Source organism: Oryzicola mucosus, from assembly GCF_014534685.1.
Taxonomy (GTDB): Bacteria; Pseudomonadota; Alphaproteobacteria; order Rhizobiales; family Rhizobiaceae; genus Oryzicola; species Oryzicola mucosus.
On sequence record NZ_JACVVX010000004.1, the window covers coordinates 168,667 to 223,971 of the forward strand.

Here is a 55,305-nt window from a genome sequence, read left to right on the forward strand (position 1 = left end):
GGCTCGGTCTCGACCCGCGACATCGCCGATCTGGTGACCGCCGAAGGCTTCACCGTTGCCCGCAATCAGGTCGAACTCAACCAGCCGATCAAGACCATCGGTCTGTCGAATGTGGCGATCGCGCTGCATCCGGAAGTCGAGGTCACCATCACGCTCAACATCGCCCGCAGCGCGGATGAAGCCGAGCGTCAGGCCAAGGGCGAGCTGCTCACCACTGCCGAGGCTATCTACGGCGACGACATCAACGAGAACGCCCGTCCGGACAACTTCTTCGATCCGAACGAAGACGAAGGCGACTCCGAAGAAGCCTGATCAAGGCCCCTTCGACCGTCATGAAGCCCGGATGCCAGCATCCGGGCTTTTTCTATACCAGCGAAGAACCCACTTGATGCAGCCGAATTTTGGGAGATTATAGCCTTAGGTTATCATATCCGGGTAGGCGCACATGAACACGTTCCTACAACGCGTTGTGGCTCATCTCGTCCGCAAGGGTCATCTGCAGATCACCGGACCGGGCGGCGAAACGCACAGCTTCGGCGACGGAACAGGCACACCGGTCCATGCCCGGTTGCATACGCGGCACGCCGAACGCGCAATCACGCTCGATCCGATGCTCGCATTTCCGGAAGCCTACATGACCGGCGAGGTGACCATGGAGCGCGGCGACATCCTCGACCTGCTCCATGTCGTCTACATCAATATGGGCCCGGCCGGTGTGGAAGCCACCTGGACACGGGCCGTCGAGGGGCTGCGCCATGCCTTCCGCAGGCTGCAGCAGGTCAACACGCCGCTGCGGTCGCGGCGCAACGTGCAGCGCCATTACGACCTCTCCGGTGAGCTCTACAAACTCTTCCTCGACGAGGACATGCAATATTCCTGCGCCTATTTCGAGCGGCCAGACATGACGCTCGAAGAGGCGCAGATGGCCAAGAAGCGCCATCTCGCGGCCAAGCTGAAGATAAGGCCGGGCCAGACCGTCCTGGATATCGGCTCAGGCTGGGGCGGTCTCGGCCTCTACCTCGCCCGGGCCTTCGAAGCGGATGTGCTGGGTGTGACGCTGTCGACCGAACAGCACGCGGTGGCGACCGAGCGCGCGCAAGCGGAGGGGCTGAACAATCACGTGCATTTCGAGATTCGCGACTATCGCGATCTCAACGAACGCTTCGATCGCGTCATCTCGGTCGGCATGTTCGAACATGTCGGCGTCAACCACTACCGCACCTTCTTCGACAAATGCGCCAAGCTGCTCAAGCCGGACGGGGTGATGGTGCTGCATTCCATCGGGCGCAGCGGCCCGCCCTGCGCCACCAACGCCTTCATCCGCAAGCACATCTTCCCCGGCGGCTACATCCCTGCCCTCTCGGAAGTTCTGCCGGCGATCGAGAAGTCGGGGCTGATCGTCTCGGATGTCGAAATCCTGCGACTGCACTACGCCGATACGCTGAAGCACTGGCGCGAGCGCTTCCACGCCAACCGCGAAAAGGTGCTGCAGATTTATGACGAGCGCTTCTTCCGCATGTGGGACTTCTATCTCGCCGGATCGGAAGCCGCCTTCCGCTGGCAGGACTTGATGGTCTTTCAGATCCAACTCACCCAACGCAACGATACGCTGCCGGTGACGCGCGATTATATCGGCAAGTGCGAATCCGCCCTTGCCATGCACGAAAAAGCGCATGACCACGAACCGCGCACCAAGATGACCAGAAAGCCGCGCAAGACGAAGAAGACCACGGGCAGCTGATCGTCGGCAACGGGTTGACCCGGTTGGCTATCTCGCCTTCAACGAAAACACCGTTGGAGGCTGTATCGGCACATGACCATGCCGATTTCCTCGCGGCGTCGATCGAGTCCGCTATCAGGGGAGGTGTAAAATCAATGGAGTTCGCCGTCACCGCAAATGTGAGTTGGCGCCTTTCGACCATAGCCCTGATTCTCGGCTTAACGATCTTCGCCGCCCTGTCGTCAAACACGGTCAAGGCTCAGCAGACATTTCCCGCCAAGAAGGTTTCTCGGGAGCACATCGAGTGGTGCTATAAAAACCACAAGTCCTATCGCCTTCTCGACAATACCTATGCGGACAGCGATGGGAACCGTCTGGAGTGCATTTCGCCTTATAGCTAAAAATATGGCCCGACGTTTCCATCGGGCCATGTCGAGTGCCGTGTTCTCTGCAATTCTAAATCAGAACGCCAATTTGAAGCCTGCCGACAGGGTGACCGAGTAGAAATCCATTCCGGCGCTATCGCTATAGGTCGGACCTTCGTTGCCCGACTCAATGTCGTAAAGAGTGGAGTCGCCCTTCTTCCGGAAGTATTTTTCGAAATTAGCCGCTACGAAGACGCCGGCCTTTTCGGTAATGGCGTAATCAGCCTTCGCGCCTAGCGAAATGAACGGGATCGGATCGTACTTCTCTTCGAATCGAAGGCTCCGCAACCAATGGTGATCCGTGTCGGTCGCCGAAATGGTGAAGCCGCCACGTGCGAGACCTGAGAAGGTAAAAGCACCTGACTTGACCGTCGCCTCCGCACCCAGGAAAAGGCCGGGATAGCGTTGTTCGAAGGTAATGATGCTTTGCCCGTCGGGGAAGTTTGCAACGGTATCGCGGAATCCATTAACGCTGTACACCAATGAGCCGCCATGGGCGGTCCACTTGACGTTGGTGTATTTGAACCCGCCATGCAAATTGATCGTAGCGCTGTCATTGATCGCGAAATCGCGCCCGAGCGCGATATCGAGATTCACGTAACGGTCAAGCTTGGTGTCGGGATGAATCGACTGATGCGTCCAGTCTTCCCAATTGGAGCCTGGGGCAAAGGGAGCGAGCCAGTCGTAGTCTTCCATGTGGCTGTCACCGGAAAAACCCACAACTCCGTTTGCCGCAACCCTCCAGCCGTTGGAAACTTCGGCGTTGAACGAGCCGGTCAGCACAGGCGCGCGCGTCTCCCAGATGAGATGGCTGATCCGGTTGCCCCCGCCGTCGTAAACGACTTCATTGCCTTTCAGCCAGGTGTAGCCGACACCGCCGAGAAAGGTGACTTCGTTGCCGGCAGACGCGTATTGAACCGCGTCAACCTGATCCGCCGCCATAGCGGATTGTGAAACCGCCGCGATCCCCAAGCCTGCCGCAGCCATACAAAACAACTTGAACTTCATGCACGACCCCCTTGCATTCTAAGCATAAACCACTTCTGAATATCCAGAAGTCAACGCAGTGTCTGTCGCAAATCAGCAACAGCCTGATGCAAATGGGGCAAACTCAGCAACGTTGATACAAGCCTAACTATCAAGGGCGGGCGTTATACAACATCACTCAATACTGGAGCCAATAGGCCGGGGATTCCATGGAACTGAGCTATACCAAACGGCCCGAGCTGATCTCTTCAGACTGAATCTCGGAGGGCCTAGCCGTCCGAAGCTGAGCTTCTCGCTCATCGCATAGTCTACCTCAGCCCCCAGAGACACGAATGGTGTCGGTCCGAAGGTCTCTTCAAACCGCAGTCCACGTGTCCAGCGATGATCCGTATCGCTTGCTTTGACCGTTACGCCTCTCCGCAGTAAAGCGGCTTCCCGCATCGGGCAGGCGTACTGTCCATATAAAAAGATATGCCGCGCGGCCGCTGTCATGCCCGTGCGGAAGCGGGTAGAATCGCCCACGGAATCGAGTCAATAGACTTTGCCATCCGGCAAGGATGGCTGTGAATCATGGGCACGACGTCGATTGAACAACCATCGCTCGTGTCAATCTGCTACCCAGTTTACGGGACAGAAAACAGGACAGACATGGCAGAGGCAGCACGGAAATTCAGCGTGGCGGAAACGCCGCTCTATCGGGAGGCCCCGAACAACATCGAGGCCGAGCAGGCCCTTTTGGGCGCCATGCTGGTCAACAACGACGCGTTCTATCGCGTCTCGGACTTCCTGAAGCCGACCCATTTCTACGAACCGCTGCACCGGCGCATCTTCGAGATTGCCTCGGAATTGATCCGCATGGGCAAGATGGCCAATCCGGTCACGCTCAAGACCTTCCTGCCGGCCGACGAGAAAGTCGGCGACATGACCGTGCCGCAATATCTCGCCCGGTTGGCCGCCGAAGCCGTGACGGTCATCAACGCGGCTGATTACGGTCGCGCGATCTACGATCTCGCCACCCGCCGCGCGCTGATCACGGTCGGCGAGGACATGGTCAACATCGCTTATGATGCGCCTGTGGACATGTCGCCTTCGGCACAGATCGAGGACGCCGAGCGCCGCCTGTTCGAGCTCGCCGAAACCGGCCGCTACGATGGCGGTTTTGAAGCCTTCTCGGACGCCATCAAGACCGCCATCGACATGGCGAGCGCTGCTTACATGCGCGACGGCCACCTGTCCGGCATCGCCACCGGCCTGCACTATCTCGACGCCCGCATGGGCGGCCTTCAGCCGTCCGACTTGATCGTGCTGGCTGGACGTCCCGGCATGGGCAAGACGTCGCTTGTCACCAACATCGCCTTCAACGTCGCCAACGCCTACGAGCCGGCACAGCAGGCGGACGGCTCGTTCAAGGCTGCGAATGGCGGCGTGATCGGCTTCTTCTCGCTGGAAATGTCGTCCGAACAGCTCGCAACGCGTATCATTTCCGAGCAGGCCGAAGTGCCATCCTCGAAAATCCGCCGCGGCGACCTGACCGAAGCCGACTTCGAAAAGCTCGTGGGCTGCACCCAGACGCTGCAGAAAATCCCGCTCTTCATCGATTCGACCGGCGGTATCTCCATCGCCCAGCTGGCTGCCCGCGCCCGGCGGCTCAAGCGTCAGCGCGGTCTCGACGTCATCATCATCGACTATATCCAGCTCATGCAGGGGTCGTCTGCGAAGGCCTCGCAGAACCGCGTTCAGGAAATCACTGAAATCACCACAGGGCTCAAGGCGCTCGCCAAGGAATTGGGCGTGCCGATCATCGCGCTGTCGCAGCTGTCGCGTCAGGTGGAGAGTCGCGAGGACAAACGGCCCCAGCTTTCCGACCTTCGCGAATCCGGTTCCATCGAGCAGGACGCGGACGTGGTGCTGTTCGTCTATCGCGAGGAATATTACCTCAAGAACAAGGAGCCGAAGCCGGGCACCGACGAATATTTCAAGTGGGAAAGCGAGATGGCCGCAGCCAAGGGCAAGGCTGAGGTGATCGTCGCCAAGCAGCGCCACGGCCCGACCGGCACTGTCCAGCTCGGCTTCCAGGGCGAATTCACCCGCTTCTTCGACCTCGCCGAGGATAGCCATCTGCCCGAACGGTTCGAGTAGGCACGCAAGGTCTTTCGGTCAGCCGCATCATGAACTATATGCATGTTATGCAAGTTGCATGATGTGCATAGGATGAGCCATGCTGAAGGTCAGCGCTGCGGAATTTCAACGCAATATCGGGCGGTATCAGGATCTGGCGCTGACGCAGCCCATCGCGGTGACGCGTAACGGTCGCGAGCGCACTGTGATGATATCGACGGAAGAGTACAATCGCCTCAAGCGGCGCGACCGCGAAGTCTTGAGCCTGGACGATTTCACAGATGAGGACATCGCAGCAATCGCGGCGGCGGAACCGTCACCGGAATCCGAACTGTTCAATCACGAGCTAGACGATTGAAGTTGGCAGGTCTGCCCAACCCAATTCCCGGCTTGGTCATCCGCTACAGTTATCTTTGGCTGTCGGAGCATGAGGTTGGCCAAGAGGAAGGCCGAAAAGACCGACCCTGTGCTATAGTTCTCTCTGCGAAAACGGAGGCAGGCCGGACCGTAGTGATCGTTGTTCCGGTCACGCATACGCCGCCTGCCAAAGATAGCGTGTCAATCGAAATTCCTTCCACAACCAAACAACGTCTTGGTCTCGATGATGAACGGTCCTGGATTATTGTATCGGAGGCTAATCGCTTTTTTTGGCCGGGTCCGGACATTCGCCCGTCCCGCAACGGCGACATGAGCACGGTCGCCTATGGCGAACTTCCCGCAAATCTTTTCCGAAAGCTTCGCGCCACATTTGTCGATGCCTAGCAGCAGCGGCGTGGCGCCATCATTCCCAGGACCTCATAGTTGGCTAAACCTCCGCGCGTTCAGTTCATCTGCCAGAATTGCGGTGCCACGCATCAGCGCTGGGCCGGCAAATGCGATTCCTGCGGCGCGTGGAACACGCTGGTCGAGGAAGGCACCTCGGGCGGCATCGGCAGCGGTCCTGCGAGCCTTCGCGCCGCGCGCAAAGGCCGGGCCGTGGCGCTCACCAGCCTCGACGGCGACATCGAGGACGCACCGCGCATCATCTCGGGCATCGGCGAACTCGACCGCGCGACAGGCGGCGGCTTTGTGCGCGGCTCGGCACTTCTGGTCGGCGGCGACCCCGGCATCGGCAAATCGACGCTGCTGACCCAGGCGGCGGCGGCACTTGCCGCACGCGGCCACCGTGTCGTCTATGTTTCGGGCGAAGAAGCAGTTGCCCAGATTCGCCTGCGCGCCCAGCGGCTGGGCGTCGCCACATCGCCTGTGGAACTGGCGGCCGAAACCAATGTCGAGGACATTCTGGCGACCATCGCCGATGGCAGGCGGCCGGACCTCGTCATCATCGATTCGATCCAGACGCTGTGGACCGATCTTGCCGATTCTGCGCCTGGCACCGTCACCCAGGTGCGTGCCGCCGCCCAGGCAATGATCCGCTATGCGAAATCCACCGGCGCCGCGGTCGTGCTGGTCGGCCACGTCACAAAGGAAGGCCAGATCGCCGGTCCCCGCGTGGTCGAGCATATGGTCGATGCCGTGCTTTATTTCGAGGGCGAAGGCGGCCACCACTATCGAATCCTGCGCACGGTCAAGAACCGTTTCGGCCCGACCGACGAGATCGGCGTGTTCGAAATGTCCGACAAGGGCCTGCGCGAGGTGGCCAATCCGTCCGAACTGTTTTTGGGCGAACGCCATGCCAAGGCGCCAGGTGCGGCGGTGTTTGCCGGCATCGAGGGCACCCGGCCGGTGCTGGTGGAAATCCAGGCGCTCGTCGCCGCCTCGTCGCTGGGCACGCCGCGCCGCGCGGTGGTCGGCTGGGATGGCGCTCGCATGTCGATGATCATCGCCGTTCTCGAAGCGCATTGCGGCGTCCGCTTCGGCACCCATGACGTCTACCTGAACGTGGCCGGCGGATACCGGATTTCCGAGCCCGCGGCCGACCTCGCGGTGGCGGCGGCGCTGGTTTCCTCCCTCACTGGACTTGCCCTGCCTGCGGATTGCGTCTATTTCGGCGAAATCAGCCTATCGGGTGCGGTGCGGCCTGTCGCGCATGCGCAGCAGCGCCTCAAGGAAGCCGAGAAGCTGGGGTTCGGACAGGCGGTACTGCCACGAACCAGCGAGGATCTCGCTGGCGGGATCGGCGGTAAGGCCTTCCAGCCGGCGGAACTGGCAGACCTCGTGGCGCGCATCGCAGGCGGCAAACGCAGACGCACCGAAGACGCCGAATGACGATTGTCTACTGTTGGAGAGACCATGCCGATTACGCTGCTTGACGGAATTCTCGTCGGCTTCACCCTGGTTTCAGCCATGCTGGCCATGGTTCGCGGCTTTTCCCGAGAGGTGCTGTCCATCGCATCGTGGATCGCAGCGGCTGCCGCTGCCTTCTTTCTGTGGCGCCCGGTGCTGCCCTTCGTGCAGCCCTATATCGACAACGAGCAGTTCGCCATGGCGGCTGCGGCAGGCATCGTCTTCCTCGTCGCTTTGATCATCGTCACGCTGATCACGATGAAGATCGCCGATTTCATCATCGATTCGCGCGTCGGCGCGCTCGACCGTACGCTTGGCTTCGTCTATGGCGCAGCACGCGGCATCCTCGTGGTGGCTGTCGGCCTGCTGTTCTTCAACTGGCTGGTCGGCGCCAACAAGCCTGTCTGGATTACCGAGGCGAAATCGCGTCCGCTTCTGGAAAGCATCGGGACCACGATCGAAGGCCTGCTGCCCGCCGACCCCGAGAACACCATCCTCAAGCGCCTGTCCAACGACAACGATGCGCCCGAGACCGGCACCGAAGCGCCGCCTGCCGAAGGCGCGCCGGACGCACCTGCGCCGAATGCTCCGACAGCACCATGACGTTGGTGTGAACGACGCGTTTGTCGCGTTGCCCTTTTCAGTTGTTGCCACTATATAACGGCCTTGGCGCCCCTGCCGCCCCGTACGATGTGTACGAGGCGGCAGGTGTTTTCTTTTTCCGAGGCAGTTTTCCGGCAGGGTCCGGTATGCCGCTTTGAAAGGCCGCACCGATGGCAGACGCAAACGACGTGCTTTCCGCGGAAGCTGACGATCATTTCCATGACGAATGCGGTGTGTTCGGCATCTTTGGCCGGCAGGATGCCGGGGCCATCGTCACCCTCGGCTTGCATGCGCTTCAGCATCGCGGCCAGGAAGCTGCGGGTATCGTCTCCTATGACGGCACGCAGTTCCACGTCGAGCGCCATGTCGGCCTGATCGGCGACACCTTCACCAAGCAGGCCGTGCAGGACCGCCTTCCCGGCAGCCGCGCCATCGGCCATACGCGCTACGCCACGACCGGCGGCGCCGGCATGCGCAACATCCAGCCCTTTTTCGCCGAACTGGCGGATGGCGGCTTCGCCGTAGCGCATAACGGCAATCTCACCAATGCCATGACGGTCCAGCGCACCTTGCAGAAACAGGGTGCAATTTTCTCGTCCACCTCCGATACCGAGACCATCCTGCATCTGGTCGCCACCAGCAAGGAACGCGACCTCAACTCGCGCTTCATCGATGCGGTGCGGCAGGTCGAAGGCGCTTTCTCGCTGGTCGCCATGACGGCCAAGAAGATGATCGGCTGCCGTGATCCGCTGGGCATCCGCCCGCTGGTGCTGGGCGACCTCGACGGCGCCTGGATTCTGGCTTCTGAGACCTGCGCGCTCGACATCATCGGCGCACGCTTCGTCCGGGACCTCAAGCCCGGTGAGATGGTTATCATCACCTCCAAGGGCATCGAGAGCGTTTTTCCCTTCGAGCCCGTCAAGTCGCGCTTCTGCATCTTCGAATATGTCTATTTCGCGCGTCCCGATTCGAGCGTCGAGGGCCGCAACGTCTATGACGTGCGCAAGCGCATCGGCATGGAGCTTTCCAACGAAAGCCCGGTCGATGCGGATATCGTGGTGCCGGTTCCCGATTCGGGTGTGCCGGCTGCCATCGGGTTCTCGCAGGAATCGGGCATTCCGTTCGAACTCGGCATCATCCGCAACCACTATGTCGGTCGCACCTTCATTTCGCCGGGCGATTCGATCCGCCACATGGGCGTGCGCCTCAAGCACAACGCCAACCGCCGCATGATCGAGGGCAAACGCGTGGTGCTGGTCGACGATTCGATCGTTCGCGGCACCACCAGCCAGAAGATCGTGCAGATGGTGCGCGACGCCGGTGCCCGGGAAGTGCATATGCGCATTGCCTCGCCGCCCACCCGTGCATCCTGCTTCTACGGTGTCGACACGCCGGAAAAGGCCAAACTCCTGGCATCGCGCATGTCGGTCGACGAAATGGCCGATTTCATCCGCGTCGATTCGCTCGGCTTTTTGTCCATCGACGGGCTCTACCGTGCGGTCGGCGAGGCCTCGCGCAATGGCGAACAGCCGCAGTTCTGCGACGCCTGCTTCACCGGCGAATATCCGACCCGCCTTGCCGATTTCGACGGCGCCGACAATGTGCGCACGCTTTCGCTGCTGGCAAACAACGGCTGATCTTCCGTTTCCGCCGAAATCGTATTAATTGCCCCTCACCCTCTGCCCCTGAATATTGGGGAGAGGAAGGCATCGGCGCACGCACCCATCTCTCTCGCCATTTTTACGGGAAGAAGATGCCGGCAGGCGGATGAAGGCAAATGAATACGGACAGAAGGCAAGCTGCATGACCCCTAACCCCGATCTTTCCGGCCGTATCGCTCTCGTCACCGGCGCGTCGCGGGGCATCGGCTATTCCGTTGCCAAGCAGCTTGCAGCCGCTGGCGCGCATGTGGTGGCGGTGGCGCGCACCATAGGCGGGCTCGAGGAACTGGACGACGAGATCAAGTCGGCCGGCGGTCAGGCGACGCTGGTTCCGCTCGACCTTACGGACATGCCCGGCATCGACCGACTGGGCGGCGCGATCAACGACCGCTGGGGCAAGCTCGACATTCTGGTCGCCAATGCCGGCGTGCTCGGCGTGATTTCCCCGATCGGCCATGTCGAGGCGAAAGTGTTCGATAAGGTCATGGCCGTGAACGTCACCGGCACCTGGCGTTTGATCCGTTCTGTCGATCCGCTGCTGCGCAACTCCGAGGCGGGTCGCGCCGTCATCGTCAGTTCGAACGCCGCCCATTCCGCCCGCGCCTTCTGGGGCCCTTATGCCGCCTCGAAAGCAGCCGTGGAGACCCTGATGCGGTCCTGGGCCGACGAAACCAAGTCGCTCGCCCTTCGTGTCAACGCCTTTGATCCCGGCCGCACCCGCACCGCGATGCGCGCCCAGGCCGTGCCGGGCGAAGACCCGAAAACCCTGCCGCAACCGTCGGAAATCGCGGCGAAACTGATGCCGCTCGTCAGCCGCTCTCTGACTGAAACCGGCTTGATCTACCAGGCGCAGCGCGACCGGTTCGTTGCCTACCGGCAGCCCGAGTAAAAGCATTTTACGGGCAAAGAAAAAGCCGACGCAAAGGTCGGCTTGAGGGGGACGGGCTGAGGGGTTGGGGGACAGAATGGCCCGTCGCTCTCATAACTCCGGCCTTTCAAAACGGTTCCATTCGTTCCGATGTTTTTTTAAGAAATCTTTGGGGCCACTCCGCGCATTGACCTTGAGGCCACATCGTCTAGTTTCCGCAGTCGGCGGTCGCGAGGATCGCTTCGCATGAAGCGTTGGCCCGAATCGTTGAAAGGTGCGGCATGATTCTGACCGGTGCGTTGCTGCTCGGCGTCGTTATTGCCTGGCTGGTCGTCGCGGCGGTGGATTGCGCTCGGCTCGGCCTCGATCTCAAGCAGGCGCTGCTCTACACCCCCTTCAAGCTTCTGTACCGGATCGACGACGCAGCCATGCGCGGCGCGCGCAAGTCGCAGGCTCCGGTCATCTATGTGGTCTGGCACCAGTCCCGCATCGAGCCGGCGCTGATGCTGTCGCTGCTGCCGGACGACACGCTGCACATCCTCGACGACGCATCCGCCAAGGCAGGCTGGCTCGATCCATGGCGCTCGCTGGCCCGCACCATCGCCTTCAACGCCGAACATGTCTTCGTCAGCCGCCGGCTGGTGCGCGTCCTCAAGGGAAAAGGCCGGCTGGCCGTCTATTTCCCCGACACAGTAGAGCCGGACGTCAAGGCGTTCCGCCTGTTCCGTGCCGTCTCGCGCATCGCCATGCAGGCGGATGCCAGGATCGTCCCGATTTTCATCGATGGCACCCGCCACCTGCCGGTTTCGCTGACCGGCAAGGACAAGGCCCCGCGCCACTGGTTCCCACGGCTGCGCATCACGGCACTGGCGGCTGTCGATATGAACGCCTTGACCGAACGAATGGGCGGCGGGCGCATCACCACCTCGAACGCCCTGTTCGACCGCTTCATGGAGGCGCGATATGCCGGTGCAGATGCGCGTCTCACCCTGTTCCAGGCGACACGCGACGCTGCCCTTCGTTACGGCCCGTCCCACGCAATCATCGAGGATCCGGTCGGCGGCGCGATGAGCTATCGCGAAACGATGATCGGCGCGCGCATTCTCGGCCGGCATTTCGAGGGCGTAACCGCGCCCGGCGACGTGGTCGGCGTGATGCTGCCCAATTCCAACGGCTTCGTTCTGTCCTTGCTCGCCCTGGCGTCCACGTCGCGGCCGGCGGCGATGATCAACTACACCTCCGGCTCGGCCAATGTCGCTTCCGCGGTGAAGACGGCGTTGATTCGCACGATCGTCTCCTCGCGTCTGTTCATCGAAAAGGCCAATCTGGGCGACATCGTCGAAGCCGCGCAAAGAGCCGGTGCCAAGTTCCTGTGGCTCGAAGACATCCGCAAGCAGACGAGCAGCCTGGACAAGTTTGCCGGCGCTTTGATGTGGAGGCTCGCTTTGCAACGTCAGGACGCTCAGCGGCCTGCTGTCATCCTTTTTACCTCCGGCTCGGAAGGCGCTCCAAAGGCCGTGGTGCTGTCGCACCGGAATATTTTGGCAAACGCTATGCAGGCGGAAGCGCGGCTCACCGTCTCCCCGGCGGACAAACTGCTCAACGTGCTGCCGGTGTTCCACTCCTTCGGTCTCACAGCCGGCGTGGTGTTGCCGCTGGTCAGCGGCGCAAAGCTGTTCCTCTATCCCTCCCCGCTGCACTACAAGCTCATTCCGGACATTGCCCGGCGCATCCGCCCAACCGTGATGATCAGCACCGACACATTTCTCGCCGCCTATGCGCGCACCGCGGAAGACGACGATTTTTCGAGCCTGCGTTTCGTCGTCGCGGGAGCCGAGCCGGTCAAACAGGAAACGCGCAGGATTTATCGCGAACGCTTCCACGCCGAAATCGTCGAGGGTTTCGGCCTGACCGAGGCGGCGCCCGTGGTTGCCGTGAACTCCGCCACCCATGGCCGAGACGGCACCGTGGGCAGGCTCCTGCCCGGCATGCGCATGCGGCTCGAGCCGGTGGAGGGCGTCACCGAGGGTGCGCGCCTGTGGCTCAGCGGTCCGAATGTGATGATGGGCTACATCGATGCGGAGCGTCCCGGCGAAGTGCAACCCTTGTCGGATGGCTGGCATGACAGCGGCGACATCGTGTCTGTCGACCGCGAGGGCTTTATTACCATTCGCGGCCGCGCCAAGCGTTTTGCCAAGATCGCGGGAGAAATGATCTCATTGGGCGCGGTGGAAATCCTCGTCCAGGCGCTTTGGCCCGAGGAGCGCCACGCCGTCGTCGCCATACCGGACAACAAGCGCGGCGAGCGGCTCGTTCTGGTCACGACAGCGACGCAAGCGGATGCAGACGCGTTGCGGCGCTATGGGCGTCAGGCGGGCGCTACGGAGTTGATGGTGCCGCACGACATCGTCAAGGTCACCGAACTGCCGCTGCTTGGCTCGGGCAAGGTGGACTACACCGCAACCCGCAGCATCGCCATCGAGCGACTTGGCCAGTCCGCCTGAAACAGGCCCTCAGGCCTCCAGATCGTCCGTCTGCACGGCAACGGCCTTTTCAGCCTGCGCCCGCTTCGAATAGGCCCGCATGCTCAGCGGCAGGAAAGCCAGGTAGAGGGCAACGGACACCGACAGCGTTTCCCACGTATAGGTCGCGATCAACAGCACATAGAGGGCTGCGACCATGAGCGCCGGCAGTACGTTCTCGCGGCGGATTTTCAATTTCTTGCCGGAATAAACAGGCAAGCGGCTGACCAGCAGGAAAGCGACGACGATGGTGAAAGCGCTAGCGACGAACGCCACGCCGCGCGTCGGGTCCATGCCGAGAAAACCGAGATACATCGGCGTCATCATCACCAGCGCACCGACGGGCGCGGGAACGCCGACGAAATACTCCGCCTGCCACGCAGGCCGGTCGAGATCCTCGTCGAGCACGTTGAAACGGGCGAGACGCAGACCGCAGGCGATGACGAACATCAGGGCCGCGATCCAGCCGGCGGACCCTGCCTGGTCGAGCAGATAGGCATAGAGCACCAAGGCGGGTGCGACGCCGAAATTAACGATGTCGGCCAGCGAATCCATCTGCGCGCCGAATTTCGATGTCGCCTTGAGCAGCCGCGCAATGCGCCCGTCGACGCCGTCCAAAAGCGCGGCGACCAGAACGAGGATGACCGCCGTCTCGAAACGACCGTCGAAGGCGAGCCGGATGCCGGACAGGCCGGCACAGATCGACAGAACGGTGATCAGGTTGGGCAGCACCATGCGGATCGGGATTTCCCGAATGCGTGGACCGCCGCTGCCATGCGGCTCGAAACTCTGGAACGGACGAGGTCTGGGCATCGGCGCGCCCTCACCCGACCCTGACGAGCGGCGCGGTCGGCGCACCGCCGAATTCTGCGATCACCGTCTCACCGGCTACGGCGGTCTGGCCTACGGCAACGCGCGGCACGGCGCCCGCGGGCAGATAGACATCGACGCGCGAGCCGAAACGGATCAGGCCGAAGCGCTCGCCCACCGCGATGTTCTCGCCGGTGCCGGACCAGCACAGGATGCGACGTGCGACGAGGCCGGCGATCTGCACGGCGACGACTGTGCCGTTCGGGCTGTCGATGACGAGGCCGTTGCGCTCGTTTTCCTGGCTCGCCTTGTCCAGTTCCGCGTTCAGGAATTTTCCGGGACGATGCTCGATGCGGGTGATGCGGCCGCGCACCGGCGAACGGTTCACATGGCAGGAAAATACGTCCATGAACACCGAGATGCGAGTCATCTCGCCCGCTGGCAGGCCGAGTTCGAGCGGCGGCACCGCAGGACCGACGGCTGAAACCACCCCGTCAGCCGGGCTGATGACCAGCCTGTCGTCGGTCGGAGTCACGCGTTCGGGATCGCGGAAGAAATAGGCGCACCAGGCGGTCAGGATCGCCCCGATCCAGAACAAGGATGTCGAGAAAAAGCCCAGAAGAACCGATATCGCGGCAAACCCGGCGATGAAGGGATATCCCGCGCGATGCACCGGAACGAAGGCGTTTCGGATCGTGTCGACTATGCTCATGGGCTGGGGCGGCTCCGCTTTTCGTCCGGGTTGCTTATCGGAAACACCCCCTCACCGCAACGAAACATTGGTTGATCCCGCGCGCTTCAATCGCCGCAGTTCACCCGCCTCAGCGCAGCCAGCCAGATCGTGTGACCGCCACAGTCCGGATCTTCAACGGTATGGCGGAGCACGTCGAAGCCGTTTTCGCCCAGCAGCGCCTTGTATTCTTCTGGCGCCAAGCTGCCGTGATAAAGCGTCTCGCCGCCAAACGCGCCGAGGGCGTCGCCGTGGTGCGGACCGCTCGTGAACATGAGGACGCCGCCTGGCCTGATATGCTGCGCGAACCGCGAAAACATCGGGCGTTGCTCAGCCGGCGGCAGATGGAAGAAACTGTCCCAGGCCACGAGGCCGTCGAACCGCATTCCGAGATCGAGTTGCCGCATATCCGCCAATAGCCATTCCTGGTCCGGAAAACGACGACGACAGAAGGCAATAAGCGATTCGGAGGAATCGACGCCGGTCACAGGGTGGCCGCATTCGATAAAATATCTGGCTATCGGCTCACCAGAACCGCAGCCGAGGTCAAGGACGCTTCCACCCTTGGGAACCAAGGCGAGGAACCGATCCAGCCAGATCCGTTCAAACAGCGAACGGCCGCGAAGGCGATCCCACAATTCGGCCTGCCGCTCATAGAGTCCGACCACGTTGTCGGCAGCGTTCGCCGCCGGATCGTCCTCCGTTTCAGCCATCGGTGGCAATTTCCGGCGTGCGCCGGCGCGTCACCACGCCCAGATCGTCTTCCTCGCGGGCAGCACGCAGGCGTTCTTCCGCCTCGCTGGCCTCGCGCTGGCGATCCCACATCGAAGCATAAAGGCCGGCCTGCGCGAGCAGTTCGGCGTGGCGCCCGCGTTCGGCGATCACACCGTCCTTGAGCACGATGATCTCATCCGCGCCGACCACGGTAGACAGCCGGTGCGCGATAACGATGGTCGTACGGTCGCGGCTGACGAGATCGAGCGCGGCCTGGATTTCCTGCTCGGTGTGGCTGTCCAACGCGGATGTCGCCTCATCGAGAATCAGGATCGGCGGCGCTTTCAGGATGGTGCGCGCAATGGCCACGCGCTGTTTTTCGCCGCCCGACAGTTTCAGGCCGCGCTCGCCCACCATTGCCTTATAGCCGTCAGGCAGGCGTTCGATGAAGTCGGCGACCTGTGCCAGTTCGGCTGCGGTCCGCACCTCGTCCTCGGTCGCGCTCATGCGGCCATAGCGGATGTTATAGCTGATCGTGTCGTTGAACAGCACCGTGTCCTGCGGCACCATGCCGATGGCCGAGCGCAGGCTTTCCTGCTGCACGTCGCGCAGATCCTGCCCGTCGATCAGGATCGCCCCCCTCTGGATGTCGTAGAAGCGGAACAAAAGCCGCGAGATCGTCGACTTCCCCGCCCCGGAGGGACCTACGATGGCCACCGTCTTGCCGGCCGGCACCTCGAAGCTGATGCCCTTGAGGATCTGGCGGTTCTGGTCATAGGCAAAATGCACGTCGCGGAACTCGACGCGCGCAGCCTCCACCGCGAGCGGCAAGGCGCCGGGTTTGTCGAGCACTTCCTGGTCGACGTCGAGCAGGTCGAACATCTGTTCGATGTCGGTCAGGCCTTGGCGGATTTCGCGATAGATGAAGCCAATGAAGTTGAGCGGGACTGACAGCTGCATCATCATCGCATTGACGAAGACGAAATCGCCGACCGTCTGCGTGCCCGCCTGCACCTCGAATGCCGACATGACCATGATGACGGTGGTGCCGACGCCGAAGATGATGCCTTGGCCGAAGTTCAGCCAGCCGAGCGAGGTCCAGGTCTTGGTCGCGGCCTCTTCATAGCGCGCCATGGAGCGGTCGAAGCGCTCGGCTTCCATGCGCTCGTTGTTGAAATATTTCACCGTCTCGAAGTTCAACAGCGAGTCGATTGCCTTGCTGTTGGCATCGGTGTCGGAATCGTTCATCTCGCGGCGGATCTTGATGCGCCAGTCGCTCGCCCACACGGTGAACCATGTGTAGAGCCAGACGGTAATCGCCATAACAGCCACATATTTCCAGCCATAGGCATAGGCGAAGATCGCCGCCGTCAGTGCGAACTCCAGCACCGTCGGCAGCGAGTTCAGAATGGTGAAGCGGACGATGGTCTCGATGCCCTTCGTGCCGCGCTCGATGATACGCGATAGGCCGCCGGTGCGCCGCTCCAGATGGAAGCGCAGCGACAGTTCGTGCATATGCACGAAGGTCTTGAAGGCAAGCTGGCGCACAGCATGCTGGCCGACACGGGCAAACAGCGCGTCGCGCAACTGATTGAAGCCGAGCTGCACCAGGCGCAGCACATTATAGGCGATGACCAGCATCACCGGCGCCAACAGAAAGACGGGCAGCGGCGGCGGCGTATGAGCATCGTTGGCCAGCGCGTCGGTGGCCCATTTGAAGAAATACGGTCCCGCCACCAGCGTCAGCTTGGCGATGACGAGAAAGACAGTGGCCCAGACGATGCGGGCCTTCAGGTCGGGCCGGTCGGCAGCCCACATATAAGGCCACAGATTGCGCAGCGTGGAGAAGGTTGAGCCCCTCTCTGCGGAGACGGTTTTTTCAGCCAATGGTCAGGTCCAGTACGGATTACCGGCAGGGCTTGCAGCAGTCCTCGACCATCGCCGCAAGCGTGGAGGACAGCGATGAAAGCGCTTCGGGATTGATTTCATACAGCGAGCGCGGGCGCTGGGGCGCATAACGGACCAGCCCTGCCTCGACGAGAATCTTCAGATGCTGCGAGACTGTCGACTGCGCAAGGTCGAGATGATCGACCACATCCTTGCAGCAGCATGGCGAACTGCCGCCCAGCCGGCGTAGAATTTCGAGCCGCGCCGGATGCGACAGCGCAGCGAATTTAGCCGCCGCGCCCACCTTGGGATCGCCTTCGGAAATATCTGCAGTCTTGGTATTCATCGTCCATCGTCGATATACGATGAAGCCGATTTAAGCAAGCCCGCAGTAGGTTCATGCTGACATCGGCTGAATTCAGGGAACCGATATCTACTGGACGGTCGTCGCCTGGTCTTTCAACGCCTTCATGTCGGCGTCGGTGCCGTCATCCGCCTTTGTCGGGACCTTGAAGACCTGACCGGGCCAGATCTTATGAGGATTCTGGATCTGCGGCTGGTTGGCAATGTAGATGTTGGAATAGCGTACGCCCTGGCCGTAGACGCGGCGCGAAATCCGCCACAGCGAATCGCCCTTGCGGATGATGACGGCGCCGCTGGCGGGCTGCAGCTTGGCGGCGGTGGCCGTGTCGTGGGCCGCTGCGACGCGTGCGTTGGCAGGTGCTTCAGAAGGCGCGGCGGCAGGAGCGGCGACTGCGGAAACCTGTTCGCCCGGTTCGCGCTCGAAGGGTACGGCGGCGCGGGCAATGACCGACGCGCCGTCCTTGTCCAGCGCATCGACGCGGATGATATAATCGCCAACGGGAAGCCGGCGCTGCTGCTCGATCAGGAAGCGGCCATCCGGCGAGGCAATGGCATCGCCCAGAAGAACCTCATTGGCGTAAGCGCGAACGCGCCGGTCCGGATCGGCAATGCCGGCAACGAAAATCTTGTCGCCTTCGATCTCGACGGCCTCGACGGAAACCTTGGGGCCTGTCGCGGCGGCTTGCACAGGGGCCGCCGGCTGCTGCGCCGGGGCAGTGGCCTCGGTTTGCGTGCCCGCGGTTGCCGGAGCGTCAGGCGCCTGCGGCTGCGCAGCGGAAGGCGCATCGGCCACCGGCTGGCGCGGCTGAGGAACGGTGATCAGTTCGGAGGGCTTGCCCGCCTGCTCGACCAGCGCCAGGACCTGGCCGGACGGAGTGTCGGGGATGGAGACCACGGCGGTCTCGGGAGACATCGCCACGACCTTGTCGGGGTTGGTCGCCCTCAATACGAGTTGGTAGTCGCCCGGTGCCAGCGGATTGTCGAGCACGACAGCGAAATCGCCGTTCGGGCCGGCGGTCGCACTGCCGAGCACGCCGGAGCCCTTCATCACCTCGACCTGCGCATTCGGCGCGGCCTTGCCGGCGATCACCAGCGATCCATCGCCCTCGGCGCGAACCACATCGAAAGACGGCGGGACGATTTCAGGCGTTGCCTGCTGCTGTGCCGGTGCCTGTGCGGCGGTGCCCGGCGCGGCCGGTGCGGCGTCGGCGACAGGTCCTGCCGGAGCAGGCGTTGCCGCGGGCGCGGCCGGGTTGATTGGCAAGGCCGGCGCCGCTGGAGAGGTCGGCGCTGCCGGGGCTGGGCTGTCGGAGGCAGGCGCCGGCGCGGCGGGTGCCGGCTGCGCGGGAACGGAGGCAAGGCTCGCAGGTTCCGGCTGCGAATTGAACGCGCCCGAATAATACGCCACCGCGCCGGCGGCGATAATCACCCCTGCTCCGAAAAGAAGTCCTTTTCCCGCCGTCATCGCCATGGTTATTTTTGCCCTCGTCGTCTTTAGCCGGGTCTAGCGTGTTTTGTGCGACGCGACAAGAAAAAGCCCAATAACGCTTGACCTCGCCATCAAACGAAATACCCAATCGACGCCATGAACACGATTCGATCCATCTGCGTTTACTGCGGCTCATCTCCCGGCAAGGATGAGATTTATCTCAAGGCCGGACAGCAGCTCGGCCGGTCGCTCGCACAAGCCAACGTCCGCCTTGTTTATGGCGGCGGCACCAAGGGCATCATGGGCGCGGTCGCCGAGGGTGCCCTGCGCGCGGGCGGCAAGGTCACCGGCATCATCCCGCGCTTCCTGATGAACAAGGAAGCCACCGAAACCGCCCTCGCCCGGCTGGACGAACTGGTCATCACCGAGAACATGCATGAGCGCAAGCATATCATGTTCGAGAAATCCGACGCTTTCGTGGCCTTGCCCGGCGGCATCGGCACGGTGGAAGAGATCGTCGAGATCATGACCTGGGCGCAACTCGGCCATCATCGCAAGCCCATCGTCTTCGCCAATATTGCCGGCTTCTGGGATCCGATGCTGACGCTGATCGACCACATGAAGCAGGAAGGTTTCGTCCACACCTCGCATCTGGTGCAGCCGCTTGTGATCGATCAGGCCGATGCTGTCGTGGCAGCCATCATCACGGCGGCAAGCGCCGACAACGCTCCCACCGAGGGCGTCAGCGCCGTCATCGACAAGATGTGATTCAGTCCGGTTTGCGGCTGCCGAAGAACACCGACCAGGTAAAGACGATCAGCGCCGACCAGATGAACAGGAAGGCGACGAAGGTCGACAGCGTGAACGGCTCCTTGAAGACGAAGACGGCGACCAGGAAGATGATGCTGGGCGCTATGTATTGCATCATGCCGATTGTCGAGAGCTTCAAGAGCTTCGCGCCATTGGCGTACAGCATGAGCGGTCCGGCTGTGACGATGCCGGAGGCCATGATCAGCCAGGCATCGGTGCCGGCAAGGCTGCCGAAATGCGAGTTGCCGGTGGCGACCAGCCAGGCGATGTAGCCGAGCGCCGGCACGCTGATGATCAGCACTTCGATGAAAAAGCCCTGGTTTGGCCCGATCGGCAGCGACCGCTTGAACATGGCGTAAAAACCCCAGGACACCGCCAGGCTCACCGAGACCCAAGGCAGGCCGCCCCGCTCCCACGTCAGGATGCCGACCGCGATCACCGCGAGGCCGATGGCCACGAGCTGCGGCTTCGTCAGCTTCTCGCCGAGAAACATTGCGGCCAGAAACACGCTGAACAGCGGATTGATGTAGTAGCCAAGCGCTGCCTCGACCGTGCGCCCCGCACCGATCGCCCAGACATAAACACCCCAGTTGACCGATATGATGGCGGCCGTCAGCACAGCCATGCCCAGCATGCGCGGCGTGCTCAGCGCGATTTTGATGTCCGCCGTACGTCCCAGCCAGACGATGATGAGGCCGGCCAAAGGCACCGACCACACGGCGCGATGCGCGACCACCTCGGCGGCGGGAATATGCGCGACAGCTTTCATGTAGAGCGGAAGGCCGCCCCAAAGCAGATAGGCCGACAGCGCAAATAGAAAACCGCGCGACGAGCCGCTCTCGCGGGCGGCGGCATCGTTTTCGACAGGGGTGGACTGGAGTGCCATGATCCTGCCTATGCACCCGCAAGGCGTTCCGCGCCATTGCAAAGTTCTGATGGTTCAGTCGCTTTTCGTTGATGGATCAACGGGCAGGATGCCCAGAGCTTGAGCACCTGTAACGAGATTGATCCTACTCCGCGGCCACGAGCCCCGCCATTTCACGGTTCTTCATCAGCTTGTAGACGATGGAGTCCATCAAGGCCTGGAACGAGGCTTCGATGATGTTGTCCGACACGCCCACCGTCCACCAGCGCGCGCCGGTGGAGTCATGCGATTCGATCAGCACGCGGGTGATGGCCTCCGTGCCGCCATTGAGGATACGCACCTTGTAGTCCGCCAGTTCCAGATCGCCGATCTCGTGCTGGAACTTGCCGAGATCCTTGCGCAGCGCCAAATCGAGCGCGTTGACCGGGCCATGACCCTCGGCCACGGACATACGCTCCTCGCCGTCGACCACCACTTTCACGATGGCCTCCGATACGGTCTTGATATTGCCGTTGGCGTCGAAGCGCCGCTCGATCATGCAGCGGAAGCTGGTGACGTTGAAGAACTCCGGCACCGTGTGCAGCATCTTGCGCGCCAGAAGTTCGAAGCTCGCATCCGCGCCTTCATAGGCATAGCCTTCGGCCTCGCGCTCCTTGACCACGGCGATCAGCGCATCAAGCCTCTGGTCGTTGCGCGGCACGTCGATGCCGCGCCGCTTCAACTCGGCGATGAAGTTGGCCTTGCCGCCCTGGTCCGACACCATCACCTTGCGCCGGTTGCCCACCGTTTCAGGCGGCACATGCTCATAGGTCGCCGGCTCCTTGATCAGCGCCGAGGCATGGATGCCCGCCTTGGTGGCGAAGGCAGAGCCGCCGACATAGGGCGCCTGCGCTTCCGGCGCGCGGTTGAGCAGTTCGTCGAACGCACGCGACAGCCGCGAGATGCCAGCCAGTCCCTGCTGCGGGATGCCGGTGGAAAAGCGCTCGGCATAGAGCGGCTTCAGCATCAAGGTGGGGATCAGCGTGATCAGGTTGGCATTGCCGCAACGCTCGCCGATGCCGTTCAGCGTGCCCTGCACCTGGCGCGCACCGGCCTCGATGGCGGCGAGCGAATTGGCCACCGCCTGGCCGGTGTCGTCATGCGCGTGGATGCCGAGCCGGGCGCCGGGCACGCCGGAGGCAATCACCTTGCCGACGATCTCGCGCACCTCGGCGGGCTGCGTGCCGCCATTGGTGTCGCACAGCACCACCCAGCGCGCGCCGGCATCCAGCGCCGTCCGGGCGCAAGCCAGCGCATAGTCGGGATTGGCCTTGAAGCCATCGAAGAAATGCTCGCAATCGACCAGCGCTTCCTTGCCCGCGGCAATCGCCGCTTCCACCGAGGCACCGATCGAGTCGAGATTCTCCTCGTTGGTGCAGCCCAGCGCCACGCGGACATGATAGTCCCAGCTCTTGGCGACGAAGCAGACCGCGTCCGACTTGGCCTGCAACAGTGCTGCAAGGCCGGGATCGTTGGAGGCCGAAACCCCTGCCCGCTTGGTCATGCCGAAGGCGACGAAACGCGCATCCGCGGTGCGGTTCTGGGCAAAAAAAGCGGTGTCGGTCGGGTTCGCGCCGGGATAGCCGCCTTCGACATAATCGATGCCGAAGCCGTCCAGCAGCTTGGCGATCTCGATCTTGTCCTCGACCGAAAAATCGATGCCGGGCGTCTGCTGGCCGTCGCGCAGCGTCGTGTCGAAGAGGTAGATGCGTTCTTTGCTCATGTCGGATGCCTGTACGCGCCGTTCGGGACGGTTGGGTGTCTATCGAATTCGGGCCTATTTGCCTGCGAAGCGGTCGGTGGCCCGGATCAGCTTGTCGAGGATGCCCGGCTCGGTGAATGCGTGTCCCGCGCCCTCGATCAGGTGGAACTCCGCATCCGGCCACGCCTTGTGCAATTCCCACGCATAGCGCGCCGGGCACGGCATGTCGTAGCGGCCGTGCACGATCAGCCCGGGAATGCCGCGCAACTTATGCGCATCGCGGATCAGTTGCCCTTCCTCGAGCCAGCCGGCATGAGTGAAATAATGATTTTCGATGCGCGCGAAGGCGAGCGCGAAATCATCCTTGTCATGCTTGTGGCTCAACGACGGGTCAGGCAGCAGCGTGATGGTCTCGCCTTCCCAGATGCTCCAGGCCTTGGCGGCTTCGAGCTTCGCGGCGTGGTCGTCGCCGGTCAGCCGCTTGCGGTAGGCGGCCATCAGGTCGCCGCGCTCGGCTTCGGGAATGGGCTTGAGGAAACGCTCCCACTTGTCGGGGAACATTTCGGAGACGCCGAACTGGTAGTACCAGGCGAGTTCCGCCTTGGTCAGCGTGTATATGCCGCGCACGACGAGTTCGCTGACACGCTCGGGATGGGTCTCGGCATAGGCGAGCGCGAGCGTCGCACCCCACGACCCTCCGAACACCTGCCATGTTTCAACGCCGACCATCTCGCGCAGCCGCTCGATATCGGCGACCAGATGCCACGTCGTGTTGTTGTCCAGCCCGGCGAACGGCGTCGAGCGCCCGCAGCCGCGCTGATCGAACAGAACGACGTCGTACAATTCCGGATCGAACACACGCCGCTGAAGGGGTGAAACACCGCTGCCCGGCCCGCCATGCAGGAAAACGGCGGGCTTGGCGCCCTTCGTGCCGATCCGTTCCCAATAGATGGTATGGCCGTCGCCGACATCGAGCATGCCGGTCTCGAACGGTTCGATCTCGGGATAGAAGCCGCGCAATTCGCTCATAATTTCAACCCGTGTGCCGGCCAGTTCTCGGTCTCGTGATCGGGATGCTGGAAGGAGATGATGCCCTCCTGCCGCGAGTAGAACGCCTGGTCCTCATAAATCGGCGCGTCGAAAATCTCCGTCACCCAGGGTAGCCGCGCTGCGTAGTTTACCTGGATCTGCGGCTGGAGGTCCGACCGGTCGTCGAAGGCGCCGATGGCAATCTCCAGCCGGCCCTCATGGCGGTAGGTCAGCGGCGTGCCGCACTGGTTGCAGAAGCCGCGGTCGATGTTGACCGACGACTGGAAATAGCTCGGCTCGTCGCGGACCCATTCCACACCGTCCTTCGGCGCTGTCACCAACGCGGAGAAGAACGAACCGAACTGTTTCTGGCACATGCGGCAATGGCAGATGGATGGGCGTCCCAGCTCACCGCGAATGCGAAACCGCACCGCACCGCATTGGCAGCCGCCTGTTCTGTAGGTGTCACTCATGATCTGCCCTCCGGAGGCCATTGATCGGTGTCGTGGTCGGGATGCTGGTAGGAAACGAGATGCGCCAGGAAGTCGGTCGCGCCGACATCGGCCATGGTGTCCTCGCCCGGCAGCGCGGCAACGCCGTCGACATAAGGCAGCTTCGCCTCGATGCCCCACTGGATTTTTGGTGCGATGCTTTCGGCCTCGTCGAAGCTGCCGATGGTCAGCGCCATGCCATCCGGCGCTTCATAGGTCAGCGGCGTGCCGCACTCGCCGCAAAAGCCGCGCCGGCCGACATTGGACGACTGGAACCGCTTCGGCTCGCCGCGCGTCCAGGTCACCTCGGCACCGCGCACCGACACCAGCGGCTCATAGAAGCCGCCCACGGCTTTCTGGCACATGCGGCAGTGGCACACCGAGGCATCGCCCAGCGCGCCCTCGACACGGAAGCGTACCGCGCCGCACTGGCATCCGCCTGTGTAGACCGGTTTGTTGTCGAGACTCATGCAGTTCCTCCCTGGTTCGTCGCGGGGTTGGCTGTCAGGCCGGACGCAATGACGATATGCTGGCACACACCATCAATATCCCTGAGCACGTCATCGTTCCAGAACCGCTGAACGGTCCAGCCGGCGGAACGGAGGAAAGTGTCACGCACCGCGTCGTATTCGGCCTGAGTTGCTTCTCCATGCTGAGAACCGTCGACTTCGACGACCAAGCGCTTCGCCGAACAGGCGAAATCGACGATATAGGGTCCGATCGGCACTTGCCGCCTGAAGGAGAGCCCCATCAGCCTGTGCGCCCGAAGCTCGTTCCAAAGCTTCAACTCAGCTTCGGTCATCACCTTGCGCATCGATTTGGCATTTTTGCGTTGGCGTGGAGCGACGATGTCATGCGGCATGGAAATGTCCTTGCCGGTATGTCAGCGCTCTACGGCGCCCCCCTCTGTCCTGCCGGACATCTCCCCCGCATGGGGGGAGATCAGCAGCTCCGCGCTCCGCGCCTCTTTTGGAACGCCTGCGATTAGCGAAAGCCGACGAGACATCCAATCTCCCCCCATGCGGGGGAGATGTCCGGCAGGACAGAGGGGGGCGTTGTCCCGCCAACGTCTCCACACAGCAAAGGCGAACGGCCAATCCCATCGCTATCTCTTGACCTCCCAGCTCGTGATGCGCTCGCCGGTAACGGGGTCCTTGCCGTCCTTCAACTGGACACCCTGGGCCAGAAGCTCGTCGCGGATCTTGTCGGCCTCCGCCCAGTTTTTGGCCGCTATCATGTCGAGGCGGCGAGCTATAGTGCGTTCCACCTCTGGCCTGTCCAATTCGGCAGCCTGCAGCGAGAAACCCAGGAAGGCGAGCGCAGCGCGCAGGCGCGGTGCCTCGGCAACATCGTCAAGCGCACGAGACGCCACTTGCGACAGGAGCTGCACGGCCGCAGGCGTCGCGAGATCGTCGGACAAAACCGAGAGCAGACCTTCGGGCAGCCCGCCTGAAGCATCGGCACCGTCCGCCGCGCGCTTCCACTTGCGCAGAATATTCTCCGCCTCCTCCAACCGCCTGACACTGAAATCGATCGGCTCGCGATAGTGCGTCATCAGCATGGCGAGGCGCAGCACCTCGCCCGGCCACTTCCTGCCGCCGAAGGTCTCCGTCTCCATCAACTCGTTGATGGTGTAGAAATTGCCCAGGCTCTTGGACATCTTCTGGCCCTCGACCTGGAGAAAGCCGTTGTGCAGCCAGTAGTTGGCCATGACATCGGTGCCATGGGCGCAGCGGGACTGGGCGATCTCGTTTTCGTGGTGCGGGAAGATCAGGTCGAGCCCGCCGCCATGGATGTCGAACACCTCGCCGAGATAGGCCGCCGACATCGCCGAGCACTCGATGTGCCAGCCCGGCCGGCCACGGCCCCAGGGGCTGTCCCAGCCTGGCTCCTCGGGCGACGACTGCTTCCACAACACGAAGTCGGCCGGGTTCTTCTTCTGCGCATCGACCTCGACGCGTGCGCCGGCCTGCTGCTCGTCCAGCGGCCGCTTCGACAGGTGCCCGTAGTCGGCCATGGAGGCGGTGTCGAACAGCACTTCGCCATTGGTTTCATAGGCATGGCCGCGTTCGATCAGACGGTGAATCAACGTAATCATGTCGGCACGACCGTCGGCGCGCGGCTGCACGAACTCGGTTGCGCGCGGCTCCACCGTCGGCTGCAAGCATCCCAGTGCCTTGACGTCGTCGTGGAACTGGTCGGCGGTCTTTTCCGTGACCCGGCGGATCGCCTCGTTCAACGGCAGATCCGGAAAATCGCGCAAGGCGCGCGCATTGATCTTGTCGTCCACGTCGGTGATGTTGCGGACATAGGTCACAGCCGTCTCGCCATAGAGATGGCGAAGCAGCCGGAACAGCACGTCGAAGACGATGACCGGCCGGGCGTTGCCGATATGGGCGAAGTCGTAGACCGTGGGGCCGCAGACATACATGCGCACGTTACCGGCATCGATGGGGACGAAATCCTCCTTCGAGCGCGTCAGCGTGTTGTAAAGTCGCAAACCCCTGGATGCTTCGGACATAACCCACTTCCCCTCATTCGGCGCATGCCGAATACGTGACGCGGCCTGCTGGCCGGGGCGTTTGTCCTGTCTTTTGGAGATGAGGCGAAAACGTCCGGACCAGCGCGAGCGCTAGCCAATAATGCAAATGCCGCAGATGGCAAAAGACGTTTTCATGGCCGCTTTATCGCGCCCTCACCTGTTGCCGTCAAGACGCAGCGTCAAGAATTGTGAACGGAAAAACAGGGGCAAAAGCGGAACAATGCCGCAAAGAAACATTTGGTTAAACATGTCGCCACTCAGATGAAACATACGGCGGCTAACGGAACCCATGCCACCATTCGGACCAAGTTGGACCGCAACAACAGTGAGCACCCGCAACAGATCCTTAGGGAAGAGACAATGAAACGGCCTCAAAGCCAAGTCGACAAGACCCAGCCACAGAAGAACGAACTGCACAAACAGTATCGCGCAATCGGCCCAGCGGCGATTGCGGCAGCACTCGTCTTTTCGCGCAAGCGCAAGCCGGTCGCCGCGACAACGCCCAGCCTGAAGTCAGGCAAGGCTGCGTAAAAGGCTGATTGCGATCGTGGCCATGACGAGCCCGATCAGCAGATCGAGCACGCGCCAGGCCGACGGCCTGGCAAACAGCGGCTGCAAGAGCCGCGCGCCATAGCCGAGCGCGAAGAACCAGACGAAGGATGCGAGACATGCCCCCGCGCCATAGGCTATGCGGCCCGCTCCTTCATAGGCAGCCGACAGCGAGCCGAGCAGGACCACCGTGTCGAGATAGACATGCGGGTTCAGGAAGGTGAAGGCCAGGCACGCGGCAACGGCCGGCGCCAGCCGCATCTCGCCCTTCTTTGCTGCCTGCAACGCCTCCGGCTTCATCGCCCGCCGGAACGCGATGAACGCATAAGCGAACAGAAAGGCTGCTCCGCCGAGCGTCACGAGCGTGATCAGTTGCGGCGAGGACGAGATCAGCGTGCCAAGCCCCGCCACGCCAACCGCGATCAGCAGCGCATCGGATAGAGCGCAAATCAGGCACAGCACGAAAACATGCTGGCGCATCAGCCCCTGGCGCAGAATGAACGCATTCTGGGCGCCGATCGCAATGATGAGCGAGCCGCCGAGCAGGAAACCGGACAGAGCGGCGGGGAGAAGCGTCGAGATATCCACGGCGCCTTTCTAGAACAGCTTCAGAACAAGGTCATCTGCTTGCTGTCGCTGGCCTCATTTTTCGGCTTGGCTGGCTTTTCGGCCAAGGGCTGAGGATTTTCCACCAGACGCTCCTGAAGCTCGACGCCGACATTGGCTGTTTTGTTCACCTTGTCGGAGACAGGGATAGCCTCGAAGAAGCTGGGCTCGACCGGCCGAAGCAGATCGGCCACGTCACGCGGCTCCTGCGTGCGGCAGTCGAGCCAGCGCGCGAAATCCTCGGGGCGGATCACCACCGGCATTCGTTCGTGGATATCGGCGATTTCGCCGTTCGCCGACGTCGTCAGGATGGCTGCCGTATCGATCTCCGAGCCGCCGGCATCGGCATAGGGCTCGAACAGCCCGCCAAACGCCACCAGCCCGCCTCGCCGCGGCCGTATCCAATAGGCCTGCCGCTGATTGCCGGGCAGCTTGCGCCATTCGTAAAAGCCCGAGGCCGGAAACAGCACGCGACGATGGCGCATGGCGGTTCGGAACGATGCCTTTTCGGATGCGGTTTCCGAGCGCGCGTTGAACAGAAGCGGCATGTCGGCCGGGTTCTTCGTCCAGCCGGGAATAAGCCCCCACCGCGCCAGCATCGCCATCCGGTCGGGCAGGTTCGATCCCGGCTCGCGCGGCGGCGCAGCGGTGACGATCAAGACCGGCTGGGTCGGCGCAATGTTGTAGCGCGCCGGAAAATCCTCCAACTCGGCCACACCCATGAAGGCTGCCGTCTGATCGGGCGTTGCAGTCAGCGCAAATCGTCCGCACATGGCTTTTACTTTCCAGAAATCTCGTAGGCCGAAAGTGGGGAGAGAAAGCGGCTGCCGCAACCTGCAAAGGCTGATAGAATCGTCCCGTCCACAGCAAGCCGCATAAGGAACCGCATTTGACAACGCCAGCCGAAATTCCGGCCGTCTCCGTCGCCTTGGTGCGCGGCGACACCGTCATGCTGGTGCGCCGCGGACACGCACCGTCCAAAGGGCTTTATGCATTTCCCGGCGGGCGGGTCGAGCAGGGCGAGACGCTGGAAGAAGCCGCGCGGCGCGAACTTCTGGAAGAGACCGGGCTTGAGACCGCCGATCTGCGGCCGGTGCGCGAGATCGTCATCGACAGCCGCCGGGAGGACCAGTCCTTCTTCTACCGGCTCACCGTGTTTGCGGGCAACCATATCGGCGGCGAGCCGGTGGCCGGAGACGATGCCGACGAGGCGAGCTTTCTGACGATGGAACAGATGCAGGCGCTGCCGCTGACCGATTCGACGCTGGAGATCGTCATCGAATTGCTCGGCGAAAGCAGCGATCCTGCCATGCGCTTGACAAATTGAGGGGGCATCAGCGCGCTATGCGCGGACGTTTTTTCACAGCACTGTCGATGGTCTCTGCCCTCTGCCTGACCCAGCCGGCCCAGGCTGCGGAAGCGCCTTTCGATGCCGGGTTGGCGCGGCTGGCCGAGGTGCTTGGTTCGCTGCATTTCCTGCGCAATCTGTGTGGCGAGAAAGGCACCGAATGGCGCGACGAAATGGAAAAGCTGCTGGTTTCCGAAAACCCCTCGCCCGAACAGCGGACCAGGCTGGTTGCCGGCTTCAACCGAGGCTACCGCTCGTTCGACGCCTCCTATACGTCCTGCACGCCTTCCGCGACCGTCGCCATCGACCGCTACATGAAGGAAGGCGAAGCCTTGAGCCGGGACATCGCATCCCGCTACGGCAACTGAACGAGCCGTACGTCGAGCAAATGCCCATCGCGCGGGCATATGGTGTTTTTGCATAGCAAATATGCAAAAATTGCAGTTGATGAAATCGAAGGCTTTCCTTAAATATCAACTTGTCAGCGGCTCACCTCCTCCCGGGCCTCTGACACACTGAACGCACTACTCCTCCTCCCAAGTGCGTTTCCAGATTGAGCCCGTCGCACCTCCTCCCGCGACGGGCTTTTTCTTTGCGCTGTTTTCTTTGGAAATCTCTCAAATCCGCCTTGAAAGCGTCGCGCTAGGCTATGCACCGGCTTCATCTGTGGCTATATCGCGACAACTGTGGCCAGAATGCAACAGCCTTAACGAAACGCTACCATCCAATTGCGGAATTAACTCAAAACTTAGGTTTCGGTTTCGGGGACAGGGGCAATCGACTACGATCCACTGTATAGGAAAGCGCGTCGTGCTCGGGCGGATTGAGACCGGCCCTATTGATGGCACAATCGGAAGCGCTTTGGTCGCCGCGGTTGTCGAGGTGCAGAGGGACAACTCAAGTTTGATCCGGCTTGTCGGGTCGCCGCTTGAAAGGGTGGAATAGAAAATGGAACACGCCGTCAGCGATATCGACGCACTGGTCAGGGAAGAAAAACGGCTGACCGCTGTCGAGAGCCACAATGAGGCCTGGGCGGAAGGCCTGTCGGCCGGCATCGAACCCGAGATCATCGCAGAGGCCGCTCTCGCCACCGCTTTCGCCGAGATCCTGCGTACGGAAGGCGAAGACTCCGCGCTGGCCTTGCTCGAGCGCATGCGCGAAAAGGTGATCGCCGGAGAGTTCGATCCCGTCCGCTATCGGCATTGATCGGCCTGGGGCTTTGACGGCGCGCCGCGACAACGGCATACCGGCCCGCGATTTCAGGCCCAGGCACTGGTGAGGCCAGCAGGGAAATTTGGCAGAGTGACTTCTTACACGCTTACCTCGGCTTCGATCCTATCCGCGCGGCGCTTAGCGCTCGCAGCGGGCGCTGTGCTTTGTGTCTTTGCCACCACCTCCCTGCCCGCCTACGCGCTGAGCGAAATCAAGCGCGAGGAACTGCCGGCGCCCGCGCCAGGCCCGGACGATCAGTCCGTACCTGAAAACGCGGTGCCGATGCCCGATCCGATTGCGCCGCCGCCGTCCTCGGACGAGCCGGCCGACCCCTCGGCGCCGGATGAGGAAGAACCCGAACAGGTCGAACCGGAAGAGCCCGGCGCAGGCACCATGCCCGACCTCGACCCGAATGCGCCGCTGCCTGAAGTCGTCTACGATTTGAGCCGCCTGCCCGAGCCCGTCCGGCGCATGCATGGCCTGCTGGTGGAAGCCGCCAAGACCGGCGACATCGAGAAGCTGCGCCCGCTGATCGGCACCGGCGACAGCGCCCCGCAGCTCTCCTTCGGCGATATCGGTGGCGATCCCATCGAATTCCTGCGCGGCCTTTCCGGCGACACCGAGGGCCAGGAAATCCTCGCCATCATCGAGGAAATTCTCGATGCCGGTTATGTCCATCTCGGCGAAGGCACCTCCGACGATCTCTATGTCTGGCCTTATTTCTTCGGCATCCCGCTGGATCGGCTCGACGCCCGTCAACGCGTGGAACTGTTCAAGATCGTCACCGCCGGCGACTACGAAGACATGAAGACCTTCGGCTCTTACATTTTCTACCGCCTCGGCATTACGCCCGAAGGCCGCTGGGCGTTCTTCGTCGCCGGAGATTGAGAAAGTTGGCAAAATGAAAGCTATATGCTTACATTTGCCATGATCCGATCGTTTCGTAGCAAGGTGCTGGCTGAGTTGTTCGAAAACGGCAGGTCGGCCGGCATTGATGCGCGGCTGCACAAGCGAATTCTTGTTGGTCTGGACCGGCTGGATGTTGCGACGCGACCGGAAGATATGAACCTTCCCGGCTTCGATTTTCATGGACTGAGGGGCTTCTCACCGACGCGCTACACCATCCATGTGAATGGGCCTTGGTGCATAACCTTTGAGTTCGACGGCAATGACGCAATGAAAGTCGACTTTGAGCAGTATCATTGAGGATTGGCGATGGTTGACCATAACCCCAAGCGGCCTATCGAACGCTGCCCTTCCCATCCGGGAGCCTTGCTGGACGACATCATCCCAGCGACCGGCAAAACCAAGGTCGAAATAGCGAGCCTGCTCGGTATTTCTCGGCAGCAGCTTTACGACATCATCCGCGAACGCAAACCCATTTCGCCCTCCGTCGCCGCGCGGCTTGGCAAGATGTTCGGCGACGGCGCCGCCGTGTGGCTCCGTATGCAGGCCGCCTACGATGCGTGGCATGCCGAGCGCGAGACCGATGTCAGCAATGTGCCCACGCTCGGTGCCAAGGCGGCCTGACCGGTTCAGCCCCGCAAATACGCTTCCGAAAACTCCACCGGCCGCCCCTGCCCGGCGTTCACAAGTTCGCCCTCCCACATCACGCGGGTGCCGCGCACAATCGTGCCGACGGGCCAGCCGGTGACCTGCTTCCCGTCATAAGGCGTCCAGCCCGCCCTGGAGCCGGCCTGCGCATTGGTGATGATCTCCTTGCGCTTCAGGTCGACCACGGTGAAATCCGCGTCATAGCCTGCCGCGATGCGGCCCTTGCGCGCCATGCCGAAGATGCGGTTGGGACCGTGGCTTGAAAGGTCGACGAAACGCTCCAGGGTCAGACGCCCGGCGTTCACATGGTCGAGCATGATCGGCACCAGCGTCTGCACGCCCGTCATGCCGGAGGGCGAGGCCGGGTAGGGTTTCTGCTTCTCCTGGAGCGTGTGCGGCGCATGGTCTGAGCCGAGCACGTCGACGATGCCCTGCTCGATTCCTTTCCACACGCCATCGCGGTGGCGGGAATCGCGCACTGGTGGGTTCATCTGGATCAGGGTGCCGAGCCGTCCATAGTCGTCCGCGCTCAAGGTCAGATGATGCGGCGTCGCCTCGCAGGTCGCCACATCCTTGTGCTGCTGCAGAAACTCGATTTCCTCAGCCGTCGAGATGTGCAGCACATGGATGCGCGCCCGAACCTCGCGCGCAATCCGGACCAGCCGCTCGGTGCATTGCAAGGCGGCGATCTCGTCGCGCCAGACCGGGTGCGAGGACGCATGGCCCTCGACCCGCTCGCCCAGCCGCTGGCGCAGGCGGAACTCGTCCTCGGAATGGAAGGCGGCGCGGCGGCGGGTGTTGCGCAGGATCGACGCCACGCCTTCGTCGTCCTCGACCAGAAGGTCGCCGGTGGACGAGCCCATGAACACCTTGATGCCGGCCGCGCCCGGCAAGCGCTCCAACTCGGCAACGTCGCTAGCGTTCTCACGCGTACCGCCGACCCAGAAAGCGAAATCGCAATGCATGCGGCCCGTGGCGCGAGCGATCTTGTCGTTCAGCGCCGCCTCGCTGGTGGTCAGGGGATTGGTGTTCGGCATTTCGAAAACGGCTGTCACCCCGCCCAGCACGGCGGCCAGCGAGCCGCTCTGCAGGTCTTCCTTGTGCTCCAGCCCCGGTTCGCGGAAATGCACCTGGCTGTCGACCACGCCGGGCAGGATGTGAAGGCCCGAACAATCGACCGTCTCACCGGCGGATGCCTGCGACAGGTCGCCAAGCGCTGCGATGCGGCCGCCGATCACGCCGATGTCGCGCGCGCCGGTGCCGTCATGGTTGACGACCGTGCCGCCCCTGAGGATGAGATCGAAGGTGGTCGCCATGTCGCCCTGCTCCTGTCTGGTAGCTCTTGTGCGGTGGATGTGTGCGGCTTACGTAATGACCTCTCTATTTGCAAGATTGCGGACCCATGCCGACAGCCATTCTCGACAATCGCGCGCTGATTTCCGTCTCCGGTGGAGATGCGGAGCATTTTCTGCAGAACATCCTGACGCTCGATCTCGACAAGCTCGCCGAGGGCGAAGCGCGGCCCGGCGCTCTGCTGACGCCGCAAGGCAAGATCCTGTTCGACTTCCTGATTTCGCGGAATGGCGCGGACGCCTTCCTGCTCGAGTGCCGTGCCGATATCGCCGCCGATTTCATCCGCCGGCTGATGCTCTACAGGCTCCGGGCCAAGGTGGAGATTTCCCAGCGGGATGAATCGGTTACCGCCGTCGGCTGGCGGGATGATTCATCGACCTCGGATTTCGATTCAACGGGCTGGCTGCGCGATATGCGTTTTGCCGAACCCGCACAAGCCTGGCGCAGCTACGAGGCCGGCATCGATCCGACAGAAACCCTCGCCGGCTGGCATGCCTTCCGCATCGCCCAGGGCGTGGCCGAGAGCGGGGTGGATTATGCCCTGGGCGACGCCTTTCCGCATGATGTGCTGCTCGACCAAAATGCCGGCGTAGCGATCCGCAAGGGCTGCTATATCGGCCAGGAGGTCGTCTCGCGCATGCATCATCGCGGCACCGCGCGCCGGCGCGTGCTGCTGGCGCATGCCGACGGCACATTGCCCGATACCGGCGCCGACATCGTTGCCGGCGGCAAGACTGTCGGAACGCTGGGCTCGTCTTCAGGCGCCAACGCGCTCGCCATCGTCCGTATCGACCGGGTCAAATCCGCCCTGGATGCCGGACTGCCGATCAAGGCGGGTGACGCGGTGCTGGAACTGACCATTCCAGCGTGGGCGACCTTCACCTTCCCCGAGACGGCTGGCCCAGAAGCAGCGGCAACGGACGAAGCCTGATGGCCGACCGCGCCGGCGCTCCGCCGCGTGCCTGGCAGCGCATGCTGTCGGGCCGGCGGCTCGACGTGCTCGACCCCTCGCCGCTCGACGTCGAGATCACCGACATCGCCCACGGGCTCGCCCGCGTCGCCCGCTGGAACGGCCAGACATTCGGCGACCACGCCTTTTCAGTCGCGCAGCATTCTCTGGTGGTGGAGGATATTTTCGGCCGCATCTGCCCCGCCGCCACGGTCGACATGCGGCTCGCCGCCCTTCTGCACGATGCGCCCGAATATGTCATCGGCGACATGATCTCGCCGTTCAAGTCGGCGGTCGGCGGCGGCTACAAGGAAGTCGAAGCGCGGCTGCAGCAGGCCATCAACCTGCGCTTTGCACTGCCTGCGGAAACCGATGCGAAGCTCAAGAAGGACATCAAGCGCGCCGACCAGATCGCCGCCTATTTCGAGGCGACGCTTCTTGCCGGCTTCGGCTCTGCGGAAGCCACGCAGTTCTTCGGCCGTCCGCGCGGCATCTCGGCCGACGGGCTCGACCTGTCGCCTCAACCAGCGAAAGCGGTGCAGGCAGCGTTTTTGAAGCGGTTTTCGGATATCGAGGCGGCGCGCTAGACCTATGGCATGTTGCCTGCGAACCACGCTCACGCATCAAAAAAACTGAACGATTCCCGATGTTCAATTGATTATGCGGGAACGCTGCGATGCGGTAAAAACGACCGTCAGATGGAGACTCCCAAGATGGTGATGGCAGTACCGGCGCGGCAGGCACGCGGCATTCCCTGGCTTCTGGTCATATGCGGCTGCATCATCGCCGGTTTGACCTTCGGGCCGCGCTCGGCCATGGGCTTCTTCCAGCTTCCAATGCTCGCCGAACGCGGCTGGGACCGCACCACCTTCGGCCTCGCAATGGCTCTGCAGAACCTGTTCTGGGGCATTGGCCAGCCTTTCTTTGGCGCCATTGCCGACAAGTTCGGTACCTGGCGGGTGCTCGTCGTCTCCGCCATCCTCTATTCCTCCGGCCTGATCCTGATGGCGCATGCCGAGAGCACCACGATGCTGCATATCAGCGGCGGCATCCTGGTCGGCCTCGGCGTCGCCGCCGGCTCTTTCAGCATCGTGCTGTCGGCTTTCGCCCGAAACGTCTCGGCCGAGAATCGCAGTCTCGTCTTCGGCCTTGGCACGGCGGCGGGCTCAGCCGGCATGTTCCTGTTCGCGCCCATCAGCCAGGGCCTGATCGACGCTTATGGCTGGTCGGACACGCTGGTCTATCTGGGCATCGCCATGCTGGTCATCCCGCTGCTTGCCATCCCGTTGGCCGGCAACTCCAAGACCGGCAGGATCGCGCAGACCGACATCGAGCAATCCGCATCGGCCGCCCTGCGCGAAGCGCTCGGCCACCGCAGCTATGTGCTGTTGACCTCGGGCTTCTTCGTCTGCGGCTTCCAGGTGGCCTTCATCACCGCGCACTTCCCCGCCTATATCCGCGACCTCGGCATCGACGCCCGCTATGCCGTCATCGCGTTGGCGCTGATCGGCTTCTTCAACATCATCGGCTCGCTCGCAGCCGGCTTTATCGGACAGCGCTATTCGAAGCCGGCCTTCCTGGCATGGATCTATATTGGGCGCTCGATCGTCGTCACAGTGTTCCTGCTGATTCCGCAGACACCGACAACGGTCATCATCTTCGCCGTCGCCATGGGGCTGTTGTGGCTGTCGACCGTGCCGCCGACGAACGGGCTTGTGGCGATCATGTTCGGCACGCGGCATCTCGGCATGCTCGCGGGCGTGGTGTTCTTCTCCCACCAGATCGGCTCGTTCCTCGGCGTCTGGCTTGGCGGCTATCTCTACGACCAGTTTGGCTCCTACGACCCCGTCTGGTGGCTCGGCGTGGCGCTGGGGCTGTTCGCCGCGGCGGTTCATATGCCGATCAAGGAGCGGCCCATCGACCGTTCGGCTCTGGTGCCGGCGGAGTAGGCTGTTCGATTGACGGGCAGCACGCTCGCACGCCCTCACGCGAATTCTACCGCGCCGCCCGTGTGAGCAGCTTCTGATAGAACAACCCGATCCCGATCAGCACCGCGCCGAGCCCGATGAAGGACAGCGCACGCAGCACGCCTTCAAGTTCGGACATGTCGAACAGGAAGACCTTCGCCACCGAAACGACGATGAGGGCCGCGGAGGCGATGCGCAGCACCTGCGACTTCATCTGCACGCCGGCCACCAACAGCCCGACGCCCATGATCAGCCACAGTGCCGAGTAGGAATATGTCTCCCACGGCTCCAGCCCGGCCCAACTGCCGATATACTCGCCCTTGAACAGACGGCGCACCGACAGCGTCGCGTAGGCGAAGACCAGCAGCGAGGCCATCGCCGCCAGCATCGCCGAATACCATTTCGGCCGCTTGTCGCGCGCATACCAGGCCAGTCCCGCCGCCGCCACGGCCGGCAGCAGATAACCGAGGAACAGCAAATTGAAGACCGGGATGCGCCCGGTCGATTCACCGGTGAACAGCGGGTTGAGCAGCCCGAAATGCTGGATCGCGATGAAAGCGGCCGACACCACGCCCATGCCGAGCGAACCGTAGCGCAGCACCGAACTCGGCGAGCGCATGTCGAGCGACACCATGATGCCGCCGCTGCCCAGCGCCAGAAGCGTGTAGATCGCCTGTTCGGCAAGCGTCGGCGCGCTTGAGGTGATGACGCCGCCATTCATCGCATGCCGCACCAGCATCGCCACCGTCAGCAGCGACAGCAGAGCCGTCGCCGCCTCCATGATCAGACGCGGGCGTCCGTCGGCGGTGCGCCGGAGCTGCCAGGCGGCGGCGAGGAAGGCAAGCGCCGGGACGCCATAGCCCAAAAGCAGCCAGTTGAAGACCGGCGTGGTCGACAACCGGTCCGCACCGACGATGGTCGGGTCGAGTGCGATGCGGCCGATGACCACGACCGCGAGCGCGGCACTCAGCCAGCCCAGCACCGGATAGGCGCGCTGCCGCGTCGCAAGCGCGGGCACCGCCGCGAGCACGCCGCAGAACACGGTGGTCAAGCCCGAACCGAAGGCCATGTGCAGCATGACAACGGCAGCCACGGCCGCCCCTCCCAGGGCGATGGAAACGGCGACGCCGCCCGACAGCGGCGGATGTTCGGCGCGCGCGACCCATTCCCCACCGGCGGCAAAGGCGAGCGCCAGCACCAGCATGACGGCGGCATAGAACAGGTCGCGGTCGATATTGCCGAAGCCGAGCCACAGGCAGGTGGCGACTGCGAACGGAGCGATCACCGCCCAGGCCGACCAGTTGGCGGCCAACAGCGGCTGTTCGGCCACCATTCGCCGCGCGCTCCAGAAGCCGGCTGCCGGAAAGACCGCGCCGAACAAAAGGCCCAGCCAGCGCAAACTGTCGCCCATGGCGAGATAGGCCGGCCCGCCGACCAAGGTGTCAACCGCCGGTGACACGCCGCCCAGCACATAGCGCAGATAGATCAGCACCACGGCCGCGCCAGCACCATGCAGCAAGGGCAGCGCACGGCCACGATAGAGCGCCCCGCCCACCATCGCCAGGATCAGCACGGCAGCGCCCAGCGGACTCAGCAGGCTGACCGCGCGACTGTCGATGAAGAGTGAAATTGCGGCCAGCGCCAGCAGGAAAGCGACGGCGATGGACGGCGCGTCCGGCTTGCCCGGTACGGCGAACGGCGCGCGCCGCGTCAGCCACACGCCCAGCAGCAGCGCCAGGCTGACCAGCGTCATGAACAGAACCGCGGGCACAGAAAGCGCTGCCGCGTTGCCGATATAGAGCAGCGTCCAGAGACCGGTGCCGACAAAGGCCGCGGCCATGAGGAAGGACCAACTGCGCATGCGCGCGATGACCGCCGTCGCCGCCAGCACGATCGCCAGATAGCCGAACAGCGCCCAGACATTGGGCGCCTGCGAATCGACCAGCATCGGCGTAACGAAGGAGCCGAGCAGGCCGACACCCGCCAGCGCCCTGCCATGCACCAGCGAGGCGGCTATGGTGGCGACGCCGATCAGGCCCATCAGCAGGAAGGCCGGGACCGGGCCAAGGAAGCCGTAGACGCCATAAGCCGCATAGACCACGCCGAACAGCGTGAACGCGCCCGCCGCCGTCAGGATGGCGGGAATATAGGCTGCCGCGGCACCCTGCACGGGCACCTTGAAGCCCGTGCGGCGGATGAATTCGCCGCCGCCGATCAGCACGAGGCCAAAGAGGGCCGCCAGCGTCAGCCGCGCGGCGGGCCCGAAATAGCCGGCCTCGATGGAATAGCGCACGAGGAACACACCGCCCAGCGCCAGCGCCACACCGCCGACCCAGACCGCCCAGCGCGTGCCGAGCGCTGTTTCGATATCGGGCTTGGCCGCCACCGTTTCGGCTGGGACCGATGCCGCAGCCGCCTGTTCCCAGGGGCTGTCGGCCACCGGCTGCGGATCACTACTGACTGCCTCGGGAGCTTCCACGGCAACCGGTGTTTCGGCTTCCAGCAGCGACGGTTCTTGCATGTCCGTGGATTCAGGCCGCTGCGTTTCGACGGCTTTTGCCTCTTCCACAGCCGGCTTGGCCGCGACCGCGCCCGACAGCACCAGGCTTCTCAGCGCGCCGAGTTCGCGTTCCAGCAGACCGACGCGGTTGCGCAGGCGCAACACCAGAACGAGAGGCACAAGGACGAGGATAAAGCCGATCAGGCCTTCGAACATGGCAGCGCCCCTCAGCGTGCGGCAAGCTTCCCGATCGGGAAAATGGAGCAGGTCTCGGTACCGAAGGCGAGAAGCTTGCCGCTGCCGTCCTTCAGCGTCGCTTCCGAGACCGCAAGCGTGCGCCCCTTATGGATCACCCTGCCCTCGCAGACAACCTCACCGGTTTTCGGAGAAATCGGCCGGGTCAGGTTCACCTTGAACTCGGCGGTTGTATAGGCCTCGCCCTTGTCGAGCATGGAGTGCACGGCGCACCCCAGCGCCGAATCGAGCAGCGTCGCCGCCCAGCCGCCATGCACCCCGCCAAGCGGATTGAGATGCTGCGCGCCGGGAAGCCCGCGAAACACGACCCTGCCCTCCTCCGCCTCGGACAGACCGAAATTCATAATCGCCGAGATCGGCGGCGCGGGGTAGAGCCCGGCAATCAGCCGCCGCAACATCTCCAGTCCGGTATATGTTTCGACGTCTTCGTGCGGAATGGTGCCGAGACCGAGACGGGACACATAGCCGGGGAACAGTTCGACTTCGCTCATGCAGCGCTCTCTCCATGGTGGGACGCAGGCGCGGCATGATGCTTGCGCAGCGCGGCCAGAAAGCCGGCCCGCGCATCGGGCTGCTGCATGCCGCGCGGTTCGTAGACGTGGCGCGTGAAGAAGAACGCCGTCAGCCGGAATGCGTCCTCGACATCGTTCAGCGCAGCTCCCCTCCCTGCGGTGACGGCAAGAAACCCCGGCAGCGCCAGCATCCTGTCGCGCCAAGGCGCACCCGCAGCCCGCGATACGGCGCGGCCGGATTTCGGCGACACATAGACCAGATCCTGCCGCGAGCCGGTGGCTGCGCATTCGCTGAGATCGAGGCCGAAGCCCAGCTCCTCCAGCACCATCAGCTCGAAGCGAACCATCAGTTCGCCGGCGAGATGCGGATCGTCGAGATGCGCCAGCATCACCGACAGCGTTTCATAAAGTGCCGCGTGTGGATCGCGCTCGGGCAGAAGCCGCAGGTGCGCGGCCAGCGTCTGCAGGCCATAGACGGCGATGGCGCTGTCGATGAGCCGCGCGGCATTGGATTCCAGCGATTCGGCCTGGAACAGTCCGAGATGCTCGTCCAGCCGCGCGCGCCAGATCAGCTCGACGCGATTTCCCGGCTGCAGCAGCGGCTGCTGCCGGCGTGACCGTCCGCCCTTGACCATGCCGAGATGCCGGCCATGCGCCCGCGTCATGACCTCCAATATCGCACTGGTTTCGCCATGCCTGCGGGTGCCGAGGATGATTCCTTCGTCGCGCCATTCCATGGCCGAAGCCTTTCACGGCGCACGAGGCAAAATCAAGGTCGCTTTGCCGACGCTAATCTTGTTTTTCTATGCTGCTAGCCTATTTTTGGTGTACAAATAATCATGAAGATCGTGTGGGATGAGCCGAAGCGGAAACACAATCTGGCTAAGCATGGTTTGGACTTCAGCAATCTGTCGTTCGAGTTCTTCCTATCTGCGAACATTAAGCCCGCGAAGGAGAACCGATTTCTTGCCATCGGCGAACTCGACGGTCAGATCGTTTTAGCCGTCGTGTTCAAGCCGCTCGGTTCGGAAGCTCTCTCCGTCATCTCCATGCGCCGCGCCAGTCACGGTGAAAGGAACCGGCTATGACCAAAAAATGGCCCAGCTTCGTCACAAAGGATTTGGGAGACGGCCCCGAAGACGAGGCAGAGATGCACCGTCGATGGGAGACTTATAATCGCGAGATGCAGGCGATTATATCGGCGGGCGGCGTCCATCGGGACGCTGACGGCTGGTGGGTAGATGATGCAACTGGCGCGTTGATCGGTCCTGACCCTGAAATCGAACGCCCCCTGACAGCACAGGAGCTTGCAGGTGCCAAGCCACTCAAGGACGTGTTGCCAGACCTTTACGAAAGCCTCCAGCGCGCGCGCGGCAGGCCAAAGGTAGAGAAGCCGAAGCAGGCAGTAACCTTGCGGCTTGATCCCGATACGTTGGCCTTTTTTAAAGACAACGGCCCGGACTGGCGCAGCAGGATGGCAGAGATTTTGGACCATGCCCGCAGGACCCGGAAGCGTGCGGGAGGTTAAGGGCTTGCAGCGCCGAGCTCTACGTCGCCCCCCTCTGTCCTGCAGGACAGAGGGGGGCGCGAAGGAATGCGGCGCATGTGAAGGTTATGCACAAACCACCGATCCGTCCCGGCCCGACCTCACCTCACCTCACTTCGGGAAATCCAGTCCCATCTCGCGATAGCGCTCGGGATCGTCGCCCCAGTTCTCGCGGACCTTGACGAACAGGAACAGGTGAACTGTCTGTTCGAGGATGTCGCCGATCTCCTTGCGCGCGGATTGGCCGATGGCGCGGATGGTTTCGCCCTTGTGGCCCAGCACGATCTTCTTCTGACTGTCGCGCTCGACAAAGATGACCTGCTCGATGCGCACCGAGCCGTCCTTTTTCTCTTCCCACTTTTCGGTTTCGACATGGGACGAATAGGGCAGTTCCTGATGCAGACGCAGATACAGCTTTTCGCGCGTGATCTCGGCGGCGAGTTGGCGCATCGGCAGGTCGGAAATCTGGTCTTCCGGATAGTACCACGGACCGAGCGGCAATTCGGCCGCCAGATAGTCGAGCAAATCCTTGCAGCCCGAACCGGTCAGCGCCGAGACCATGAAGGTGCGCTTGAACGGCACGCGCTCATTGGCCGTCTGCGTCAGCGTCAAAAGCGCCTCGGGCCGCACCCGGTCGACCTTGTTGAGAATCAGGACCATGGGCTGGCGCACATCCTTGAGCCGTTCGAGGATCGCATCCGCGTCGCCCTTGATGCCGCGCTCCGCGTCGATCAGCACCAGCACCACGTCGGCGTCGCGCGCACCGCCCCAGGCTGTCGTTACCATCGCTTCGTCGAGACGGCGGCGCGGCCTGAAGATGCCGGGCGTATCGACGAAGACGATCTGCGCGGTGTCATGGGTGGCGATGCCGCGCACGATGGCGCGCGTGGTCTGCACCTTGTGGGTGACGATCGACACCTTGGCGCCGACGAGCTGGTTGACCAGCGTTGACTTGCCGGCGTTCGGAGCGCCGATGAGCGCGACGAAACCCGAGCGGGTGGTCGCCTGTTCCGGCTGTTCTGTCACGATAGGATTTCCTCGTTTTTCCAGACGCCCTCGCGCAGCAGGATTGCCGCGGCCGCTGCCTGCTCTGCTTCACGCTTGGAGCGCCCCTCGCCCAGTCCGGGCGGGAACTTTCCCACCTTCACCTCGACGGTGAAAACCGGGTCGTGGTCCGGCCCCTTGCGTCCGGTAATCGCGTAGGTCGGCGTCACCGCCGCCGCCTGGTGCGCCCATTCCTGCAATTCGGTCTTGGGGTCGCGGCGGGCCGCACCAACTGCCTTGGCGCGCGGCTTCCAATATGTGTGGATGAAGGCGCGGGCAGCCTCGATGCCGCCGTCGAGATAGAGAACGGCGATCAGCGATTCCAACGCGTCGGCGCGCAGGTTCACCAGCTTGCGTTCGGCCAGGCTGCGCACTTCGCTGCCGGCCCGGATCAGGTCGGGAAGGCCGATCTCGTCGGCGATCGCAGCCAGCGCTTCCGCATTGACCAGTGCGTTGAGCCGGCGCGACAGCTCGCCCTCGGCGGCATCCGGGAAACCCTCCAGCAGCATGTCGGCCACCATCAGGCCGAGCACCCGGTCGCCCAGAAACTCGAAGCGCTCATAATCGACGCCCGCATGCGCGCTGCGCGCACTGCCATGGGTCAGCGCGCGCTGCAGCCGCTTTGGATCGTTGAACACGTGTCCCGTGCGCTCGGCGAGGATGTCGGCGAGCTCGGTTGCTGTCAGCCGTTTCGCTGTCATGTCTTATCTTACGACATTCAGCAGGCGCGATGCACGCATATCCGACGGCCAGTTCCAGATCGCCAGCGGGCTCGACTTGTCGGCGATGGAGAAGAAGATGATGTTGGCGCGGCCGACGAGGTTTTCAGCCGGCACGAAGCCGAAGACGCGGCTGTCGGACGAGTTGTCGCGGTTGTCGCCCATCATGAAGAAGTTGCCCTCGGGCACCACGAATTCGCGCGTGTTGTCGTAGGAGCCGTTCGGCGACAGGTCGAGCGTATCGTAGGACACGCCGTTTGGAAGCGTTTCGCGATAAACGTCGACCGGGCGCCTTTCCTCGGTCACGTCGGGATTGTTGATCTCGCCGACCTTCTCGCGCTTGACCGCTTCGCCATTGATGTAGAGCACGCCCTCGCGCATCTGCACGCGATCGCCCGGCAGGCCGATCACGCGCTTGATGTAGTCGAGCGACGGATCGGGCGGATACTTGAACACGGCGACATCGCCGCGCGCAGGATCGCTGCCGAAGATGCGTCCCGAAAACAGGTTGGGCGAGAACGGCAACGAATAGTGCGAATAGCCGTAGGCCCATTTGGTGACGAACAGATAGTCGCCTTCCAGAAGCGTCGGCCGCATCGAACCGGAGGGAATCGAAAACGGCTGGAACAGCAGCGTGCGGATCACCAGAGCCAGCAGCAAGGCCTGCACGATGACGCTGACGGTCTCGCCGAGGCCGCCCGATTTCTTCTGCGTTTTGTCCGCCACGCTCATCTCGTTCTCGATTTCAGTCGCGTTGATATAAGGGGTTGGCGCGCGCAGGGCAACGCCTCAGCATGCGCTGCACCAATCGCAGGATCATGGCGCTTGTTCGACGGGCAAAGCCTCGATGATCACGAATGCCTGCGCGAGCGGGAAATCGTCGGTGATGGTCAGATGCACCACGGCGCGGTGGCCTGCGGGAAGCATCGAGCGCAGCCGCGTCTCCGCCCCGCCCGACAGTTCCATGGTCGGCCGACCGCCAGGCAGGTTGACGACACCCATGTCGCGCCAGAACACGCCGTCGGAGATTCCCGAGCCGAGCGCCTTCGAGCAGGCTTCCTTAGCGGCGAAGCGCTTGGCATAGGACGCCGCCCTCCCCCTGCGGCCTTCGGACTTGGCCTGTTCGACATCGGTGAAGATGCGCTGGATGAAGCGCTCGCCATAGCGCTCCAGCGAGCGCTCGATGCGGCGGATGTCGATCAGGTCGCTGCCAATGCCGAGGATCATGCCGCGCTCACATGTTCCGGCTGCCGGGCTTCACCGCCGGCAGGGCTGCCAGTTCCGGCGGCAGCGCGTCGGCCGGATAGGCCGGAACCTCGTATTCGGCGAGTGCTACCAGCGGCACGCCGACATCGCTCTTGCCGGCCGAACGGTCGATGATGCAGGCCGCCGCCACGACCTCCGCGCCCAGCGCCTTCAAACATTCGATGGTCTCGCGGATCGACAGGCCGGTGGTGACGATGTCCTCGACGATGACGACGCGGGCGCTTTGTTCGATCTCGAATCGGCGCAGGCGGAACGTGCCCTGCTCGCGCTCGACCCAGATCGCCGGAACGCCCAGATGACGCGACGTCTCATAGGCCGGGATCAGGCCGCCGATGGCGGGACCAACGACATAGTCGATCTGGCCCGGCACCTGCTCCCGGATCTTTTCGGCCAGCGCCTTGCACAGCGTCTCGGTCTTGTCGGCATGCATGAAGACCCGCGCCTTCTGCAGGAAGACGGGACTGCGCAGGCCGGACGTTAAGATAAAATGCCCTTCCAGCACCGCCCCCGCGTCGCGAAAAATCTCCAGAACGTCGTCGGTGTTCATCGGCAGTCTGTCCCCTCGTCAGCCATTGACGCGCCGCGCTTCGCTGACGCTCGAATTGTCCTTGAGCTGCGACAGCAGCCGGTTGAGATGCTTGAGGTCCCACACTTCGAGATCGACCAGCATTTCGGTGAAATCGGGCGCGGTGCGGATCATCGAGAGATTGTGGATGTTGGCATCGTTGGCCGCCATCACCTGGGCGATGTCGGCGAGCGAGCCGGGCGCGTTGATCGCCGTCACCGAAACCCGCGCGGGAAAGCGCTCCTTCGAGCCTTCCTCGAGGTCCCAGCGGACATCGATCCAGCGTTCGGGCTGGTCGTCGAAGGCGGTCAGCGAGGGCGACTGGATGGGATAAATCGTAATGCCCGAGCCCGGCTGCAGGATGCCGACGATGCGGTCGCCCGGCACGGCCCCTTCCGGGGCGAAGCGCACCGGCAGGTCGCCCCGCACGCCGCGGATCGGCACCGCGCCCGCCGCCTCGCGGGCAGCGGCCCGCGACGGCGAGGCCGACGACAGGCCCGGAATCTGGAACAGCATGCCCGCCGCGTCGCGGATCTTCGACCAGCCTTCTTCGCGCGGACGCTGCGGCTGGGCGGCGCGCTCGTCCTTGTAATCGGGATAGAGCGCGCGCAGCACATCGTTGGATGCCAATTCGCCCCGGCCGACCGTGGTCAGCACGTCCTCGATGTCCTTGCGCGCCAGCCGGTGCAGCACCGTCTTCAGGCTCTCCTTGGAGAACTTCTTGCCGCTGCGCTCGAAGGCGCGCTCCAGAATGCGCAGGCCAAGGCCGGAATACTGCTTGCGGATGGCATTCTTGGTGGCGCGGCGGATCGCCGAGCGCGCCTTGCCGGTGACCACGACCGATTCCCACGCCGCTGGCGGCACCTGCGCCTTGGAGCGGATGATCTCAACCTCGTCGCCATTCTTCAGCTCCGTCATCAGCGGCATGACACGGCCGTTGACCTTGGCGCCGACGCAGGTATCGCCCACCTCGGTGTGAACCGCATAGGCGAAGTCGATGGGCGTGGCACCCCGCGGCAGCGCGATCAGCATGCCCTTGGGCGTGAAACAGAACACCTGGTCCTGGAACAGTTCCAGCTTGGTGTTTTCCAGGAAATCCTCCGGGTTGTCCCCGTCGGTCAGTTGCTCGATCGTCCGCCGCAGCCAGGCATAGGCGTTGGTCTCGTTGGACAGGGTATGCGCGGCCCCGTTCGGCTTGATCCCGTCCTTGTAGATCGAATGCGCGGCCACGCCATATTCGGCGACCTTGTTCATCTGCGCGGTGCGTATCTGCAGCTCGATGCGCTGGCGCGACGGGCCGACGATGGTGGTGTGGATGGAGCGGTAGTCGTTCTGCTTGGGTGTCGAGATGTAGTCCTTGAAGCGCCCCGGCACCATCGACCAGCGCTGATGGATCACGCCGAGCGCGCGGTAGCAGTCCTCGACGTTGTCGACGACGACGCGGAAGCCGAACAGATCGGACAGTTGCTCGAAGGAGAGCGACTTGGTCTCCATCTTGCGGAACACCGACCAGGCCTTCTTGCGCCGGCTCTTCACCGAAGCCTGGATGCCACTCTTTTCGAACAGATCGGCCAGAAGCTCGGTGATCTCGTCGACCACGCCCTGGTTGCGCGCGAATATCTCTTCAAGCCGCTCGGTGACGGTCCTGTAGGCGTCCGGGTTGACATAGCGGAAGGCGAGTTCTTCCAGCTCCTCGCGCATGCTCTGCATGCCCATGCGGCCGGCCAGCGGTGCATAAATGTCCATCGTCTCTTCGGCGATGCGCAGCCGCTTGCTGTCGGGAACGTGATGCAATGTGCGCATGTTGTGCAGCCGGTCGGCCAGCTTGACCAGAAGCACGCGCACATCTTCGGAAATGGCGAGCAGAAGCTTGCGCAAATTCTCCGCCTGCTCGGCCTTCTTGGAGACGAGATCGAGCTTCTTGAGCTTGGTCAGTCCCTCCACCAGCTTGCCGATGTCGGGACCGAACAGTTCGTCGATCTCCTGGCGGGTGGCCGATGTATCCTCGATCGTGTCGTGCAACAGGGCGACGGCCACCGTGGCCTCGTCCATATGCATGTCCGTCAGGATGGCGGCGACTTCGAGCGGATGTGAAAAATAGGGATCGCCAGAGGCGCGGCGCTGATGGCCATGCTTCTGCATCGCATAGACATAAGCCTTGTTGAGCAAGGCTTCGTTGACGTCAGGCTTGTAGCGCTGAACGCGCTCGACAAGCTCATACTGACGCATCATCGCTGCAAACCCCGGGACCGAAATGAATCATGCGCCGCAATAACTTGCAGCGCATGTCATAGATAGCCACGAAACTGCCGTAACAAAAGGCCGAAGCGGGCTTACACGCGCCGCCCGCTCGGAAACGCGTCAGGGCGTGACGAAAATGGCGGTTTCGAGAACCGGAGCGGAGCGTACTTTCAGGTACGTGAGCACCGGAAGCGCAGAAACCGCCATGTGCAGGCCGCCCTCACGCTGTTTCCAAGCTAGTAGTCGTCGCTCTTTTCTGGAGCAACAAGCCCCTCGATGCCGGCAAGCAGATCTTCTTCCGTCATGCGGTCGAAGGTGATGTTCTCTTCTTCCTCGACATCGGCAGTGACTGCGGCGGCGGTCGCCTGGTCCGGAATCTCGGGCGCATCGGCCTCGGGCTCGTCGACCTCGACATGCTTCTGCAGCGAATGGATCAGGTCTTCCTTGAGATCGTCGGGCGACAGGGTCTCGTCGGCGATTTCGCGCAGCGCGACCACCGGGTTCTTGTCGTTGTCGCGCGGAATGCTGATCTGCGCACCCTGCGAGATCATGCGGGCGCGGTGGCCGGCCAGAAGCACGAGCTCGAAGCGGTTGTCGACCTTGTCAATGCAGTCTTCAACGGTTACGCGGGCCATGGAATGCCCCTTTCATGCATGGATTTATCGGGAAACTGACGGGCTCCATAACCTGAAAGGCCCGCCAAGACAAGTCTTTGGCGCAGCGAGGAACCGCGTCTTGCGTCTTCCTGAGCTTCGAAAAGCAAACTTCGCTGCGGATATCGCTGTTTACAACAGCGATTCGGGCCTGGGAGACCTATTGTCACGCCCGCTTCCAACTATAGATGGTGTCATAAGCGGCTTGCGGCCTATAGTGACGACCATTGCCAGACCATTCATTGCGAGAAGGACCTTTTCGATGTTCGACCAGAGAGAGAAAATCGCGTTGTTCATCGACGGCGCCAATCTCTACGCAACGTCTCGGGCGCTCGGTTTCGACATAGACTATCGCAAATTGCTGTCCAGCTTCCAGAAACGCGGCTATCTGCTGCGCGCTTATTACTACACCGCGCTGGTTGAGGATCAGGAATATTCTTCGATCCGTCCCTTGATCGACTGGCTCGACTATAATGGCTTCCAGGTCGTCACCAAGCCTGCCAAGGAATTTACCGACGCGGCCGGCCGGCGCAAGATCAAGGGCAATATGGATATCGAGCTGGCCGTCGATGCGCTTGAACTGGCCGATGTCGTCGATCACTACGTCATCTTCTCGGGCGACGGCGATTTCCGCACCCTCGTCGAAGCGCTGCAGCGTCGCGGCCGCAAGGTGTCCATCGTCTCGACCATGGCCTCGCAACCGCCGATGATCTCCGACGATTTGCGTCGCCAGGCCGACCATTTCGTCGATCTCATGACCCTGAAAGGCGAAGTCGGGCGCGACCCGTCCGAACGGCCGGCACGTCGCTCCGAACCCGCTGCTCCCAGCGAGGAAGACGACTATTGATGCCTGACGTCCTGCTTGGCAGGCACGTTCCGGAGCCCGACCGCGACTGCCCGCTCTGCCCCCGCCTGCACGAGTTCATCGCAGCCTGGCGCGAACGCGAACCGGAATGGCACAACGCGCCCGTTCCCACCTTCCTGCCGCCCGAAGGTGCCGAGAGCGTGCGCTTTCTCGTCGTCGGGCTTGCGCCTGGGCTGCGCGGCGCCAACCGCACTGGGCGTCCCTTCACCGGCGACTATGCCGGGGATCTGCTCTACGCCACCTTGATCCGTTTTGGTTTCGCGCGCGGCCGCTTCGAGGCACGGCCCGACGACAGCCTGAAACTCGTCGGCACCGCCATCACCAATGCGGTTCGCTGCGTGCCGCCCGAAAACAAGCCGGTCGGCGCCGAAATTGCCACCTGCCGCAATTTTCTGGTTCCCACCATCGCCAGCTTCCCAAATCTCAGGGCCATTCTGGCGCTTGGCTCCATCGGCCATCAGTCGACGGTGCGGGCGCTGGGGCAGCGCGTCGCGGCCATGCCCTTCAAGCACGGCGGACGCTATCAGGCAGGACCGGTCACGCTGTTTTCGAGCTATCACTGCTCGCGCTACAACACCAACACCGGCGTGCTGACCGAAGACATGTTCGTCAAGGTCTTCGCCGATATTGCTGAGTTTCTGGCAGAGTAAGGCTCCGTTTCTCGTTCAGGATGGCAAAGCGCCTCATTCTGCCTGGCCCCGCGCCTTCGTCATTCTCGGGTGCAGCCGAGCGCAGCGAAGGCGATAAGGAACGCCCCCTTCTCCCCTTGCGGGAGTGAAGAGCGGTCGGAGCCCTGGCGGTAGTGCCTCGTCAGCGCCGACGCCCCCTTCTCCCCTTGCGGGAGAAGGAAGAGGCGCGGGTTTCAGCCTCTTTTCTTCTGAAAACGCGGCGGTAAAATCCTGCCATGCCGCATCAGCCTGTTCCGCCCGAAAAGCGCCGGTTCGCCAAAACGCTTCGGCGCGACATGACCGAAGCCGAGGAGCGGCTGTGGCAGGAATTGCGCGGGCGGCGGCTGAACGGCATCAAGGTGCGGCGGCAGGTTCCGGTCGGGCGATACGTCGCCGATTTTCTTTGTGCGGAGGCGATGCTGATCATCGAGATCGACGGCTCCCAGCACGCGATGTCCGATCACGACCGCCGACGTTCCGCCGACCTGCAAGCCCAAGGCTTTCGCGTGTTGCGGTTCTGGAACCACGAGGTGCTGCGGGAGATGAACTCGGTCTGCGATACCATCGTCGCCTTTACACGCGACCGAACTTTGCAGCCCTGGCGGTAGTGCGCCGTCAGCGCCGACGCCTCCTTCTCCCCTTGCAGGGTGAAGAGCGGTCAGCGAAGCTGATCGATCGACGAGATACACCTGCGAAGGCAGAAAGGAGCGCCCCCCTTCTCCCCTTGCGGGAGAAGGTGTCGCCCTTGAGCGAACGCAGAGAGCGAAAGACAGGCGACGGATGAGGGGTGTTGGACGAAGTGAGAGGCTGGAGAGTACGCACGCCGATGCACCGAGCTTCCCCTTCCTGCACCGCCTCGTTTCTTCCAGCACCCCTCATCCGCCCCTTCGGGGCACCTTCTCCCGCAAGGGGAGAAGGGGGCGTCGGCGCTGACGACGCACTACCGCCATGACTTTGAATTCCGGTGGCGAGCATGTAACGCCATCCCTTCTCCCCCTGCGGGGTGAAGAGCGGTCGGCGAAGCCGATCAATCGACAACGATTTGTCGATTGAAGCGATGAACGCCCGGAGCCCAAGCGGAGGGCCGGGGGTGGCCGAGCCGAGCGCAGCGAAAGCGAGGTCGGATGAGGGGTGATGGACGGAGTGAGAGGCTGCGTATTGCGCGCCAATGCACGAGCTTCCCGGTCCTCCATCGCCTCGTTTCTTCCAGCACCCCTCATCCGCCCCTTCGGGGCACCTTCTCCCGCAAGGGGAGAAGGGGGCGTCGATGCCGGCGCTATCTCCCCTTGGTGGGGGAGAGTGAAGAGCGGGCGCTGAAATCGCCCACGGTTTATCCACACTCTCCACCCCCGCCATACACTCCCACCGCCTTGAACGACGAAAGGAGGCGGCGATGGATTGGGCAGGGGCGATCGACAAGCATCAGGCAGCGCTCAAGCGGCTGCTCGCTTTGCTCGTCGCCATGGCCGGCATGACGGTTGCGGCTGGCGAAAGCCACCATACGGCCGGCACGGATGTTGGCCAAAACACTCTGCCGCGCCATCTGCATCGCGCCATTCTCCGGCTGCTGCGTCCCGCCGAGGCGGCGGCACGACGGCTGATCATTCTTGCCGCGCGCGGCATGATTGTGCCACCGCCGCGCCCGCGTCTTGGAACTTCGCAGCAACACTCCGCCTTCCTGCGCGCGCCCGGCGGCACCGGCATCGTGATGCCGAAAGGTGCCATCCCGCTCCGCCCCGCGCCTCAGTCCATGGCCCTTCCGCTGCTCGATCCGCTGCGCCTGCCCCGGCAAAAGCCGTCGCGGTCGGCTATCGTGCCCCGTATTCGCGGCTTCGGCTTCGGCTTCGAGGCGTCCTCGCTTATCCCGGCCCGACCCGCCCCGCTGCCAGACGATCCGCTCGATGCCGACCGCCTGCGGCTCAGGCTGGCAGCGCTTGGCCGCGCGCTCGACGATCTGCCGCGCCAGGCCCGGCGCTTCGTGCGCTGGCGTCAGCGGCCGCGGCGCGGCGCGTTTCATCGCCTGTCGCCGCTGCGCGGCGGGCCGCCGCCGGGCTTGCGGTCGCCCGGCTCGCGCCACGCCCGTGAGGTCGACCGCACTCTGGACGATCTGCACGGGCTGGCGCTGTGGACGCTGGAGCACCCCGACAGCTCATGACCTACAAGTCTTGCGACAGAACAGCTTTGTCCGCTGCCGCGCAGCCACGCCTGCGCGCGCCAAAACCGTTGGCCGATTGCGCGCGGTCCGACTATTTTTTCAGCAGCGTTTTTGGGGCGGTGGACAAAGCCGGCCGGCACCGATCAGTCGGTTCGGGGACGCCACTTGGCTCCCCGCCCCGCGCCGACCGCCCTCATTCCGAGGTGCGAGCCCGCAGGACACCGAAAACCGAAGCCAAATCCTCGAAGGGCGAGCCTCGAAGGACGCACCCAGCCGTTAAAGTTGACAGCTGTCAACTCGTATCATTTACCGCCAATGCTCAGCGACACTTGAAACGAAAGTGGAATGGAAGCCGGAACATTCTTGATTGGATCGAGGCGTTCGAATGCCCTTACGATGTAAACATTCAACTCTCTCGACATGGGGCTCGAAACGATTTTCACCCTCTGGATCTTTCCGTCCGCACCAACAGCGAACGCAACCTTGATCAGCTTTGCGTCCAACCTGCCGGCCGATTGACGCACGATGGGATCGTAGCGAACGGCGTCGACGTGTTTTTGAAGGCGGGCGGCGAACGCCTCGCGGCTTTCCGCAGAATATGCCGATGCAATTGAAGAAAGCAGGCAAAAAAGAAAGATGAACAGACGCATGTTAGCCCCCCGGCAGCGACAGTCACGCTCTTCACATAAGAGCCGCTTTCACGCAAGGGAGTCGCACCGGGAGCAACGTGACGGCCTACCCCCGCTCCTTGAGCAGGCGGCCTTTCTCGCGGTTCCAGTCGCGCTGCTTCTCGGTCTCGCGCTTGTCGTGCAATTTCTTGCCGCGCGCCACGGCGAGCAGGAGTTTCGCCCGGCCCCGATCGTTGAAGTAAATCTTCAGCGGGATGAGCGTCATGCCCTCGCGGTCGACGCTCTGCGACATGCGGGAGAGTTCCCGCTTGCTGACCAGAAGCTTGCGGCGGCGGCGCGGCTCATGATTGAAGCGGTTGGCCTGAAGATATTCCGGCAGATAGGAATTGATCAGCCACAACTCGCCGCCCTCGACCGAGGCGTAGGAATCCTGGATGTTGGCCTGCCCGCCGCGCAGAGATTTCACCTCGGTGCCGGTCAGCATCAAGCCGGTCTCGACGGTGTCGAGGACCTCATAGGAAAACCGCGCCTTGCGATTCTCGGCGACGGTCTTGTTGTTGGGATCGGCTTTTCTGACCTGGTTCATGACGCTGAAGTGGGCTGATCCACCTAATTTATCAAGCCGGCATGCTTCATCGCCGCGTCGATCTTTTCAGCGGTGGCGTCCTCGACCGTCATCAACGGCGAACGCAGCACGTTTTCCAGCTTGCCGAGACGCGACAGTGCATATTTTGCGCCGGACACGCCCGGCTCGATGAACAGCGCCTTGTGCAGCGGCATCAAACGGTCCTGCAACTCGAGCGCCGTCTTGCCGTCGCCGGCGAGCGTCGCCTCCTGGAACTCCGCGCAGAGGCGCGGCGCGACATTCGACGTCACCGAGATGGCGCCGACGCCGCCATGGGCGTTGAAGCCGAGTGCGGAGGCATCCTCGCCGGAAAGCTGGATGAAATCGGTTCCGCAGGTGATGCGCTGTTCGGACACGCGCTCGACCTTGCCGGTCGCGTCCTTGACGCCGGCGATGTTCTTGAAGTCGTTCGCCAGCCGGCCCATCGTCTCCGGCGTCATGTCGATGACCGAACGCGGCGGGATGTTGTAGATGATGATCGGAAGGCGGACCGCCTTGGCGATCGAGGCAAAATGCTCGTAAAGACCGCGCTGCGTCGGCTTGTTGTAATAGGGCGTCACCACCAGGACGGCATCGGCGCCGACCTTTTCGGCATGCTTGGCAAGGCTGATCGCCTCGGCTGTGTTGTTGGAACCGGCGCCTGCGACGACAGGCACGCGGCCGTTGGCGACGTCCACACAGGCTTCGACGACGCGACGGTGCTCCTCATGGCTCAGCGTGGGCGATTCGCCGGTCGTGCCGACAGGAACCAGCCCCCGCGTGCCTTCGGCTATCTGCCATTCGACGAACGCACGAAAGGCTTTCTCGTCCAGTCCGCCATCCTTGTCGAAGGGCGTAACCAGCGCTGTCAATGAGCCTCTCAGCATGTCGTGCGAACTCCCGGAACCTTTTTGGTCAGATTTTGGTTGCGCGCCCGACCCATCGGACCCTGGACACGAAGCGGGCTTTCTATCCGAAAGTGAAGCTGCGCACCATAGTCTCGACATCAATTTGGAGGAAATTGGCTCAATCCCCATATGGGCGGTTCAAATGCCTTTGCCGGAGCTGATAACCTTTTCTTCACCATCCCTTCATGTCCCGACATTACCCTTTTGGACAGAGCTGACCGCCATCTGCGCAGGAACAGACGCATGAAGCATCGTTTCTCAGCCTTGAGGCTCGATCGTGCCGCCCTGGCCGCGGTAACGCTGCTGCTTGCGCCGACGGCGATCGCCGCCGAGCCTCTCGATTCGAAGCTCAACTCCGCTGTGTCCTATGTCCGGCAGATGCTGGGCATGACTGCGCCGGAAACGATCGATACTTTGAAACGCGGCCTCGACGCGCTTGCATCGCGCGACATTGACGGCGCGCGTTCGGTACGCGACAGCCTGCCCAGGGATGCGCTCGACCGGCATATCCTGACCTGGGCGGTGGCCCTTTACGGCGGTAGCCGCGTTCCCAGCGAAGAGATTTCCACCGCTGCCGAAATCCTGCAGGGCTGGCCCGGTCTCGACACACTTGCGCAGAACGCCGAACGCGCGCTTGCGCGGGAAAATGCCGGCCCGCGCGCCGTCATGGCTGCGTTCGACGGCAAGACGCCAAAGACGATGGAGGGCGCGGTGATTCTGGCGCGCGCGCGCGTCCATCTGGGCGACCCGGATGGCGCACGCGCAGCACTTGTACCCTTCTGGCGAACCGAAAAGCTGGAGCCGGAGGAAGAACGAGCGCTGATTGCAGAATTCGGCGCGCTGATTCCCGCGACCGATCATCGCTTCCGCATGGAACGCATGCTCTACGCAGAACGCGCCAATTCCGCCCAACGTCTCGCACCTCTTGCCGGCGCAAAGGCGCTTGCCGACGCCTGGAGTGCCGTGCTGCGCGGCGACAAGACAGCCGGTACGCTGCTTGACGCGGTGCCGGCGGACCAGCGGTCGGGCGGTTATATTTTCGCCAAGGCCAAATATCTGCGCTGGCAGAAGAAGTATCAGGACGCAGCCGCCGTGATGCTATCGGCGCCTGAGGGGCGCGAGGCACTGGTCGACCCCGACGCGTGGTGGATCGAACGCCGGGTCCTGTCGCGCGAACTTTTGGATGCAGGCGATGTGGGAGCGGCTTATCGGATCGCGGCCGGCCACTCGGCGGAGAGCCCTGCCAATGCTGCCGACGCGGAGTTTCATGCCGGCTGGTACGCGCTGCGCGGCATGCGCGACCCGAAAACAGCGGCCGAGCATTTTGCCCGAATCGCCGATGTCTCCGAAGGGGCTATATCGCTGTCCCGCGCCTATTACTGGCTCGGCCGCGCCGCGGAAGACGGCGGCCCCGGCGATGCAATGGCTTATTACCAGCGGGCGGCGAGCTATGGCGCGACATTCTACGGCCAGCTCGCATCGGAAAAAGCCGGCAGCCACACACTGAACATCGCGACGCCGCAGCCATCGCAAGCGGATGTGAAGGCATTCGGCGAGCGCGAGGCGGTCAATGCCATCAAGCGTCTCGAACAAGCAGGCTACCCGCGCTACGCGGACGCGCTTTATCGCGACCTCGCCCGGCAACTCGCTAGCCCCGGCGAGGTGGCGCTTTTAGCTGATATGGCGGAGAAACAAAAGAATCACTATCTCGCGCTGCGAATCGGCAAAGCCGCCGCCGGCAATGGCGTCGATGTCGGTGCTTTGTCGCATCCGGTCGGCGTGATTCCCACCGATACCGATATTTCCGGATCCGGAACGGCGCTTGCCTACGCCATTGCCCGCCAGGAGAGCGAGTTCAATGTCGGCGCGGTTTCGGGCGTCGGCGCGCGCGGTTTGCTGCAACTGATGCCGGGCACGGCCAAGGACATGGCGCGCAAGGCCGGCCTCCCCTACTCACAATCGCGGCTGACCACCGATGCCGGCTATAACGCAGCGCTTGGCGCTGTCTTCCTTGGCGAACAGCTCGGCCGGTTCAACGGCTCCTATGTGCTGACCTTCGCCGGCTACAATGCCGGCCCGACCCGCGCGCGGCAGTG

At 63.0% G+C, this 55,305-nt stretch carries 59 protein-coding genes (2 of these 59 cut by a window edge); 29 read left to right on the forward strand and 30 right to left on the reverse strand.

The features are described 5' to 3' along the window. From rplI to ICI42_RS14130, 3 genes are all read left to right on the forward strand, one after another. Positions 1 to 312 carry the 3' portion of a 50S ribosomal protein L9 gene (gene rplI / locus ICI42_RS14120; protein ID WP_188165229.1) on the forward strand. Its footprint begins 270 nt before the window's first position, so the window shows 312 of its 582 coding nt (coding positions 271–582); the start codon falls outside the window, past its left edge; the stop codon is at positions 310 to 312. A gap of 133 nt (positions 313 to 445) precedes the next feature. Next, complete coding sequence (locus tag ICI42_RS14125) at positions 446 to 1,741, forward strand: SAM-dependent methyltransferase (protein WP_188165230.1); 1,296 nt, start codon at positions 446 to 448, stop codon at positions 1,739 to 1,741. Between the two features lie 134 nt (positions 1,742 to 1,875). After that, on the forward strand, positions 1,876 to 2,121 hold the full coding sequence (locus ICI42_RS14130) for a BA14K family protein (protein WP_210317242.1): 246 nt from the start codon (positions 1,876 to 1,878) through the stop codon (positions 2,119 to 2,121). Positions 2,122 to 2,181: 60 nt separating this feature from the next. On the opposite strand, the gene ICI42_RS14135 is transcribed toward ICI42_RS14130, so the two are convergent. Beyond that, positions 2,182 to 3,153, reverse strand: a complete 972-nt coding sequence (locus tag ICI42_RS14135) for an omptin family outer membrane protease (RefSeq protein WP_210317244.1) — start codon at positions 3,151 to 3,153, stop codon at positions 2,182 to 2,184. Between the two features lie 627 nt (positions 3,154 to 3,780). Between ICI42_RS14135 and ICI42_RS14145 the strand changes: the two genes are divergently transcribed. The 8 genes from ICI42_RS14145 (at position 3,781) to ICI42_RS14180 (ending at position 13,112) form a co-directional block, all read left to right on the forward strand. Then, entirely contained in the window at positions 3,781 to 5,271 is a 1,491-nt protein-coding gene (locus tag ICI42_RS14145) for a replicative DNA helicase (RefSeq protein ID WP_188165233.1), read from the forward strand. A 79-nt stretch (positions 5,272 to 5,350) separates the two neighbouring features. After that, positions 5,351 to 5,608, forward strand: coding sequence for a type II toxin-antitoxin system Phd/YefM family antitoxin (locus ICI42_RS14150; RefSeq protein WP_188165234.1), 258 nt, complete (start codon positions 5,351 to 5,353; stop codon positions 5,606 to 5,608). After that, positions 5,605 to 6,012: a type II toxin-antitoxin system PemK/MazF family toxin gene (locus ICI42_RS14155; RefSeq protein WP_230980361.1), complete on the forward strand. Its 408-nt coding sequence runs from the start codon at positions 5,605 to 5,607 to the stop codon at positions 6,010 to 6,012. The genes ICI42_RS14150 and ICI42_RS14155 overlap by 4 nt, the downstream gene beginning before the upstream one ends. A gap of 39 nt (positions 6,013 to 6,051) precedes the next feature. Then, positions 6,052 to 7,458 (forward strand): DNA repair protein RadA, encoded by a 1,407-nt coding sequence (gene radA, locus ICI42_RS14160; protein WP_188165235.1) that lies wholly within the window; start codon positions 6,052 to 6,054, stop codon positions 7,456 to 7,458. 24 nt (positions 7,459 to 7,482) lie between these two features. Next, positions 7,483 to 8,079 (forward strand): CvpA family protein, encoded by a 597-nt coding sequence (locus ICI42_RS14165; RefSeq protein WP_188165236.1) that lies wholly within the window; start codon positions 7,483 to 7,485, stop codon positions 8,077 to 8,079. A gap of 170 nt (positions 8,080 to 8,249) precedes the next feature. After that, complete coding sequence (gene purF, locus ICI42_RS14170) at positions 8,250 to 9,716, forward strand: amidophosphoribosyltransferase (protein WP_188165237.1); 1,467 nt, start codon at positions 8,250 to 8,252, stop codon at positions 9,714 to 9,716. Between the two features lie 166 nt (positions 9,717 to 9,882). Next, positions 9,883 to 10,629, forward strand: a complete 747-nt coding sequence (locus ICI42_RS14175) for an SDR family NAD(P)-dependent oxidoreductase (protein ID WP_188165238.1) — start codon at positions 9,883 to 9,885, stop codon at positions 10,627 to 10,629. A gap of 260 nt (positions 10,630 to 10,889) precedes the next feature. Then, a complete protein-coding gene (locus tag ICI42_RS14180; protein WP_188165239.1) occupies positions 10,890 to 13,112 on the forward strand; it encodes an AMP-binding protein in 2,223 nt (740 codons plus the stop codon). Positions 13,113 to 13,121: 9 nt separating this feature from the next. Here ICI42_RS14180 and pssA read toward each other — a convergent pair whose 3' ends face one another. The 6 genes from pssA to ICI42_RS14210 all read right to left on the reverse strand — a co-directional run bounded on the left by pssA (position 13,122) and on the right by ICI42_RS14210 (position 19,063). Further along, positions 13,122 to 13,943, reverse strand: a complete 822-nt coding sequence (gene pssA / locus ICI42_RS14185; RefSeq protein ID WP_230980362.1) for a CDP-diacylglycerol--serine O-phosphatidyltransferase — start codon at positions 13,941 to 13,943, stop codon at positions 13,122 to 13,124. A 10-nt stretch (positions 13,944 to 13,953) separates the two neighbouring features. Continuing rightward, on the reverse strand, positions 13,954 to 14,652 hold the full coding sequence (locus ICI42_RS14190) for a phosphatidylserine decarboxylase (protein WP_188165240.1): 699 nt from the start codon (positions 14,650 to 14,652) through the stop codon (positions 13,954 to 13,956). 86 nt (positions 14,653 to 14,738) lie between these two features. Then, complete coding sequence (locus tag ICI42_RS14195) at positions 14,739 to 15,383, reverse strand: class I SAM-dependent DNA methyltransferase (protein ID WP_188165241.1); 645 nt, start codon at positions 15,381 to 15,383, stop codon at positions 14,739 to 14,741. Next, positions 15,376 to 17,271, reverse strand: a complete 1,896-nt coding sequence (locus ICI42_RS14200) for an ABCB family ABC transporter ATP-binding protein/permease (RefSeq protein WP_188165242.1) — start codon at positions 17,269 to 17,271, stop codon at positions 15,376 to 15,378. The genes ICI42_RS14195 and ICI42_RS14200 overlap by 8 nt, the downstream gene beginning before the upstream one ends. A 19-nt stretch (positions 17,272 to 17,290) precedes the next feature. Continuing rightward, entirely contained in the window at positions 17,291 to 17,617 is a 327-nt protein-coding gene (locus ICI42_RS14205) for an ArsR/SmtB family transcription factor (RefSeq protein WP_188165243.1), read from the reverse strand. 87 nt (positions 17,618 to 17,704) lie between these two features. Next, complete coding sequence (locus ICI42_RS14210) at positions 17,705 to 19,063, reverse strand: Ig-like domain-containing protein (RefSeq protein ID WP_407945163.1); 1,359 nt, start codon at positions 19,061 to 19,063, stop codon at positions 17,705 to 17,707. A gap of 156 nt (positions 19,064 to 19,219) precedes the next feature. Between ICI42_RS14210 and ICI42_RS14215 the strand changes: the two genes are divergently transcribed. Next, complete coding sequence (locus ICI42_RS14215) at positions 19,220 to 19,831, forward strand: LOG family protein (protein ID WP_188165245.1); 612 nt, start codon at positions 19,220 to 19,222, stop codon at positions 19,829 to 19,831. 1 nt (position 19,832) lies between these two features. Here the strand turns inward: ICI42_RS14215 and rarD are convergent, their stop codons facing one another. The 7 genes from rarD to cysS form a co-directional block, all read right to left on the reverse strand. Next, a complete protein-coding gene (rarD, locus tag ICI42_RS14220) occupies positions 19,833 to 20,759 on the reverse strand; it encodes an EamA family transporter RarD (protein ID WP_188165246.1) in 927 nt (308 codons plus the stop codon). Between the two features lie 124 nt (positions 20,760 to 20,883). Beyond that, positions 20,884 to 22,500 carry a citramalate synthase gene (gene cimA / locus ICI42_RS14225; protein ID WP_188165247.1) on the reverse strand — a complete coding sequence of 539 codons (1,617 nt, stop codon included), beginning with the start codon at positions 22,498 to 22,500 and terminating at the stop codon, positions 20,884 to 20,886. A 54-nt stretch (positions 22,501 to 22,554) separates the two neighbouring features. After that, on the reverse strand, positions 22,555 to 23,508 hold the full coding sequence (gene pip, locus ICI42_RS14230; protein WP_188165248.1) for a prolyl aminopeptidase: 954 nt from the start codon (positions 23,506 to 23,508) through the stop codon (positions 22,555 to 22,557). Further along, positions 23,505 to 23,981, reverse strand: coding sequence for a GFA family protein (locus tag ICI42_RS14235; RefSeq protein WP_188165249.1), 477 nt, complete (start codon positions 23,979 to 23,981; stop codon positions 23,505 to 23,507). The genes pip and ICI42_RS14235 overlap by 4 nt, the downstream gene beginning before the upstream one ends. Continuing rightward, entirely contained in the window at positions 23,978 to 24,469 is a 492-nt protein-coding gene (locus ICI42_RS14240; protein WP_188165250.1) for a GFA family protein, read from the reverse strand. The genes ICI42_RS14235 and ICI42_RS14240 overlap by 4 nt, the downstream gene beginning before the upstream one ends. Next, positions 24,466 to 24,861: an endonuclease domain-containing protein gene (locus ICI42_RS14245; protein WP_188165251.1), complete on the reverse strand. Its 396-nt coding sequence runs from the start codon at positions 24,859 to 24,861 to the stop codon at positions 24,466 to 24,468. The genes ICI42_RS14240 and ICI42_RS14245 overlap by 4 nt, the downstream gene beginning before the upstream one ends. A gap of 243 nt (positions 24,862 to 25,104) precedes the next feature. Continuing rightward, positions 25,105 to 26,520: a cysteine--tRNA ligase gene (gene cysS, locus ICI42_RS14250; RefSeq protein WP_188165252.1), complete on the reverse strand. Its 1,416-nt coding sequence runs from the start codon at positions 26,518 to 26,520 to the stop codon at positions 25,105 to 25,107. A gap of 381 nt (positions 26,521 to 26,901) precedes the next feature. Here cysS and ICI42_RS14255 point away from each other — a divergent pair, with 381 nt between their 5' ends. After that, positions 26,902 to 27,072 carry a transcriptional regulator gene (locus ICI42_RS14255; protein ID WP_188165253.1) on the forward strand — a complete coding sequence of 57 codons (171 nt, stop codon included), beginning with the start codon at positions 26,902 to 26,904 and terminating at the stop codon, positions 27,070 to 27,072. Here ICI42_RS14255 and ICI42_RS14260 read toward each other — a convergent pair. Together ICI42_RS14260 and ICI42_RS14265 are read right to left on the reverse strand one after the other, a co-directional pair. Further along, complete coding sequence (locus ICI42_RS14260; RefSeq protein WP_188165546.1) at positions 27,055 to 27,672, reverse strand: LysE/ArgO family amino acid transporter; 618 nt, start codon at positions 27,670 to 27,672, stop codon at positions 27,055 to 27,057. The two genes, ICI42_RS14255 and ICI42_RS14260, sit on opposite strands and share 18 nt — an antisense overlap. 26 nt (positions 27,673 to 27,698) lie before the next feature. Next, the gene (locus ICI42_RS14265) at positions 27,699 to 28,469 is read right to left on the reverse strand and encodes an SOS response-associated peptidase (protein WP_188165254.1); all 771 of its coding nucleotides are present in this window, start codon (positions 28,467 to 28,469) and stop codon (positions 27,699 to 27,701) included. 116 nt (positions 28,470 to 28,585) lie between these two features. Between ICI42_RS14265 and ICI42_RS14270 the strand changes: the two genes are divergently transcribed. The 6 genes from ICI42_RS14270 to ICI42_RS14295 all read left to right on the forward strand — a co-directional run bounded on the left by ICI42_RS14270 (position 28,586) and on the right by ICI42_RS14295 (position 31,786). Beyond that, a complete protein-coding gene (locus tag ICI42_RS14270) occupies positions 28,586 to 29,023 on the forward strand; it encodes an NUDIX hydrolase (RefSeq protein WP_188165255.1) in 438 nt (145 codons plus the stop codon). Between the two features lie 17 nt (positions 29,024 to 29,040). Then, positions 29,041 to 29,412 carry a TIGR02301 family protein gene (locus ICI42_RS14275; RefSeq protein ID WP_188165256.1) on the forward strand — a complete coding sequence of 124 codons (372 nt, stop codon included), beginning with the start codon at positions 29,041 to 29,043 and terminating at the stop codon, positions 29,410 to 29,412. Positions 29,413 to 29,992: 580 nt separating this feature from the next. Next, positions 29,993 to 30,250 carry a hypothetical protein gene (locus ICI42_RS14280; protein WP_188165257.1) on the forward strand — a complete coding sequence of 86 codons (258 nt, stop codon included), beginning with the start codon at positions 29,993 to 29,995 and terminating at the stop codon, positions 30,248 to 30,250. Between the two features lie 96 nt (positions 30,251 to 30,346). Further along, positions 30,347 to 31,144 (forward strand): hypothetical protein, encoded by a 798-nt coding sequence (locus ICI42_RS14285; RefSeq protein ID WP_407945164.1) that lies wholly within the window; start codon positions 30,347 to 30,349, stop codon positions 31,142 to 31,144. Positions 31,145 to 31,183: 39 nt separating this feature from the next. Continuing rightward, complete coding sequence (locus ICI42_RS14290) at positions 31,184 to 31,462, forward strand: type II toxin-antitoxin system RelE/ParE family toxin (RefSeq protein WP_188165548.1); 279 nt, start codon at positions 31,184 to 31,186, stop codon at positions 31,460 to 31,462. 9 nt (positions 31,463 to 31,471) lie between these two features. After that, positions 31,472 to 31,786, forward strand: coding sequence for a HigA family addiction module antitoxin (locus ICI42_RS14295; protein ID WP_188165258.1), 315 nt, complete (start codon positions 31,472 to 31,474; stop codon positions 31,784 to 31,786). A 5-nt stretch (positions 31,787 to 31,791) separates the two neighbouring features. Here the strand turns inward: ICI42_RS14295 and ICI42_RS14300 are convergent, their stop codons facing one another. Further along, a complete protein-coding gene (locus ICI42_RS14300; RefSeq protein WP_188165259.1) occupies positions 31,792 to 33,126 on the reverse strand; it encodes a dihydroorotase in 1,335 nt (444 codons plus the stop codon). A gap of 86 nt (positions 33,127 to 33,212) precedes the next feature. On the opposite strand from ICI42_RS14300, the gene ygfZ reads away from it, so the two are divergent. The 3 genes from ygfZ to ICI42_RS14315 all read left to right on the forward strand — a co-directional run bounded on the left by ygfZ (position 33,213) and on the right by ICI42_RS14315 (position 36,061). Beyond that, a complete protein-coding gene (gene ygfZ, locus ICI42_RS14305) occupies positions 33,213 to 34,094 on the forward strand; it encodes a CAF17-like 4Fe-4S cluster assembly/insertion protein YgfZ (RefSeq protein WP_188165260.1) in 882 nt (293 codons plus the stop codon). Continuing rightward, the gene (locus ICI42_RS14310; protein WP_230980384.1) at positions 34,091 to 34,699 is read left to right on the forward strand and encodes a YfbR-like 5'-deoxynucleotidase; all 609 of its coding nucleotides are present in this window, start codon (positions 34,091 to 34,093) and stop codon (positions 34,697 to 34,699) included. The genes ygfZ and ICI42_RS14310 overlap by 4 nt, the downstream gene beginning before the upstream one ends. A gap of 126 nt (positions 34,700 to 34,825) precedes the next feature. After that, on the forward strand, positions 34,826 to 36,061 hold the full coding sequence (locus tag ICI42_RS14315; protein WP_230980363.1) for an MFS transporter: 1,236 nt from the start codon (positions 34,826 to 34,828) through the stop codon (positions 36,059 to 36,061). Between the two features lie 46 nt (positions 36,062 to 36,107). On the opposite strand, the gene ICI42_RS14320 is transcribed toward ICI42_RS14315, so the two are convergent. Genes ICI42_RS14320 through recO form a run of 3 tightly spaced genes read right to left on the reverse strand, consistent with a single transcriptional unit; the run spans position 36,108 to position 40,083 of the window. Next, positions 36,108 to 38,795 (reverse strand): DUF2339 domain-containing protein, encoded by a 2,688-nt coding sequence (locus ICI42_RS14320; protein WP_188165263.1) that lies wholly within the window; start codon positions 38,793 to 38,795, stop codon positions 36,108 to 36,110. A gap of 11 nt (positions 38,796 to 38,806) precedes the next feature. Continuing rightward, complete coding sequence (locus ICI42_RS14325; RefSeq protein WP_188165264.1) at positions 38,807 to 39,325, reverse strand: PaaI family thioesterase; 519 nt, start codon at positions 39,323 to 39,325, stop codon at positions 38,807 to 38,809. Continuing rightward, complete coding sequence (recO, locus tag ICI42_RS14330; RefSeq protein WP_188165265.1) at positions 39,322 to 40,083, reverse strand: DNA repair protein RecO; 762 nt, start codon at positions 40,081 to 40,083, stop codon at positions 39,322 to 39,324. Before recO ends, ICI42_RS14325 begins: the two co-directional genes overlap by 4 nt. 102 nt (positions 40,084 to 40,185) lie before the next feature. On the opposite strand from recO, the gene ICI42_RS14335 reads away from it, so the two are divergent. Beyond that, positions 40,186 to 40,434, forward strand: coding sequence for a BrnT family toxin (locus ICI42_RS14335; RefSeq protein WP_188165266.1), 249 nt, complete (start codon positions 40,186 to 40,188; stop codon positions 40,432 to 40,434). Continuing rightward, complete coding sequence (locus tag ICI42_RS14340; protein WP_188165267.1) at positions 40,431 to 40,874, forward strand: BrnA antitoxin family protein; 444 nt, start codon at positions 40,431 to 40,433, stop codon at positions 40,872 to 40,874. The genes ICI42_RS14335 and ICI42_RS14340 overlap by 4 nt, the downstream gene beginning before the upstream one ends. Before the next feature lie 129 nt (positions 40,875 to 41,003). On the opposite strand, the gene era is transcribed toward ICI42_RS14340, so the two are convergent. The 7 genes from era to rpoZ all read right to left on the reverse strand — a co-directional run bounded on the left by era (position 41,004) and on the right by rpoZ (position 47,362). Then, complete coding sequence (era, locus tag ICI42_RS14345; RefSeq protein ID WP_188165549.1) at positions 41,004 to 41,921, reverse strand: GTPase Era; 918 nt, start codon at positions 41,919 to 41,921, stop codon at positions 41,004 to 41,006. Continuing rightward, entirely contained in the window at positions 41,915 to 42,637 is a 723-nt protein-coding gene (gene rnc, locus ICI42_RS14350) for a ribonuclease III (RefSeq protein ID WP_188165268.1), read from the reverse strand. The genes era and rnc overlap by 7 nt, the downstream gene beginning before the upstream one ends. Positions 42,638 to 42,640: 3 nt before the next feature. After that, the gene (gene lepB / locus ICI42_RS14355) at positions 42,641 to 43,387 is read right to left on the reverse strand and encodes a signal peptidase I (RefSeq protein ID WP_188165269.1); all 747 of its coding nucleotides are present in this window, start codon (positions 43,385 to 43,387) and stop codon (positions 42,641 to 42,643) included. 84 nt (positions 43,388 to 43,471) lie between these two features. Then, a complete protein-coding gene (gene acpS, locus ICI42_RS14360) occupies positions 43,472 to 43,882 on the reverse strand; it encodes a holo-ACP synthase (protein ID WP_188165270.1) in 411 nt (136 codons plus the stop codon). A 7-nt stretch (positions 43,883 to 43,889) separates the two neighbouring features. Continuing rightward, complete coding sequence (pyrE, locus tag ICI42_RS14365; protein WP_188165271.1) at positions 43,890 to 44,468, reverse strand: orotate phosphoribosyltransferase; 579 nt, start codon at positions 44,466 to 44,468, stop codon at positions 43,890 to 43,892. 18 nt (positions 44,469 to 44,486) lie between these two features. Beyond that, entirely contained in the window at positions 44,487 to 46,718 is a 2,232-nt protein-coding gene (locus tag ICI42_RS14370) for a RelA/SpoT family protein (protein WP_188165272.1), read from the reverse strand. 245 nt (positions 46,719 to 46,963) lie between these two features. Beyond that, positions 46,964 to 47,362: a DNA-directed RNA polymerase subunit omega gene (rpoZ, locus tag ICI42_RS14375; RefSeq protein ID WP_188165273.1), complete on the reverse strand. Its 399-nt coding sequence runs from the start codon at positions 47,360 to 47,362 to the stop codon at positions 46,964 to 46,966. A gap of 280 nt (positions 47,363 to 47,642) precedes the next feature. Between rpoZ and ICI42_RS14380 the strand changes: the two genes are divergently transcribed. The 4 genes from ICI42_RS14380 (at position 47,643) to ICI42_RS14395 (ending at position 51,068) form a co-directional block, all read left to right on the forward strand. Beyond that, entirely contained in the window at positions 47,643 to 48,227 is a 585-nt protein-coding gene (locus tag ICI42_RS14380) for a LabA-like NYN domain-containing protein (protein WP_188165274.1), read from the forward strand. After that, complete coding sequence (locus tag ICI42_RS14385; protein WP_188165275.1) at positions 48,227 to 48,895, forward strand: uracil-DNA glycosylase; 669 nt, start codon at positions 48,227 to 48,229, stop codon at positions 48,893 to 48,895. Before ICI42_RS14380 ends, ICI42_RS14385 begins: the two co-directional genes overlap by 1 nt. Positions 48,896 to 49,149: 254 nt before the next feature. Beyond that, the gene (locus ICI42_RS14390) at positions 49,150 to 49,521 is read left to right on the forward strand and encodes an endonuclease domain-containing protein (protein WP_188165276.1); all 372 of its coding nucleotides are present in this window, start codon (positions 49,150 to 49,152) and stop codon (positions 49,519 to 49,521) included. 785 nt (positions 49,522 to 50,306) lie between these two features. Further along, positions 50,307 to 51,068: a hypothetical protein gene (locus ICI42_RS14395; protein WP_188165277.1), complete on the forward strand. Its 762-nt coding sequence runs from the start codon at positions 50,307 to 50,309 to the stop codon at positions 51,066 to 51,068. Positions 51,069 to 51,370: 302 nt separating this feature from the next. Here ICI42_RS14395 and ICI42_RS14400 read toward each other — a convergent pair whose 3' ends face one another. From ICI42_RS14400 to dapA, 3 genes are all read right to left on the reverse strand, one after another. Then, positions 51,371 to 51,718 (reverse strand): hypothetical protein, encoded by a 348-nt coding sequence (locus tag ICI42_RS14400; RefSeq protein ID WP_188165278.1) that lies wholly within the window; start codon positions 51,716 to 51,718, stop codon positions 51,371 to 51,373. A gap of 85 nt (positions 51,719 to 51,803) precedes the next feature. Further along, a complete protein-coding gene (gene smpB / locus ICI42_RS14405) occupies positions 51,804 to 52,283 on the reverse strand; it encodes an SsrA-binding protein SmpB (protein WP_188165279.1) in 480 nt (159 codons plus the stop codon). A gap of 23 nt (positions 52,284 to 52,306) precedes the next feature. Next, the gene (dapA, locus tag ICI42_RS14410) at positions 52,307 to 53,188 is read right to left on the reverse strand and encodes a 4-hydroxy-tetrahydrodipicolinate synthase (protein WP_188165280.1); all 882 of its coding nucleotides are present in this window, start codon (positions 53,186 to 53,188) and stop codon (positions 52,307 to 52,309) included. 264 nt (positions 53,189 to 53,452) lie between these two features. Here dapA and ICI42_RS14415 point away from each other — a divergent pair, with 264 nt between their 5' ends. Continuing rightward, positions 53,453 to 55,305: the 5' portion of a lytic transglycosylase domain-containing protein gene (locus ICI42_RS14415; protein WP_188165281.1), read on the forward strand. Its footprint extends 181 nt past the window's final position; 1,853 of the gene's 2,034 nt are visible here — the first part of the coding sequence; the start codon lies at positions 53,453 to 53,455; the stop codon falls past the right edge of the window.

What these genes read in the sequence shown, in the direction of transcription:
- ICI42_RS14395 (WP_188165277.1), top strand. Translation starts at nt 50,307, where the DNA reads ATGGATTGGGCAGGGGCGATCGACAAGCATCAGGCAGCGCTCAAGCGG.
- ICI42_RS14145 (WP_188165233.1), top strand. Translation starts at nt 3,781, where the DNA reads ATGGCAGAGGCAGCACGGAAATTCAGCGTGGCGGAAACGCCGCTCTAT.
- ICI42_RS14380 (WP_188165274.1), top strand. Translation starts at nt 47,643, where the DNA reads ATGTTCGACCAGAGAGAGAAAATCGCGTTGTTCATCGACGGCGCCAAT.
- ICI42_RS14195 (WP_188165241.1), bottom strand. Translation starts at nt 15,383, where the DNA reads ATGGCTGAAACGGAGGACGATCCGGCGGCGAACGCTGCCGACAACGTG.
- ICI42_RS14295 (WP_188165258.1), top strand. Translation starts at nt 31,472, where the DNA reads ATGGTTGACCATAACCCCAAGCGGCCTATCGAACGCTGCCCTTCCCAT.
- rarD (WP_188165246.1), bottom strand. Translation starts at nt 20,759, where the DNA reads ATGGCACTCCAGTCCACCCCTGTCGAAAACGATGCCGCCGCCCGCGAG.
- ICI42_RS14150 (WP_188165234.1), top strand. Translation starts at nt 5,351, where the DNA reads ATGCTGAAGGTCAGCGCTGCGGAATTTCAACGCAATATCGGGCGGTAT.
- acpS (WP_188165270.1), bottom strand. Translation starts at nt 43,882, where the DNA reads ATGATCCTCGGCATTGGCAGCGACCTGATCGACATCCGCCGCATCGAG.
- cimA (WP_188165247.1), bottom strand. Translation starts at nt 22,500, where the DNA reads ATGAGCAAAGAACGCATCTACCTCTTCGACACGACGCTGCGCGACGGC.
- ICI42_RS14245 (WP_188165251.1), bottom strand. Translation starts at nt 24,861, where the DNA reads ATGCCGCATGACATCGTCGCTCCACGCCAACGCAAAAATGCCAAATCG.
- ICI42_RS14370 (WP_188165272.1), bottom strand. Translation starts at nt 46,718, where the DNA reads ATGATGCGTCAGTATGAGCTTGTCGAGCGCGTTCAGCGCTACAAGCCT.
- ICI42_RS14265 (WP_188165254.1), bottom strand. Translation starts at nt 28,469, where the DNA reads ATGTGCGGACGATTTGCGCTGACTGCAACGCCCGATCAGACGGCAGCC.
- ICI42_RS14280 (WP_188165257.1), top strand. Translation starts at nt 29,993, where the DNA reads ATGGAACACGCCGTCAGCGATATCGACGCACTGGTCAGGGAAGAAAAA.
- purF (WP_188165237.1), top strand. Translation starts at nt 8,250, where the DNA reads ATGGCAGACGCAAACGACGTGCTTTCCGCGGAAGCTGACGATCATTTC.
- ICI42_RS14390 (WP_188165276.1), top strand. Translation starts at nt 49,150, where the DNA reads ATGCCGCATCAGCCTGTTCCGCCCGAAAAGCGCCGGTTCGCCAAAACG.
- pssA (WP_230980362.1), bottom strand. Translation starts at nt 13,943, where the DNA reads ATGCCCAGACCTCGTCCGTTCCAGAGTTTCGAGCCGCATGGCAGCGGC.
- ICI42_RS14275 (WP_188165256.1), top strand. Translation starts at nt 29,041, where the DNA reads ATGCGCGGACGTTTTTTCACAGCACTGTCGATGGTCTCTGCCCTCTGC.
- ICI42_RS14190 (WP_188165240.1), bottom strand. Translation starts at nt 14,652, where the DNA reads ATGAGCATAGTCGACACGATCCGAAACGCCTTCGTTCCGGTGCATCGC.
- ICI42_RS14135 (WP_210317244.1), bottom strand. Translation starts at nt 3,153, where the DNA reads ATGAAGTTCAAGTTGTTTTGTATGGCTGCGGCAGGCTTGGGGATCGCG.
- ICI42_RS14400 (WP_188165278.1), bottom strand. Translation starts at nt 51,718, where the DNA reads ATGCGTCTGTTCATCTTTCTTTTTTGCCTGCTTTCTTCAATTGCATCG.
- ICI42_RS14340 (WP_188165267.1), top strand. Translation starts at nt 40,431, where the DNA reads ATGACCAAAAAATGGCCCAGCTTCGTCACAAAGGATTTGGGAGACGGC.
- ICI42_RS14130 (WP_210317242.1), top strand. Translation starts at nt 1,876, where the DNA reads ATGGAGTTCGCCGTCACCGCAAATGTGAGTTGGCGCCTTTCGACCATA.
- smpB (WP_188165279.1), bottom strand. Translation starts at nt 52,283, where the DNA reads ATGAACCAGGTCAGAAAAGCCGATCCCAACAACAAGACCGTCGCCGAG.
- ICI42_RS14215 (WP_188165245.1), top strand. Translation starts at nt 19,220, where the DNA reads ATGAACACGATTCGATCCATCTGCGTTTACTGCGGCTCATCTCCCGGC.
- pyrE (WP_188165271.1), bottom strand. Translation starts at nt 44,468, where the DNA reads ATGAACACCGACGACGTTCTGGAGATTTTTCGCGACGCGGGGGCGGTG.
- cysS (WP_188165252.1), bottom strand. Translation starts at nt 26,520, where the DNA reads ATGTCCGAAGCATCCAGGGGTTTGCGACTTTACAACACGCTGACGCGC.
- ygfZ (WP_188165260.1), top strand. Translation starts at nt 33,213, where the DNA reads ATGCCGACAGCCATTCTCGACAATCGCGCGCTGATTTCCGTCTCCGGT.
- ICI42_RS14175 (WP_188165238.1), top strand. Translation starts at nt 9,883, where the DNA reads ATGACCCCTAACCCCGATCTTTCCGGCCGTATCGCTCTCGTCACCGGC.
- rpoZ (WP_188165273.1), bottom strand. Translation starts at nt 47,362, where the DNA reads ATGGCCCGCGTAACCGTTGAAGACTGCATTGACAAGGTCGACAACCGC.
- ICI42_RS14385 (WP_188165275.1), top strand. Translation starts at nt 48,227, where the DNA reads ATGCCTGACGTCCTGCTTGGCAGGCACGTTCCGGAGCCCGACCGCGAC.
- ICI42_RS14255 (WP_188165253.1), top strand. Translation starts at nt 26,902, where the DNA reads ATGAAACGGCCTCAAAGCCAAGTCGACAAGACCCAGCCACAGAAGAAC.
- pip (WP_188165248.1), bottom strand. Translation starts at nt 23,508, where the DNA reads ATGAGCGAATTGCGCGGCTTCTATCCCGAGATCGAACCGTTCGAGACC.
- dapA (WP_188165280.1), bottom strand. Translation starts at nt 53,188, where the DNA reads ATGCTGAGAGGCTCATTGACAGCGCTGGTTACGCCCTTCGACAAGGAT.
- ICI42_RS14125 (WP_188165230.1), top strand. Translation starts at nt 446, where the DNA reads ATGAACACGTTCCTACAACGCGTTGTGGCTCATCTCGTCCGCAAGGGT.
- ICI42_RS14315 (WP_230980363.1), top strand. Translation starts at nt 34,826, where the DNA reads ATGGTGATGGCAGTACCGGCGCGGCAGGCACGCGGCATTCCCTGGCTT.
- ICI42_RS14205 (WP_188165243.1), bottom strand. Translation starts at nt 17,617, where the DNA reads ATGAATACCAAGACTGCAGATATTTCCGAAGGCGATCCCAAGGTGGGC.
- ICI42_RS14235 (WP_188165249.1), bottom strand. Translation starts at nt 23,981, where the DNA reads ATGAGTGACACCTACAGAACAGGCGGCTGCCAATGCGGTGCGGTGCGG.
- ICI42_RS14240 (WP_188165250.1), bottom strand. Translation starts at nt 24,469, where the DNA reads ATGAGTCTCGACAACAAACCGGTCTACACAGGCGGATGCCAGTGCGGC.
- ICI42_RS14180 (WP_188165239.1), top strand. Translation starts at nt 10,890, where the DNA reads ATGATTCTGACCGGTGCGTTGCTGCTCGGCGTCGTTATTGCCTGGCTG.
- ICI42_RS14320 (WP_188165263.1), bottom strand. Translation starts at nt 38,795, where the DNA reads ATGTTCGAAGGCCTGATCGGCTTTATCCTCGTCCTTGTGCCTCTCGTT.
- recO (WP_188165265.1), bottom strand. Translation starts at nt 40,083, where the DNA reads ATGGAATGGCGCGACGAAGGAATCATCCTCGGCACCCGCAGGCATGGC.
- ICI42_RS14300 (WP_188165259.1), bottom strand. Translation starts at nt 33,126, where the DNA reads ATGGCGACCACCTTCGATCTCATCCTCAGGGGCGGCACGGTCGTCAAC.
- lepB (WP_188165269.1), bottom strand. Translation starts at nt 43,387, where the DNA reads ATGAGCGTGGCGGACAAAACGCAGAAGAAATCGGGCGGCCTCGGCGAG.
- rnc (WP_188165268.1), bottom strand. Translation starts at nt 42,637, where the DNA reads ATGACAGCGAAACGGCTGACAGCAACCGAGCTCGCCGACATCCTCGCC.
- ICI42_RS14335 (WP_188165266.1), top strand. Translation starts at nt 40,186, where the DNA reads ATGAAGATCGTGTGGGATGAGCCGAAGCGGAAACACAATCTGGCTAAG.
- ICI42_RS14290 (WP_188165548.1), top strand. Translation starts at nt 31,184, where the DNA reads ATGATCCGATCGTTTCGTAGCAAGGTGCTGGCTGAGTTGTTCGAAAAC.
- ICI42_RS14325 (WP_188165264.1), bottom strand. Translation starts at nt 39,325, where the DNA reads ATGAGCGAAGTCGAACTGTTCCCCGGCTATGTGTCCCGTCTCGGTCTC.
- ICI42_RS14165 (WP_188165236.1), top strand. Translation starts at nt 7,483, where the DNA reads ATGCCGATTACGCTGCTTGACGGAATTCTCGTCGGCTTCACCCTGGTT.